The organism is Parabacteroides sp. PH5-46 (assembly GCF_029892785.1).
GTDB lineage: Bacteria > Bacteroidota > Bacteroidia > Bacteroidales > Tannerellaceae > DFXE01.
In genome coordinates, this window is the sequence record NZ_JARXXA010000015.1 from 57672 (window position 1) to 102394 (window position 44723).

General features: G+C 42.8%; 37 protein-coding genes and 1 tRNA gene (1 of these 38 only partly in view). 21 read left to right on the forward strand and 17 right to left on the reverse strand.

Going from position 1 to position 44723, the window contains the following annotated elements; genetic code table 11:
• Positions 1-56, reverse strand: the beginning of a protein-coding gene (locus tag M2470_RS14535) for a glycoside hydrolase family 88 protein (RefSeq protein ID WP_280745731.1). 1135 nt of this gene lie to the left of the window's left edge; 56 of the gene's 1191 nt are visible here — the first part of the coding sequence; the start codon lies at positions 54-56; its stop codon lies beyond the left edge, outside the window.
• 53 nt (positions 57-109) lie between these two features.
• Entirely contained in the window at positions 110-1213 is a 1104-nt protein-coding gene (gene ychF / locus M2470_RS14540; protein ID WP_280745732.1) for a redox-regulated ATPase YchF, read from the reverse strand.
• A 102-nt stretch (positions 1214-1315) separates the two neighbouring features.
• Between ychF and M2470_RS14545 the strand changes: the two genes are divergently transcribed.
• Positions 1316-1912 (forward strand): acetate uptake transporter, encoded by a 597-nt coding sequence (locus M2470_RS14545; RefSeq protein WP_280745733.1) that lies wholly within the window; start codon positions 1316-1318, stop codon positions 1910-1912.
• Between the two features lie 4 nt (positions 1913-1916).
• On the opposite strand, the gene polA is transcribed toward M2470_RS14545, so the two are convergent.
• Positions 1917-4685, reverse strand: a complete 2769-nt coding sequence (gene polA / locus M2470_RS14550; protein ID WP_280745734.1) for a DNA polymerase I — start codon at positions 4683-4685, stop codon at positions 1917-1919.
• A gap of 94 nt (positions 4686-4779) precedes the next feature.
• Here polA and M2470_RS14555 point away from each other — a divergent pair, with 94 nt between their 5' ends.
• Complete coding sequence (locus tag M2470_RS14555) at positions 4780-5754, forward strand: polyprenyl synthetase family protein (protein WP_280745735.1); 975 nt, start codon at positions 4780-4782, stop codon at positions 5752-5754.
• 77 nt (positions 5755-5831) lie between these two features.
• On the opposite strand, the gene deoC is transcribed toward M2470_RS14555, so the two are convergent.
• The 7 genes from deoC to M2470_RS14590 are packed head-to-tail and all read right to left on the reverse strand — an operon-like array spanning position 5832 to position 12926.
• Positions 5832-6695, reverse strand: coding sequence for a deoxyribose-phosphate aldolase (gene deoC, locus M2470_RS14560; protein ID WP_280745736.1), 864 nt, complete (start codon positions 6693-6695; stop codon positions 5832-5834).
• A gap of 8 nt (positions 6696-6703) precedes the next feature.
• The gene (locus tag M2470_RS14565) at positions 6704-7039 is read right to left on the reverse strand and encodes a nucleotide pyrophosphohydrolase (RefSeq protein ID WP_280745737.1); all 336 of its coding nucleotides are present in this window, start codon (positions 7037-7039) and stop codon (positions 6704-6706) included.
• Between the two features lie 8 nt (positions 7040-7047).
• Positions 7048-7500, reverse strand: a complete 453-nt coding sequence (gene dtd / locus M2470_RS14570) for a D-aminoacyl-tRNA deacylase (RefSeq protein ID WP_280745738.1) — start codon at positions 7498-7500, stop codon at positions 7048-7050.
• Between the two features lies 1 nt (position 7501).
• Positions 7502-9328, reverse strand: coding sequence for an excinuclease ABC subunit UvrC (uvrC, locus tag M2470_RS14575; RefSeq protein ID WP_280745739.1), 1827 nt, complete (start codon positions 9326-9328; stop codon positions 7502-7504).
• Positions 9329-9362: 34 nt separating this feature from the next.
• Complete coding sequence (gene mnmG / locus M2470_RS14580; RefSeq protein WP_280745740.1) at positions 9363-11240, reverse strand: tRNA uridine-5-carboxymethylaminomethyl(34) synthesis enzyme MnmG; 1878 nt, start codon at positions 11238-11240, stop codon at positions 9363-9365.
• 10 nt (positions 11241-11250) lie between these two features.
• Positions 11251-11682: an rRNA maturation RNase YbeY gene (gene ybeY / locus M2470_RS14585; protein ID WP_280745741.1), complete on the reverse strand. Its 432-nt coding sequence runs from the start codon at positions 11680-11682 to the stop codon at positions 11251-11253.
• Positions 11683-11693: 11 nt separating this feature from the next.
• Positions 11694-12926, reverse strand: coding sequence for a spore maturation protein (locus tag M2470_RS14590; RefSeq protein WP_280745742.1), 1233 nt, complete (start codon positions 12924-12926; stop codon positions 11694-11696).
• Positions 12927-13265: 339 nt separating this feature from the next.
• On the opposite strand from M2470_RS14590, the gene M2470_RS14595 reads away from it, so the two are divergent.
• From M2470_RS14595 to M2470_RS14645, 11 genes are all read left to right on the forward strand, one after another.
• The gene (locus M2470_RS14595; protein ID WP_280745743.1) at positions 13266-14225 is read left to right on the forward strand and encodes an NAD(P)-dependent oxidoreductase; all 960 of its coding nucleotides are present in this window, start codon (positions 13266-13268) and stop codon (positions 14223-14225) included.
• A 399-nt stretch (positions 14226-14624) separates the two neighbouring features.
• On the forward strand, positions 14625-15383 hold the full coding sequence (locus M2470_RS14600; protein WP_280745744.1) for a DUF6261 family protein: 759 nt from the start codon (positions 14625-14627) through the stop codon (positions 15381-15383).
• A 38-nt stretch (positions 15384-15421) separates the two neighbouring features.
• Complete coding sequence (locus M2470_RS14605; protein WP_280745745.1) at positions 15422-15946, forward strand: shikimate kinase; 525 nt, start codon at positions 15422-15424, stop codon at positions 15944-15946.
• 11 nt (positions 15947-15957) lie between these two features.
• Positions 15958-17169: an NAD(P)-dependent oxidoreductase gene (locus M2470_RS14610; protein WP_280745746.1), complete on the forward strand. Its 1212-nt coding sequence runs from the start codon at positions 15958-15960 to the stop codon at positions 17167-17169.
• 91 nt (positions 17170-17260) lie between these two features.
• On the forward strand, positions 17261-19114 hold the full coding sequence (locus M2470_RS14615) for a 2-oxoacid:acceptor oxidoreductase subunit alpha (RefSeq protein WP_280745747.1): 1854 nt from the start codon (positions 17261-17263) through the stop codon (positions 19112-19114).
• A 2-nt stretch (positions 19115-19116) separates the two neighbouring features.
• On the forward strand, positions 19117-20130 hold the full coding sequence (locus M2470_RS14620) for a 2-oxoacid:ferredoxin oxidoreductase subunit beta (protein ID WP_280745748.1): 1014 nt from the start codon (positions 19117-19119) through the stop codon (positions 20128-20130).
• Between the two features lie 169 nt (positions 20131-20299).
• Positions 20300-20665 carry a BlaI/MecI/CopY family transcriptional regulator gene (locus tag M2470_RS14625; RefSeq protein ID WP_280745749.1) on the forward strand — a complete coding sequence of 122 codons (366 nt, stop codon included), beginning with the start codon at positions 20300-20302 and terminating at the stop codon, positions 20663-20665.
• Between the two features lie 6 nt (positions 20666-20671).
• Positions 20672-22042, forward strand: a complete 1371-nt coding sequence (locus tag M2470_RS14630) for a M56 family metallopeptidase (protein ID WP_280745750.1) — start codon at positions 20672-20674, stop codon at positions 22040-22042.
• 337 nt (positions 22043-22379) lie between these two features.
• Positions 22380-23987: a phosphoenolpyruvate carboxykinase (ATP) gene (gene pckA, locus M2470_RS14635; RefSeq protein WP_280745751.1), complete on the forward strand. Its 1608-nt coding sequence runs from the start codon at positions 22380-22382 to the stop codon at positions 23985-23987.
• Between the two features lie 176 nt (positions 23988-24163).
• On the forward strand, positions 24164-25291 hold the full coding sequence (locus M2470_RS14640) for a redoxin family protein (protein WP_280745752.1): 1128 nt from the start codon (positions 24164-24166) through the stop codon (positions 25289-25291).
• A gap of 53 nt (positions 25292-25344) precedes the next feature.
• Positions 25345-26883, forward strand: a complete 1539-nt coding sequence (locus M2470_RS14645; protein WP_280745753.1) for a YifB family Mg chelatase-like AAA ATPase — start codon at positions 25345-25347, stop codon at positions 26881-26883.
• Here the strand turns inward: M2470_RS14645 and M2470_RS14650 are convergent, their stop codons facing one another.
• Genes M2470_RS14650 through M2470_RS14660 form a run of 3 tightly spaced genes read right to left on the reverse strand, consistent with a single transcriptional unit; the run spans position 26884 to position 31001 of the window.
• Positions 26884-28383 carry a hypothetical protein gene (locus M2470_RS14650; protein ID WP_280745754.1) on the reverse strand — a complete coding sequence of 500 codons (1500 nt, stop codon included), beginning with the start codon at positions 28381-28383 and terminating at the stop codon, positions 26884-26886. It abuts the gene before it with no gap.
• Positions 28380-30137 carry a DUF6057 family protein gene (locus M2470_RS14655; RefSeq protein WP_280745755.1) on the reverse strand — a complete coding sequence of 586 codons (1758 nt, stop codon included), beginning with the start codon at positions 30135-30137 and terminating at the stop codon, positions 28380-28382. Before M2470_RS14655 ends, M2470_RS14650 begins: the two co-directional genes overlap by 4 nt.
• Before the next feature lie 39 nt (positions 30138-30176).
• The gene (locus M2470_RS14660) at positions 30177-31001 is read right to left on the reverse strand and encodes a tetratricopeptide repeat protein (protein WP_280745756.1); all 825 of its coding nucleotides are present in this window, start codon (positions 30999-31001) and stop codon (positions 30177-30179) included.
• Positions 31002-31128: 127 nt separating this feature from the next.
• Here M2470_RS14660 and M2470_RS14665 point away from each other — a divergent pair, with 127 nt between their 5' ends.
• Positions 31129-32103, forward strand: coding sequence for a Gfo/Idh/MocA family oxidoreductase (locus M2470_RS14665; RefSeq protein ID WP_280745768.1), 975 nt, complete (start codon positions 31129-31131; stop codon positions 32101-32103).
• Between the two features lie 21 nt (positions 32104-32124).
• On the opposite strand, the gene M2470_RS14670 is transcribed toward M2470_RS14665, so the two are convergent.
• Together M2470_RS14670 and M2470_RS14675 are read right to left on the reverse strand one after the other, a co-directional pair.
• On the reverse strand, positions 32125-33783 hold the full coding sequence (locus M2470_RS14670; RefSeq protein WP_280745757.1) for a DUF4139 domain-containing protein: 1659 nt from the start codon (positions 33781-33783) through the stop codon (positions 32125-32127).
• 116 nt (positions 33784-33899) lie between these two features.
• Complete coding sequence (locus M2470_RS14675) at positions 33900-34829, reverse strand: head GIN domain-containing protein (RefSeq protein WP_280745758.1); 930 nt, start codon at positions 34827-34829, stop codon at positions 33900-33902.
• A 340-nt stretch (positions 34830-35169) separates the two neighbouring features.
• Between M2470_RS14675 and M2470_RS14680 the strand changes: the two genes are divergently transcribed.
• The 7 genes from M2470_RS14680 (at position 35170) to M2470_RS14710 (ending at position 43472) form a co-directional block, all read left to right on the forward strand.
• Positions 35170-36606 (forward strand): Gfo/Idh/MocA family oxidoreductase, encoded by a 1437-nt coding sequence (locus M2470_RS14680; protein ID WP_280745759.1) that lies wholly within the window; start codon positions 35170-35172, stop codon positions 36604-36606.
• Between the two features lie 196 nt (positions 36607-36802).
• Positions 36803-39550, forward strand: coding sequence for a DNA gyrase/topoisomerase IV subunit A (locus M2470_RS14685; protein WP_280745760.1), 2748 nt, complete (start codon positions 36803-36805; stop codon positions 39548-39550).
• 3 nt (positions 39551-39553) lie between these two features.
• Positions 39554-40402: a DUF3316 domain-containing protein gene (locus M2470_RS14690; RefSeq protein WP_280745761.1), complete on the forward strand. Its 849-nt coding sequence runs from the start codon at positions 39554-39556 to the stop codon at positions 40400-40402.
• Between the two features lie 2 nt (positions 40403-40404).
• Entirely contained in the window at positions 40405-41424 is a 1020-nt protein-coding gene (locus M2470_RS14695; protein ID WP_280745762.1) for a S41 family peptidase, read from the forward strand.
• Between the two features lie 72 nt (positions 41425-41496).
• Positions 41497-41578, forward strand: a tRNA-Leu gene (locus M2470_RS14700).
• 263 nt (positions 41579-41841) lie between these two features.
• Positions 41842-43116, forward strand: coding sequence for a site-specific integrase (locus tag M2470_RS14705; RefSeq protein WP_280745763.1), 1275 nt, complete (start codon positions 41842-41844; stop codon positions 43114-43116).
• Positions 43113-43472, forward strand: a complete 360-nt coding sequence (locus M2470_RS14710; protein ID WP_280745764.1) for a protein-tyrosine kinase — start codon at positions 43113-43115, stop codon at positions 43470-43472. Before M2470_RS14705 ends, M2470_RS14710 begins: the two co-directional genes overlap by 4 nt.
• 238 nt (positions 43473-43710) lie before the next feature.
• On the opposite strand, the gene M2470_RS14715 is transcribed toward M2470_RS14710, so the two are convergent.
• Both M2470_RS14715 and M2470_RS14720 read right to left on the reverse strand, forming a co-directional pair.
• Positions 43711-44007: a helix-turn-helix domain-containing protein gene (locus M2470_RS14715; protein ID WP_280745765.1), complete on the reverse strand. Its 297-nt coding sequence runs from the start codon at positions 44005-44007 to the stop codon at positions 43711-43713.
• On the reverse strand, positions 44004-44315 hold the full coding sequence (locus tag M2470_RS14720; RefSeq protein WP_280745766.1) for a helix-turn-helix domain-containing protein: 312 nt from the start codon (positions 44313-44315) through the stop codon (positions 44004-44006). The genes M2470_RS14715 and M2470_RS14720 overlap by 4 nt, the downstream gene beginning before the upstream one ends.
• Positions 44316-44723 lie beyond the last annotated feature (408 nt).

Here is a 44723-nt window from a genome sequence, read left to right on the forward strand (position 1 = left end):
TTACAACCAGCAAATAGTATGCAAATTGCAGAGAATAAAAGAGTATTTTTCTTCATGGAAAATAAATTTGTGTGTTTTCGCAAACATACGCATTATTTTTCATTCAGAATTATACATTAAACCGGAAATGCATGATGTCGCCGTCTTGTACGATGTATTCTTTGCCTTCTACGCTCATTTTTCCCGCTTCTTTTACAGCCGATTCGGAGCCGTATTGGATATAGTCTTCATACTTGATTACTTCGGCGCGGATGAAGCCTTTCTCAAAATCGGTGTGGATTACGCCTGCGCATTGAGGAGCTTTGCTGCCTTTCAGGTATGTCCAGGCACGTACTTCCTGCACGCCGGCAGTTAGGAATGTTTCGAGGTTCAATAGTTTGTAGGCCGATTTGATCAGGCGGTTTACTCCTGATTCTTCCAGGCCTATCTCGGCAAGAAACATCTGGCGTTCTTCGTAGGTTTCAAATTCGGCAATCTCACTTTCTATCTTGGCTGCTACGATTAAGATCTCAGCATCTTCTTCTTTTACTGCTTCACGTACGGCTTCTACATATTTGTTTCCTGAAACAGCACTTGATTCGTCTACATTGCAGATGTACATAACCGGTTTGCTGGTCAGCAGGAATAATTCGCGTGCAATCTTTTGCTCGTCTTTGGTCTCGAAAGAGACAGTACGGGCGCTTTTGCCTTGCTCCAATGCTTCTTTGAAGCGGATAAGTACTTCGTATATTAGTTTGGCTTGCTTATCACCGCCAGTTTGTGCCTGCTTTTGCACTTTGGCTATGCGAGCATCAATGGTTTCCAGGTCTTTGATCTGTAGTTCTGTATCGATGATTTCTTTGTCGCGAACTGGGTTTACTGCTCCGTCTACGTGTGTGATATTGTCGTCGTCAAAGCAACGTAATACATGGAGTATGGCATCTGTTTCACGTATGTTGGCCAGGAACTTATTACCCAATCCTTCCCCTTTGCTGGCTCCTTTTACCAGGCCTGCAATGTCAACAATCTCAACGGTAGTAGGAACTATCCTTTGCGGATGTATGAATTCCGACAGCTTGTTCAGCCGTTCGTCCGGAACAGTTATTACGCCTACGTTAGGTTCGATTGTGCAGAACGGAAAGTTTGCCGATTGTGCCTTTGCATTAGAAAGACAATTAAACAGAGTAGATTTGCCCACATTGGGAAGACCAACAATACCACATTGTAATGCCATGAAAAATGAATTTTAAATGAGGCTGCAAAGATAGTGTTTTTTGCCTGATAATTAATAAATTTTTACTATCTTGTGACGCGTTAAAACTAAAATACTATGATTATGGAAGTAAAGCAAGTAAAAGCGGTAGTAGCCGACCCTACCCCATTAGGCCTGTTTGGTTTGGCAATTATAACATTAGTAGCATCTTCTCAGAAATTAGGTTGGACAGATGGATTATCATTTCTTTTGCCTTGGGCGTTCTTTCTGGGCGGTATGGCTCAGTTAATCGCTTCTATCTTCGATTTTAAACACAATAATCTGTTTGGCGCGACTGCTTTCAGCGCGTATGGATTGTTCTGGATCGGGATGGGAATGAGTTGGTTGATAAAACTGGGATGCTTTGGAGAGACTTTATTCTCGGCGGCAGACGGACGACAACTCGGCTTTGTGTTTCTGGGATATATGTTTCTGACAATCGTATTGGCTATATCTGGACTTAAAATGTCGAAAGCTATGTTTGTGCTCTTGTGTTTGATTGTATTACTATTCTTAGGATTAGCCTTTGATTCGTTTGGTTTCGGAGCAATGTGGCATGCGGTGGCTGCCTGGTCTGAACTGGCTATTTCATTACTCACATTCTATGTCCTTGCCGCCAAATATTTAAGTATATTTTTCGGCAAAGAACTATTGAATGTAGGTAAACCAATTATTAAATGAGGGTTTAATGAGCTTCGAGCCAGTTTTTCCCTTCGCCGCAATCGGCAATGAGGGGAACTTCTAGCTTGATAACACCTTCCATCTCTTCGAGTACAATTTGACGGACTTTCTCCATTTCTTCTTTGTAGACATTGAAGTTTAGTTCGTCATGTACCTGGAGGATCATCTTACTTTTCAAACCTTCTTTTTCAAAGCGATTGAAGATACGAGCCATCGCTACTTTGATGATGTCGGCAGCGCTTCCTTGGATGGGAGCATTGATGGCATTTCGCTCAGCATATCCTCTGACGATGGCATTGTTTGAGTGGATGTCGGGTAAGAAGCGTTTGCGCTTAAAGATGGTCTCCACATATCCATGCTCTTTGGCTACTTCGATGCTTTCATCCATATATGCCCGGACGTCGGGATAGGTGCGGAAATACCCGTCTATCAGTTCCTTTGCTTCGGCGCGTGGGATGCTTAGGCGTTCAGCCAGGCCAAATACCGATATACCGTAAATGATACCGAAGTTGGCTGTTTTGGCTTTGCGGCGCATATCTTTCGTCACGTCTTTGATGTCTACACCGTATATCTTGGCGGCTGTAGCTGCATGAATATCAGCTCCGCTCCGGAAGGCGCTTACCATGTTTTCATCCTTGCTGAGGTGTGCCATGATGCGGAGTTCTATCTGCGAATAGTCGGCAGAGAAGAACAGGCAGTTTTCATTCTCAGGGATAAATGCTTTCCTGATCTCGCGTCCCATTTCGTCACGGATTGGGATATTCTGCAAGTTCGGATTGGTAGAGCTCAAGCGTCCGGTGGCTGTTACTGTCTGATTGAAAGAGGTATGCACTTTACCGGTCTGTGGATTGATCAATTCCGGTAATGCGTCTATATAGGTACTTAACAGCTTTTTGAGGCCTCTGTATTCTAGTAGTTTCCCTATGATAGGATGCTTGCTGCGTAGTTTTTCCAGTATATCTTCACTGGTGCTGTAGCTGCCTGTTTTTGTTTTTTTAGCCTTTTCTTCAATCTTCATATGATCGAATAAGACTTCACCTACTTGCTTAGCAGAGTTAATATTGAATTCCATTCCTGCCATTTCATGAATCTCTTTCTCCAAGCGGATCAGTTCTTTTGTTAGCTCTTCCGATGATTGTTTCAAAGCTGCCGTATCCAACTTGACACCATTTGCTTCCATGTCTGCCAATACGTATACCAGCGGCATTTCGATGTCATAGAATAGGCGCTCGATACCCTGCTTTTTGAGCTCCGGTTCGAAATAGTTTTTGAGTTTTAAGGTTATATCTGCATCTTCCGCTGCATAATCGGCTATCTTTTCGAGGGCTACATTCCGCATAGAAAGCTGGTTTTTCCCTTTAGGGCCGATTAACTCCTCTATAGGGATGGGCTTGTATTTGAGGTATGTTTCCGCCAGATAATCCATACCATGCCGGAGTTCCGGATTTAAAAGGTAATGGGCGATCATGGTATCGAACAGTAAGCCGGCTACATATATGTTGTATTTACGAAGCACCAATATATCAAATTTGATATTCTGCCCGATCTTTCCTATTTCTTTGTTTTGCAGGGTGGGGGAGAAGAGTGAAACTATTTTTGTTGCTTCTTCCATGTCTGCTGGAACAGGTACATACCAGGCCTCGTTCTCTTTTATGGCAAAAGAAAGGCCTACCAGATGGGCTGTTAGCGGATTGATTCCGTCTGTTTCCGTGTCGAAAGCAAACTCTTTCTGCTTGGATAATAGTTCGTTTAGTTGCTTTCTTTTTTCTTCTGTATCAGCAATATGATACTTGTGAAGGGTAGTCTGTAAGCTGGCAAGTGATGAATCATTGTTTGCCACAGCTTCTTCCGGTGCAAACTCAGCAAAGAGAGAACCTTGTATAGGTATGTTCTTCGGAGCTGCAGGCTTTGACTCCCCATTCAGTTTGTTGATAAATGTTCTGAATTCCAGCTCTGTGTAAATTTCTTTCAGCTTCTCATTATCCGGCTTTTCGAGAATACATTTTTGAGCGTCAAACTGTATGGGTACATCTGTTACAATCGTTGCCAGAAACTTGGAGAAGCGGATTTGCTCTTTGTTCTCTGATATCTTTGTTTGCAGAGCGCCTTTCAGCTTATCGGTGTTTTCCAGCAGATTCTCTATGGAGTGGAATTCTTCTATTAGTTTGGCAGCTGTTTTTTCTCCAACGCCTGGGCATCCTGGGATATTATCGGAGCTATCACCCATTAATCCCAGTATATCGATCACTTGATTGACGGACGAAATGGAGAATTTTTCCAGCACTTCCTTTGTTCCCATGGTTTCATATCCACCTCCGAACTTGGGACGATAGATGAAGATATGGTCGGAAACTAACTGTCCATAATCTTTGTCAGGTGTCATCATATACACATCAAATCCTTCTTTCTCTGCTTGTATGGCTACTGTTGCTATTACATCATCGGCTTCAAAGCGAGGGACTTCGAGTATAGGAATATTATAGGCTTCGATAATTTGTTTGATGATAGGTACGGATTCCCGGATCGCTTCAGGCGTTTCTTCCCGCTGCGCCTTGTATTCTTCATACGCTTCGTGCCGGAAAGTAGGGCCGGAAGGGTCGAATCCAACAGCTATATGTGTAGGGTTTTCCCTTTTCAGTACATCTTCCAAGCTATTTACAAATCCGAAGATGGCCGATGTGTTCATCCCTTTGGAGTTGATCCGGGGGTTTTTGATAAAAGCATAATAGGATCTATAAATAAGTGCGTATGCATCAATTAAGAATAGTTTCATTTTATATTGTTTTTTGTAGCTTTAATCGGTAAATGTACAAAAAAAGCATCTTACTCAATACTTTTTCTTACTTTTGCTAATCTTACAACAAACTATGGATAAACGAAAAATCATAGAAGCACCTGTTGCTGCCGAATTCAAGCGTTTCAATGACGATTTTACTGCTTCAATTTCAAGTTCTACCTTGAAACTGCAAAGTGCTATTGATAAGATTATGCTTTCATCCGGGAAGCATATTCGCCCTTTACTCTTGTTATTAACAGCCAAGGCGTGCGGAGGTATAACCGAAAAAACGCTTAATACTTCTATCATTGTAGAATTGCTCCATACAGCTAGTTTGGTGCATGATGATGTAATTGATGAGACAAAGGAGAGGAGAGGGGTACCCTCTTTGAATGCTTTCTACGACAATAGAGTCTCTGTCTTGGTTGGCGATTATATTCTCTCTTCCGCCTTGATGCGTTCAATACAGACAGGTGATTTGAATATTATGACGATTGTTTGCCTGGTTGGCCGTTCCTTGTCGGAAGGCGAACTGCAGCAGATAGAGCTCGTTGATAATATTGTATTAAGCGAAGAGGATTATTATAAAGTAGTTAAGAATAAAACAGCCCGTTTGATTTCTGCTTGTGCTGAGATTGGCGCTCTCTCTGCCAATGCTTCTGAAGAGATTGTAGAGAAGTGTAAGCTGTTTGGTGAATACCTTGGCTATTGTTTCCAGATCAAAGATGATATCTTTGATTATTACGAAGATGCGAAGATAGGCAAACCTACTGGAAATGATATTCTGGAAGGAAAAGTAACCCTTCCTCTCTTACATGCTTTGATGACTACAGAGCGTGAAGAGAATGTTCCTTATTATGAAATGATTGAAAAAAAGAACTTTACACCTGAAAATATCAAACGTTTGATAGATTTTGCTAAAAGCAATGGCGGGATAGAATATGCCCAACGGGCAATGGAAGACTATTGCGAGAAAGCAAAAGGCCTTTTACGTGACCTTCCCCCATCTCCAGCCAGAGAAAGTCTACTCTTATTAGCTGATTATATTGTAGAAAGAGATAATTAAGATTTAGGCACGGATTTCGCGGATTTCACTACTTTTTGATATTAACTGTGTAATCCGTGAAATCTGTGCCTAATCCATTACTCGCTAATTCGCTTTAGAAGGTCGGTTCTTAGTTGGCTGGCTCCAATTCGGAAATAATCTTTATTCAGCCATTCTTCTCCTAAAATTTCTTTTACGATTGTGTAGTATTTTACGGCATCTTCTGCTTTTCTTACGCCGCCTGATACTTTAATCCCTATTTGTGTACCTGTAAGGTCATAATATTGCTTAATCACCTGACACATAATATATACTGACTCTGGTGTTGCACCTGTGTACTCTTTTCCTGTGGATGTCTTTAATATGTCTGCGCCCGAGTATATAGCGAGTATAGCCGCTCTCTGTATGTCATCGGGCGTGTTCAATGCTCCGGTTTCCAGGATTACCTTTAACGTAGCCTCTTGACAGCTGGATTTTATTTCCTGTATTTCTTCTGCAAGTTCCTGATAGTTTTTTTCGAGTAGATATCCTACGTTAATGACTGTATCCACTTCTTCGGCTCCATGCATGACAGCCAAGGCTACTTCAGCGATCTTGACCTCTATGAAGGTTTGGGAAGAGGGAAATGCACCGGCTACAGCAGCTATTTTAACATTTTGGGTGGTTAATGCTTGTTTTACTGTTTCCACAAAGTTAGGATAGGTACAAATTGCAGCTACATTTGGGATGTCAGGAGCTGTTCCTTCAAAGTCATTAACCTGATTGACAAATTGCCAGATACTTTCTTTGGTATCTGTTGTCGATAGGGAAGTCAGATCAATGCAGCCATGAAGCTTTTTAAGCACATCAGCTGTAAAGTTCTTATCATAGTGTGTCTGAAGGATTTTGTTTACTTTTTCTGTTATTTCTTTGCTGCTGCCAACTGCCTGGAATTTGGCAAATGCTTCTTGATATTTGTCCATATATTTGATTATAATTTGTTGTTATTGAAATGTCTGTCTCTATCGCGTGTTGTTTTCTTTTCCAGATTCTTTTTAAATGCACTGGTCATATCTACCCCTGTTTGATTGGCAAGGCAGAGCAGTACCCACAGCACATCCGCCATTTCGTCTGCCAGGTTGTATGCTTTGTCACTCTCTTTAAATGATTGCTCTCCGTAGGTTCTGGCTATGATTCTCGCCAATTCTCCTACCTCTTCCGTAAGGATAGCCATGTTCGTTAATTCGTTGAAATAACGTTTGCCATAGGTCTTAATCCATTCATCTACTTGTTGCTGCGCTTCCTCAATAGATAATCTTGATTCCATTTGTGTATTTATTCTTTGTTTTGCGAGTCAATGATGATTGTTACGGGCCCGTCATTTATTAATTCTAACTGCATATCAGCCCCGAATGTTCCCGTTGCTATCTTTTTCCCACTAAGGCTCTCTATTTCCCTGCAAAAGGCCTCATATAGCGGGATAGCGACCTCTGGCTTGGATGCTCGTATGTAGGAGGGGCGATTTCCCTTTTTTGTGGATGCATGCAGCGTAAACTGGCTTACGACCATGATATCCCCGTCTACATCAAGAACCGACTTGTTCATCACTCCATTTTCATCATCAAAGATACGCATTAATGTTATCTTTTTTGTCATCCATTCAATATCTTCCTGATTATCACGGTCTTCTATGCCTATTAGTACCAAAAGGCCATTAGCAATCTGAGCTGTTATTTCTCCGTTAATACTGACTGATGCTCTCTTTACACGTTGTGTTACTGTTTTCATTTTATTTATTAAACTCTTTTAACAAAATGGCTGTTTTTGCTTTGCCTATTATTTCTGTTAATTCTTCTTCAGAGGCTTCTTTAATTCTCTTCACACTCTTAAACTTTCTGAGTAAGAGCGTTTTAGTCTTTTCTCCAATCCCTTTGATCTGATCCAGTTCCGAGGCTGTTTGCTTCTTGCTTCTTAGTTGGCGATGGAAAGTGATGCCAAAGCGGTGGGCTTCGTCCCTTAATTGTTGTATAACTCGCAGTGTTTCAGAGTTTTTGTCTAATATTAAGGGAATTGGATCGTTTGGAAAGAAGATTTCTTCCAGTCTTTTGGCTAGCCCAACGATTGTAATCCGCTCTAGTAATCCCAGATTCTTGATCACTTCCGTAGCTGCACTTAATTGGCCTTTACCACCATCTATGATAATGAGCTGAGGCAGTGGCTCTTTTTCTTCCAGCAGCCTTGAATAGCGTCTACCAACTACTTCAATCATAGAGGCGAAGTCGTTTGGACCTTCTACCGTTTTGATGTGGAAATGCCTGTAATCCTTCTTAGAAGGTTTTGCTTTTTTAAATACTACACAGGCCGCCACAGGATTTGTACCCTGTATATTTGAGTTGTCAAAACATTCAATATGTATAGGCAGTTCCTTTGTGTGCAATTCTTTTTGCATGGTAGTAAGGATGCGCGTTGTCCTCTGTTCGGGATTTAGTTTTTCTGCCTGTTTTAATTTATCTATTTTATACTGCTTTACATTTTGTTCTGATAATTCGAGCAACTTTTTTTTGTCTCCTTTTTGAGGGATATGAAAAGTTATATTGCCGGACAGCTCTATATCAGGAATGAAAGGAATGATTATTTCTTTTGCTGTACTCTTGAAGCGTGAGCGCATTTCTACAATCCCCAGGCCCAGTAATTCTTCTTTCGGCTCGTCCAGCTTTTTTTTGTATTCAAATGTGTAGGCTTGCACAATCGCTCCATTTCCTATATGCATATAATTAATGTAGGCAGACTGCTCATTTTCGGTGAAAGAAAAAACATCGATATTTGTGAGCATGGGCGGGACGACTGTAGATTTTGCCCGATAATTTTCTATCGCTTCATACTTCTCCTTTATGCTTTGCGCTTCTTCAAATTTTAGTTCAGCGGCATATTTTTGCATTTCCTCAAATAGCGTACGGCTTATCTTGGAAATATTTCCTTTTAAAATTTCTTTGATCTGAACAATGTTGTTCTGATATTCTTCCAGCGATTGTAATCCTTCACATGGGCCCTTGCATCTTTTGATGTGATATTGCAGGCATACTTTGAATTTCTTCTGGGCAATATTTTCGGGTGTTAGGGGATATTTACAGGTGCGAATTGGATAAATATCTTTTAACATTTGTAGCATTACCTTTGCTATGTAGATGGAAGAATAGGGGCCATAATATTGCGAGCCATCCCTTACTATATTTCTTGTCTGGAATACACGTGGGAAGTATTCGTTCTTCACAATAATGGAGGGATAGCTTTTGTCGTCCTTCAACATTACATTATAGCGAGGGCGATATTGTTTGATTAAACTGTTCTCCAGATGTAGGGCGTCTTCCTCTGTGTCTACTACAATATATTTTATATCTCGTATTTGCTTTACTAAAACATGAGTCTTCAGGTTGTCATGCATCTTTGTAAAATAAGATGAAACTCTCTTCTTTAAATTCTTCGCCTTGCCTACATATATGATTTTTCCTTTCTCGTCAAAGTATTGATAGCACCCTGGCTTTTCAGGAAGAATAGATAGTAGTGTTGCAAAAGGATTTTTGTTTGGAGTTTCCTTTTTTATTTCTTTGTTACTCATGATGCATTTTTATGTTTCACGTGGAACATTTCGATTATCTTCCCAACAGAACAAGCAAGATGTTTATGTCGCTGGGGGAGATGCCGGGGATTCTGCTTGCTTGAGCAATTGTCTCCGGATCTATTTTTGTCAGCTTTTGTCGGGCTTCTGTCGATAAAGATTGGATGCTGCTGTAGTCGAATTTTTCTTTGATGCGAATATTCTCCAGTCTGTTAATCTTATCAGCAATGATTCTTTCTCTCTTTATGTATCCGCTGTATTTGATTAATATCTCCGCAGCTTCAATGATCTCTTCTTTTCGATTGGGAGATACCTTGTCTAATTCTGCTTTGAAGGCAGGAACTAAATCAGCTAAATTATCTATAGAAACGTGCGGGCGTAAAATAAGGTCTATCAATTTGCAGCCATGGGAGAGGGGCTTTGTCTCCAACGCTTCCAATCCGCTGTTTATATATTGGGGTTTTACAGAATAGTTTTCTGCAAAAGTAATAATGCTGTCTCTTTCTTTTTTCTTTTCTTGTAGTAGCTTGTGGCGATCTTCTTTTGCCAGTCCGATTTTGTAGGATTTTTCTGTTAAACGCATATCGGCGTCATCCTGACGAAGGAGTATTCTATACTCAGCTCGAGAGGTAAACATGCGGTAAGGTTCGTCTACTCCTTTTGTTACAAGATCGTCAATTAAGACGCCAATGTATGCTTCGTCTCTGCCTAATACGAAAGATTCCCCTCCATGGCAGTTTATGTGAGCATTTATACCGGCCATTAATCCTTGTCCGCCGGCTTCTTCGTAACCGGTCGTGCCATTTATTTGTCCGGCAAAGAAAAGATTCTTTATTTGTTTCGTCTCCAGATTATGCTGTAATTGTGTCGGATCAAAGAAGTCGTATTCTATAGCATATCCGGGTCGATATATCTGAATATCCCGGAAAGCCGGAATTGCCTTGAGAGCTCTTAGCTGAATATCGAGTGGGAGAGAGGACGAGAAACCATTAAGGTAATACTCTTGCGTGTTCTCTCCTTCCGGTTCAAGGAATAGCTGATGCTGATTTTTGTCTGCAAATGTTACAATTTTTGTTTCTATGCTCGGGCAATATCTGGGTCCGATACTCTGGATTTGTCCATTGTATAGAGGAGAATCCGGTAGCCCTTCCCTCAATATGTCATGGCAGGCTTCTGTTGTGAAAAGTGTCCAGCAACTTAATTGCTTCAACTCCCTGTTGGATGTATCCATAAAAGAGAATCGGTGGAAATCATTCTCGCCGGGTTGTTCTGTCAGTTCTTCAAAGTGAACACTCCTTCCGTCTATTCGTGCAGGAGTACCGGTTTTCATCCGGTCTGCTTTGATGCCTAAGGACACTAGCTGTTCTGTTATTCCCGTGGTGCTGGGCTCGGCGATGCGGCCTCCCTGTATTTTTGTTCTGCCGATGTGCATCAGTCCGTTTAGGAATGTGCCGTTTGTGAGGATTACACACTTGGCTTTAAACTCTACATTCAGGCCGGTTTTAACCCCTACAACTGTTTTATCTTTGATCAGTAGTTCGCTTACCGTGTCTTGCCAGATGCTTAGATTCTCCTGGTTTTCCAGGATATTTCGCCAGGTTTCAATGAAGCGCGCCCGGTCGCTTTGGCTTCGCGGACTCCACATAGCCGGGCCTTTGCTCCTGTTTAGCATCCGGAATTGGATAGATGTTTTATCTGTTACAATCCCCATATTCCCTCCTAAGGCATCGATTTCCCGAACAATCTGCCCTTTGGCTATGCCTCCGATAGCCGGATTACAGCTCATTTGGGCAATCTTATTCATGTCCATCGTAATGAAGAGGGTTTTGGATCCCAGGTTGGCGGCGGCAGATGCAGCTTCACATCCGGCATGTCCGGCTCCAACAACTATTATATCATACTCAAAATTCATATACTATTCTTTATTTGTAAGCCTCTTCAGGTAATACCTCAAGGGCCTTGTTTTCGTTTAATTCCATAATCTCTCTCTCTCCCGACTCTTTGTCATTTATCCCGCAAAGGTGCAGAACGCCATGAATGATCGTCCGGTGTAGTTCTTCCATATATGAGGTATTAAACGTTTCGGAATTACTCTTAACGGTATCTAAACTGATGAATATATCTCCGGAGATTGTATCTCCTTCCGTATAGTCAAACGTAATGATATCCGTGTAATAATCATGCTGCAAATACTCTTTGTTTACTTCCAGGATCTTCTCGTCCGAACAGAATATATAGGCAATGTCGCCTGTTTTTTTCTGATGGTTCGTGGCGATTGTTTTGATCCAGTTTTGTACAATCCGCTTCTTTATCGAAGGGAGTTTTGCATCTTCTGTGTGAAATGAAATGGCCATATAATGATGTTTTAACTGAAAAACAAATACGCTAAAAAGATGGCGGCAATAGCGCCGGCCAGGTCTGCTAAGAGCGATAATTGTATCGTATACCGGGGGTCTTTTATGCCGACACTCCCGTAATAAAGGGCAACAACATAGAATGTAGTATCCGTAGATCCTTGCACAATACAAGCCAGGCGCCCTACAAAGGAGTCGGCTCCGTAGGTGTTCATGGCATCAATCATCATGCCTCGTGCACCACTTCCGCTCAGCGGTTTCATAAGAATTGTAGGCAAAGCTCCTACAAATTCAGTGTCCAATCCAATGTCGGCTGCTCCTAGTTTTACACCTTCTATGATGAAATCCATCGCTCCTGAAGCTCGGAATATACCGATGCCCACTAAGATGGCAACCAGGTAGGGGATGATTGTTATTGCTGTTTTGAAGCCATCTTTGGCGCCTTCTATAAAGGCGTCATATACATTGATCCGCTTTCTGATCCCGCTTACAATAAAGCCGCAAATAATGCTGAAGAGGATCATATTGGCCGTTAAGGTAGAATACAGATTCACTTTAGACTGATCCATTGACATGAAAAGCCATACCAATCCGGCAATAAAAAGAATGACTCCGCCGAAGAACAGAAGCAGGTTCTTTTGTAAAAGATTGATCTTTTGACGAACGCAAACGGCCAAAACAGCCACCAAAGAAGAGGTAAATGTAGCCAACATAATCGGCAGGAATACATCCGATGGATTCGTTGCCCCCATTTGCGCCCTATACATGAGTATTGTAATGGGAATCATCGTCAATCCGGATGCGTTTATGCATAAAAACATGATCATGGCGTTGCTGGCTCTTTCCTTTTGAGGGTTTAGTTCCTGCAATTGTTGCATGGTTTTAAGCCCCATAGGGGTTGCCGCGTTGTCTAATCCCAGCAGATTGGCCGAAATATTCATGAAAATAGAGCCTGTTACCGGGTGTTTTTGGGGGATATCCGGGAATAATTTACCGAATACAGGGGCTGAAATCCGGGCAAAAGATTGGATAACTCCTCCCTTTTCGCCTATCTTCATAATGCCCAACCAGAGCGTTAATACCCCGGTTAAGCCGATAGATATCTCAAATCCGGACTTGGCCGAATCAAATGACGCATTGATAATCTCCGTAAATACTGACGTGTCTCCCCAGATAATCAGCCTTGCCAGGGCTACTACAAAGGCAATGAGAAAGAATCCTACCCATATATAGTTTAGTACCATAGCTCAATGTTTTATATACAAAAGTAATAAATTCTTATTTAATATAGGTGTTTATTAGATGAAGACCAAGGCAAACGCATTTTTTAAGCAAAAGTTTCACTTTTTTTCTTGGGATGAAACTGAAAGTTTCACCTAGGTGATCCTACAAGATCACTGCGGTGATCCTTAAAGATCATTGGGGTGAAACTTTATTATCATCCAGGGTGGAACTTTTAGTTTCAATCGATGAAAAGGTATTATTTGCTATGAGAGAAGTTCTTACGGACTTTTCGCTGTGTTTTAGCCTTTTATTCGATAAAAAATATACCTTTGTTAGATAAAATAGTAAAGCAGAATATTATGAAAGTATTAATGACCTATGACATGTTCAGGGAAGGATATGACGAATTATGCGATAGATATGAGGTCACTTTCCCCGAAAACCGCGATTTCACCTATGAAGAAGTATTTGATATGATTTCATCGTATGATGTGCTTTGTTCGATGTTTAACTTTCCGGTGGATAAAGCGTTGATTGATCAGGCTCCAAACCTCCGTTTAATCGCTAATTACGGGGTGGGGTACAACAATATTGATGTAGCTTATGCCTTAGAAAAGGGCGTTTCTATCGCAAATACCCCTGATCCGGTGATTGCGCCTACTGCGAACTTAGCTTTGGGGCTTATGTTGGATGCTGCCCGACGAATTTCGGAATGCGACCGCAAATTACGTAGCTTGAAAAGTGATATGAAAATCGGAATCCTGGAAAACTTAGGTGTTCCTATCAGTGGGCAGACGTTGGGGATCTTCGGAATGGGCCGTATAGGGAAGGCTCTCTGCAAGCGGGCAAATGCTTGTGGAATGAATGTTATCTATCATAATCGCAGACAGTTAGATATGGAAGAAGAGACCCGCTTGAACGTCGCTTATGTATCCTTTGAAGAGCTATTGGCACAATCCGACTTCTTGTCACTGAATGCGCCCTACACCCCGGAAACACACCATCTCATCGATGAAACGGCTTTACAGGCGATGAAATCGTCTGCCATCCTTATAAATACCGCCAGAGGCCCTTTAGTAGACGAATATGCGCTTATTAAGGCTTTGAAGAATAATATTATACGTGCTGCTGGTCTGGATGTCTTCGAATTCGGTGATTATCCTCTGCCGGAGCTCTTAGAACTGGAAAATGTAGTGCTAACCCCTCATATGGGAACACAAACTACTGATGCACGTATAAAAATGGCCTTTGCAGTTACTAATAATGTGGTTGGTTTTTTAGAGAAAGACCGCCCCGTTACCCTTGTAGTACGGCCTTGATACATTTTTGTTATGTATGTAAATATTCAAATAAATTAAGAAATATATGCTTGATTTATACTCAAATCAAAATAAATGTTCAAATTATTTATTTACAAATATACGTTTCATAAAAACGCATGATAAATGAACGTAATATCATAATACAGACAAACGTATTCAAAAAAAGGATACAAAAATGCGAAATGAATGTGCATCTGATATTATGTAGTTCATTTTTTGATTTCCTCTTTGCCGGAAATTAGTTTATGTGAATTATTTCATATATTTGCGCATGCAGATTTTATTCTGAATAACTTTGTATTGATGATGATGTATGACGAAGACGAAAATTGAACTGAGATTATGAATCTTTTTGTGTGTTTAGTTTTGCCTGAGTCATTCTTAAAGTAAGAAAACATGGAAAAATTGAAAGAAATTGCACGGCCCAGCTTTCGCTTAGTAAGAGATGGTGAACACTACGAGTATCACCAAAAAGTGTTGAAAACCGTTACTCCCATTATTGCCAAAGAGTATAAAATGGAAGAATTACGCTTGGTTTATGAGCGTTATTTCAAAAGGGAAGAGGCTGCTTATATGCGCGACAGGGCTTTTGAGGAAACAAAGGAGCTTCAGGCGGCCGACAAAAAGCGGGATGAGCTGTTTTGCTTTATTAAACGTACGATAGAGATAATGAAGTATAATCCGGATTCTTCCATCAAGGCTTTTTGGGAAGTTCTGGATGGCGGACTGGAACCTTACCGGAATGCACACCGCAAATCGTTTATCGAAAATACAACCTCTGTATCTCTCTTCCTGGAAGAGATGGCAGATGAAAAATACCTTCCGGCGCTGGAAAATCTGGATCTGCTGAAAGTCTTTGATCTGTTAAGGGAAGCGAACGATAAATGCTACCAACTATATAATGAACGCCTGAGCAAGAAAGAAAAGCGGAGTAAAGAAGATAAAATGAGAAGCCTTCGTCCGAAAGTAGACGAGGCTTTTTCTGAGTTGGTCAAATTTATTAATGCCATTTACCTGGTGAGTTATCAGATCACAAAAGAAGAACAAGTCATAAATGAAATGGAAACCTTGATCGATAAGATTAACGAGATAACCCGGGAAATGCAAAAATCGATTGTACAAAGACGGGCGGAAGTCGAAAAAATAAAGAAATAATGAATACATTTGTATGATATATGTATGGATGATGTGAGATGAAACGAATTTTTCTGATAGGCTACATGGGAGCCGGAAAGACAACAGTAGGGAAAGAACTGGCCAATAGGATGAAGCTTTCCTTTGTTGATCTTGATCATTATATAGAAGCTCGTTACCATAAAACTGTCAGGGATTTGTTTGCTGAAAAAGGCGAAGACGCCTTTCGCGATATGGAAAGAAACATGCTTCACGAAGTTGCCACATTTGAAGATGTGATTATTTCCACAGGGGGAGGAGCTCCCTGCTTCTTTGATAATATGTCATTTATGAATCAGATAGGGACTACGGTTTACCTGAAAGTTTCGGCAGAGGAGCTATCCAAACGCCTGGAACTGGTGAAACATACACGCCCTATCTTAAAAGGGAAGGCCGGGGAAGAACTTACCCGGTTTGTAAAGGATAATTTAGAGGTACGAACACCATGGTATACACAGGCATCCATTATTTATGATGCCGAAGTAATGCTAACCGACAGAGATGTGGAAGACATCGCGGAAGCATTGGCGAATATATTATTGTAGGAACGGGTGATATGGCAGGTAAAGAATCAACACATTTACAGGGAGCTTATATCCCACAGGAATTGCTGAAAGAGCTTGGAAAAGTAAATAATCGTTTGCTGATAGGCATTCCATGTGAAAGAGTTAAAGACGAGAGGCGTTTGGCTTTAACGCCGGAAGCCGTAGATATTCTGACCGATGCAGGGCATCGCGTATTGCTTGAAACAGGAGCCGGCTTGGGTATCAACTATTCTGATAACCACTTTTCTGAGGCAGGCGCCGAAATAGTAGAGACGCCCGAAGAGGTTTATAAAGCTGATATTATACTGAAAATACTTCCTCCTTTGCCTTCTGAAGTTGCGTTGATGAATCCCAGGACTACACTATTCTCGATGGTACAGTTTAACCTATTTTCCCAGGATGTATATGAAGGTTTGATTGCCAAGCGCATGAATGCAATTGCTTACGAACTGATGCTCGACTATCAGGGGAAATCACCCATCCTGAGTATGATCTCCGAAATAGAAGGTATGGCCGCCATTACGATAGCCTCTGGTTTGTTGAGTAATACGCAGGGCGGAAAAGGCGTGCTGTTGGGAGGAGTGCCGGGTATTGCTCCAACCGAAGTCCTTATTATAGGAGCCGGTGCCGCCGGAACCGTTGCCGCACGAAATGCCCTGGCCATGGGAGCTACCGTTAAGGTCTTTGATTATGACATCAGCAAGCTGCGGACACTTCAGCATACGCTGGGACAAAAGATTTTCACCTCCAATTTCCATCCAAAGGTATTACATAATGCTTTTCAGACTGCCGATGTTGTAATCGGAGCGATGAGCTATATCAACATACAACGCCGCTATATGATAGCTGAAGACCTGATCCGTACGATGAAGCGTGGAGCGCTTATTATCGACCTGCGTGTCAATCAGGGAGGCTGCTTTGAAACGACTTGTTGTCTTTCGCCTTCCGATCCGGAAATCTTTGAGCAGTTTGGCGTTTTGCATTATTGCAAGCCGAACGTTACGAACTCTGTTGCACGTACTACTTCTATGGGCTTCAGTAATATTCTGGTATCTGTTCTTTCCATGCTGGGAGATGCCGATTCCATTCAGGGAATGATAAAGGAAGACAACTGTTTTCGTTCGGGTGTGTACATGTATTCCGGAAAGCCCGTTAATAGTTATATCTCAAATCATTTTAATATTTTGTCCAGTAATCTGGATATCTATTTATCAGCATTTTGATTTGTGAAAATTAGATAAATATGATCTTTTGACTATATTTGCGACAATTTGTTTAATATACAATCAGGATGCTAAAGCTAATAAAAGAATTATGACAGAACAGACAAAAGTTACGACTTTGGAAAAAGTCGTAGTTCGTTTCTCGGGAGATTCGGGAGACGGCATGCAGTTAACCGGGACGATCTTTTCAAATTTGTCGGCTATCTTGGGAAATGAAATCTCTACTTTTCCTGACTTTCCGGCAGAAATTCGCGCTCCGCAGGGATCATTAAGTGGTGTATCCGGATTCCAGGTACACTTGGGATCAAAAAAAATCTTTACGCCAGGCGATAAAGCGGATGTGTTGGTTGCTATGAATCCCGCAGCTCTGAAAGTAAATGTAAACTATCTGAAACCTCTGGCTATTGTTGTTATTGATACGGATTCTTTCCAGAAGAGTGATCTTGATAAAGCCAAGTTTACTACAGATGATCCGTTTAAGGAGTTGGGCCTGACAAATGTACAGGTAATCGCTGCTCCGATCAGCTCGATGGTAAAAGACGGATTGGCAGAGTTTGGCCTAGACAATAAGTCGGCCGTACGCTGTAAGAATATGTTTGCATTGGGCTTGGTTTGCTGGCTTTTTGATCGCCCGCTCGACGAGGCCATGCACATGCTACAGAACAAATTTGCAAAGAAACCAACCATTGCCCAGGCCAATATCAAGGCGCTGACAGATGGTTATAATTACGGACATAATACCCACGCCTTAGTTTCTACTTATCGTATCGAAAGCAAGAAAATGGCACCGGGTTTTTATACGGATGTAAATGGGAACAAGGCTACTGCCTATGGCTTGATTGCCGCTGCCGAAAAAGCAGGCTTGAAGCTCTTCCTGGGTAGCTATCCGATTACTCCCGCCACAGATATTCTACAGGAACTTTCTGCCAGAAAAGACCTGGGTGTAAAAGCACTTCAGTTTGAAGACGAAATAGCCGGTATCTGTACCTCAATCGGAGCCAGCTTTGCCGGCTCTCTCGCGGCTACGTCTACCTCTGGCCCAGGTTTGGCCCTAAAAAGCGAAGCCATCGGACTGGCTGTCATTGCCGAAATACCTCTGGTTGTTGTAGATGTACAGCGCGGAGGCCCTTCTACAGGCTTGCCTACGAAGAGTGAGCAGACCGACCTGGCGCAGGCGCTTTACGGACGAAATGGCGAGAGCCCTGTTGTAGTGATTGCTGCCTCTACGCCTACAGACTGCTTTGATGCTGCTTTCTGGGCAGGTAAGCTGGCACTTGAACACATGACTCCGGTAATCCTGTTGACTGATTCTTTCCTGGCAAACGGCTCTTCTGCCTGGAAGCTGCCTGATATGAAAGACTATCCGGAAATCAAACCAAAATATGCTACGGAATACAAAGGCGATACGCCTTGGAAGGCTTATCACCGCGATCCGGAAACATTGGTTCGTTACTGGGCTGTTCCGGGAATGGAAGGTTTTGCTCACCGCATCGGCGGACTCGAGAAAGACTATGATACCAGCGCGATCTCTACCGATCCTCATAACCACCAGAAGATGGTGACTACCCGTCAGGCGAAAATAGACAAGATTGCCGATTACATCCCCGAAGTAGAAGTACTGGGCGATAAGGATGCCGACCTGCTGATCGTAGGCTGGGGAGGTACCTTCGGTCACCTCTGCGAAGCCATGGAGACTATGCATGAAAACGGAAAGAAAGTGGCCCTAGCTCACTTTAAGTTTATCTCTCCGCTGCCTAAAAACACAGCCGAAGTGCTGCTGAAATACAAGAAAGTGGTAGTAGCTGAGCAAAACAACGGGCAGTTTGCCAACTATTTGCGCAGCAAGATAAGCGGTTTCAATCCGTATAAGTTCAACCGCGTAAAGGGTCAACCTTTCATTGTGTCAAGATTAGTAGAGGAATTCACCAAATTATTGGAGGCGTAAACATGGAACAAGAATTAAAATATCAACCCAAAGATTATAAGAGCGACCAATACGTACGTTGGTGCCCCGGATGCGGAGACCATGCCGTATTGAACTGCGTGCATAAAGCAATGGCAGAACTGAATGTAGACCCGAAAGACATTGCCGTTATCTCCGGTATCGGCTGTTCTTCCCGTCTGCCGTATTATATGAACTCGTACGGGTTTCATACCATTCACGGACGTGGGGCGGCTATCGCTACCGGTGTTAAAACGGCCAATCCGGCGCTGAATGTCTGGCTGATGACCGGTGACGGCGACTGTCTGGCTATCGGAGGGAATCACTTTATCCATGCCGTACGCCGGAACATAGACCTCAATATCGTACTTTTCAACAACAAGATCTACGGTCTGACCAAGGGGCAATATTCGCCTACTACCGACCGGGGATTTGTGACGAAAAGCTCGCCTTACGGAACGGTAGAAGAACCCTTTATCCCGGCTGAGTTGACGTTTGGTGCAAGAGGTAATTTCTTTGCTCGTGTGATTGATGTAGACCTCAAGAATACAACGGATATCCTGACTGCTTCGGCTCGCCATAAAGGAGCTTCTGTAGTCGAAGTATTGGTGAATTGTGTCATCTTTAACGATGGCATCCATAAGCAAATCACTGATAAGGAATTTCGTCCGGACCGTACCATCTTCCTTCGCCACGGCGAAAAAATGCTCTTCGGAAAAGAAAACGAAAAAGGCCTGGTATTAGACGGATTGAAGCTAAAAGTCGTTACCATCGGACAAGATGGCTATACACTGGACGATATCCTGGTACACGATGCCCACACCGAAGATGCAACCATGCACATGATGCTGGGTATGATGGGTGGTGATCTGCCACTGGCACTGGGTGTTATTCGCGACGTAGATGCCCCATGCTACGATCAGGAAGTAGAAAAACAAATCCTGGAGGTACAAGCCAAGAAACCGCATCGTACGCTCAACGAATTCCTCATGAGCGGCGAAATCTGGGAAGTAAAATAAATTTTATATCATCTTATCTTTTCTTATTTAATAGAGACAAGGCATCGCCTTGTCTCTATTGCATTAATACGCTTTTTTTGCTGTATTTCTGCTCTTAATGATTATTAACTATGATTATTAGTTTGTAAACTAAAAGATTTAGTTTCTTTGTCGGAAAGATATTTAAAATATGAAACGACTTACTGCGAAAGAAGAAGAATTGATGGGCTATTTCTGGGAGAAAGGGCCTTTGTTCGTGAAGGAGCTACTCGACTTTTACGAGGAGCCGAAACCACACTTTAATACGCTTTCAACGATTGTGCGGGGGCTGGAAGAGAAAGGTTTCCTTTCGCATAAGGCGTATGGGAATACGTATCAGTATTACCCGGCAGTTACGGAAGGCGACTATAAAAAAGGTACCCTGAAGCATGTAGTAGCTAAGTACTTCAATAACTCCTATTTGGGAGTGGTTTCGTCTTTGATTGAGGAAGAGGATGTTTCGGTGGAAGAATTGCGCCGATTGCTTGATGAGGTGGAACAGGCTAATAAAAAATAAGAAGAGATGGGAGTGTTTTTTGCCTATATTGTTAAGTCTACCATCTGCCTGGCGCTGTTCTATCTGTTTTACAGGTTGCTGCTGAGCAGGGATACATTCCATCGTTTTAACAGGATTGTTTTACTAAGCCTGATCGGCCTTTCGGTAGTGATCCCATTTATTCGTATTTCAACGGAAAAGGCGACGGCTATCCAGTCTCCGATGCTCAATCTGGAAGAGTTTCTGCTGTTGGCCGGACAGGCTCCTGCGGCTTCTTCCCAGTCCGTTTTGCTGCAAATCGCCATGCTACTCTATCTGGGTGGAATTTTATTTTTTATTCTCCGTTTGCTTTATTCAGGTTGGATCATTATACGAATCATCCGTTCGGGCGAATGGGTAGAAGCGGGCTTGCCTGTTTCTTTGATTGTAACCGACCGGAATATTGCTCCTTTTAGCTGGATGAATCATATCGTGATCTCCCGTAAGGATTGGGAAGAGAGCCGGGATGAAATCCTGGCGCATGAAATGGCGCATATCCGTTACCGCCATTCGTGGGACGTTTTACTATCAGGCTTATGTGTGGTATTTCACTGGTTTAATCCGGCCTCCTGGCTTTTGAAGCAGGAGTTGCAGAATATCCACGAATATGAGGCCGATGAAAGCGTATTAAATCAAGGCATCGATGCAAAGAGATATCAATTATTATTAATTAAAAAAGCTGTCGGCACACAGCGCTTCACTTCTATGGCCAACAGCTTTAATCACAGCAAACTAAAAAAAAGAATTACTATGATGTTAAAAAGTAAATCGAACACATGGGGACGTTTAAAGTACCTCTATGTACTTCCGCTGGCAGCTGTTACAATCGCTGCTTTTGCCCGTCCGGAAATCTCTCGCGAGTTGGATAAGATTTCAAGTACCAAAGTTAGCGAATTGCCGCTAATAAAAGAAGCAATTCCCGTAAAAATCGAACCGCCTGTACCTTTGGATACTACAATCGTAGTAAAAACAGATGTAGACGTACGGAAGGTACAGGTAGAAGTAGAAAGAGCCATAAAGGAAGCCCGAATCGAGGAAACTGTTCAAAAGGCAATAGAAGAGGCTAAGATTGAGGAAACCGTAAAAAAAGCCATAAACGAAGCCCAAATAGAGGAAAACATCCAGAGACAGGTAGGAAAGGCGATAGAAACGAAAATGGAGAAAGAACCTCCCTTCATTATACCAGGCAATATCAACAATATCGTGTATGTGATAGATGGTGTAAGAAGCACCCAAGCTGATCTGAAAACAATATCTCCAACAGATATAGAAAGCGTCAGTGTTCTTAAAAATGAAAAAGCTAAAGAACTTTATGGCGAAGACATAGAAGGCGTTATCTATATCACTACCAAGAAATAAAGTATTAATTCCCCTCTTGAGAGGGGGCAGGGGGTGTGTTACAAACGTAACAACGTGCAAAATAACATACCCTTAGCCCCTCTCAAGAAGGGGAATTTGTTTCTCCTTACCGTTTTAGCATTTGTTAGTGTTTGGTGTTAAAATAAGGGCTGGCGCACAAGTAGAAAGAGATGCGAAAATCATATATTCTCTAATTGCTGAAAAATTTCCTTAATGGGTTGTGGGTAATTGAAAAATAGTATTATTTTTGCAGTGTGGTTTACAAGGTTTTTGTAGAAACGAAGGTAGAAAGTGTGATAGTAATTATTATAAATCAATCATTAATTATTAATTAGAAATGGCTAATTTAGATTTGAGCAAGTACGGGATTACGGGAGTAACCGAAATTGTACATAATCCGTCGTTCGACGTATTATTTCAGGAAGAAACAAAACCAGGTCTGGAAGGCTTTGAAAAAGGTCAGGAAACAGAGCTAGGTGCTGTAAACGTGATGACAGGTGTGTATACCGGTCGTTCTCCTAAAGATAAATTCTTTGTAATGGATGAAACCAGCAAGGATACTGTATGGTGGACTTCAGACGAATATAAAAATGACAATAAACCGGTAGACGCAAAATGCTGGGCTACTGTAAAAGATTTAGCTACAAAACAACTTTCAGGCAAAAGATTGTTCGTTGTTGACGCTTTCTGCGGAGCAAACGAAAACAGCCGTTTGAAATTACGCTTCATCATGGAAGTAGCATGGCAGGCTCACTTTGTGACTAACATGTTCATTCGTCCGACAGCTGAAGAATTGACTAACTTTGGAGAACCTGATTTTGTTATCATGAACGCTTCTAAAGCAAAAGTTGAGAACTACAAAGAATTAGGCTTAAACTCTGAAACTGCTGTAGTATTCAACCTGACTGAAAAGATCCAGGTTATCCTGAATACATGGTATGGTGGTGAAATGAAGAAAGGTATGTTCTCGTATATGAACTACTTGTTACCACTTCAGGGTATGGCTTCTATGCACTGTTCTGCCAACACAGACATGAATGGTAAAAATACTGCTGTATTCTTTGGTCTTTCAGGAACAGGTAAGACTACTCTTTCTACAGACCCAAAACGTTTGTTGATCGGTGACGATGAGCACGGATGGGACGATGAAGGCGTATTCAACTTCGAAGGTGGTTGCTATGCAAAAGTTATCAACCTGGACAAAGACAGTGAACCGGATATCTTTAACGCTATCACTCGTGACGCTTTATTAGAAAACGTTACTGTAGATGCAAATGGTAAGATCGATTTCAACGATAAGAGTGTAACTGAAAATACACGTGTTTCTTATCCTATCAATCATATTAAGAACATCGTTAAGCCGGTTTCTAAAGCGGGTCCTGCTGAAAAGGTTATCTTCCTTTCTGCTGACGCATTCGGTGTATTGCCTCCGGTTTCTATCTTAACTCCTGAGCAAACTCAGTACTACTTCCTTTCTGGTTTCACTGCAAAATTAGCAGGTACAGAACGTGGTATCACTGAACCAACTCCTACTTTCTCTGCTTGTTTCGGTGCTGCATTCTTGTCGTTGCACCCAACAAAATACGGAGAAGAACTGGTTAAGAAAATGAACAAATCAGGCGCTAAGGCTTACTTGGTGAACACTGGTTGGAACGGTAGCGGCAAACGTATTTCTATCAAAGATACACGTGGTATTATCGATGCTATCTTAGATGGATCTATCGACAAGGCTCCTACAAAATCAATTCCTTATTTTGATTTCGTAGTGCCTACAGCTCTTCCGGGAGTTGATCCTAACATTTTGGATCCTCGCGACACATATTCAGAAGCTTCTCAGTGGACAACTAAAGCAGAAGACCTGGCAAACCGTTTCATTAACAACTTCAAGAAGTTCACAGGAAACGATCTGGGTAAATCATTAGTTAACGCAGGTCCGAAATTGTAATTTAATATTACATAACACAATAGGGATAGAGACAGGGCAATGCCTTGTCTCTACTTTTTTGTAGAGGGAATATCTGATTTCCGATAAAATTTCTTACTAAATATAAAGGTATATTAAAATATATAACTACCTTTATACCGTATATCCGCTAATGTGGGAAATTTAAAAGGTGTGATATGAAGAAAATTCTGCTGATTATAAGCACGATACTTATTCTGTTCTCGTGTGGGGACGGTACGTCTTTACGGGTTGAAGGTAAACTTACCAACCTGGAGGATCAGACTATTTATGTCGTGTTTGAATCGGAAGATTATAGTGTGGTTGATACAGTTGAGTGTGAAAAACCTGGACAATTTAAGGTGGAACAAAAAGACCAGAGCTTTAACCGGGCTACTCTTTTCTTTGAAAATCGTTCCTCATGGTTTACCGTATATCTGGAGCCGGGCGTAAAAGTGTCTGTAACGGGTGATGTGCATTATCCGGTACTGCTTCAGGCCAAAGGTGGAAAACTGAATAATGAGCTTACTTCTATCCGCAAGAAACTATCCTCTTTGCTTAAGGAACAAGCCGACCTGATTGCTTCTGTAAACAATGGGAACAATGGAAGTAACGGGAATAATGAGGCGGCTACACGCCTGATCAATGTAAATCATCAACTCAGCGAACAGGCATTGTCTTATATACAGGATCATAAAAGCGAACAAGCCTCTGTTGTATTAATACAGACTTTCTTTGCGGATCCGGATGATACCCGCAAACTGGATGAATTACTGATAAGCCTAGATCCTGCCCTGAAAGACTTTTATCTGGTAGGAGAATTGGAACAGTATAGCATACGTGCAAAGCGGACAGCTTTAGGGGCTGAAGCTCCCAACTTTATGGTGAAGAACATTTATGGGAAAATGGTAAACCTGGAATCGTTTAAAAGCGAATATTTGTTGCTTACATTTACTGCCCCCTGGTGTGATATGTGCCAGACTGATGATTTGTATTTAGATGAGATAGACCAGAAATATTCAGATGAGAAAGTTTCTCAGCTTTTGATTAGTCTGGATGATAATATGGAAGGTGTACGGCAGGTTTTAAAGAAAGACAGTATCCAGTGGAACCTGGTTACCGATTCTGCCGGACAGGCAAGCATGTTGGTGGATTTATACAACGTAAGTGCTTTGCCCCGCTGCTTCCTGATTGACGACGAACGCAAAATTATCCTCAAAACTGAAAACGGCGTTGAGGTAAAACAAACGATAGAAAAATTATTTAACGCAGAACGGAATACGCAGGGCGCAGAACGGAAAGAGTGATATCCCATTCTGCGTTCTGCGTGTTTCGTTCTGCATATTTTAAAGCTTTAACTATGTTAGTGAAATCTTATGCCGCTGCTGTGCAGGGCATTTCTGCAACCATCATTACTATTGAGGTTAGTTGTAACAAGGGAATCCAATTCTTTTTGGTGGGGCTTCCGGACGCAGCCGTACGTGAAAGTCACGAGCGGATTATCTCTGCTCTACAGGCTAGTGGGTATAAATTCCCCCGTTTTCGGATTGTGATTAATATGGCGCCTGCGGATATCCGTAAGGAAGGCTCGTTTTATGATTTGCCGTTGGCCATAGGGATTATGGCAGCAGCAGAGGAGATAGACTCTTCCCGTTTGAGCGAGTTTTTGATTATGGGTGAGCTCTCACTTGATGGTAGCCTGTTACCAGTGAAAGGTGTATTGCCCATTGCTCTCAAAGCCCGTGAAGAAGGTTTTAAAGGCCTTATCCTGCCCAAACAGAACGCCCGCGAAGCCGCCGTAGTAGACGGAATAAACGTTTACGGAATGGAGAATATCAAAGAAGTAATTGAGTTTATCGACAAGAAAAGAGAGGTGCAGCCAACGTTTGTTGATACTCAGGCTGAATTTTTTGCCCGTCAGGAATCGTTTGAGTTTGACTTTTCAGAGGTTCACGGACAGGAAAATGTGAAGCGTGCTCTGGAAGTAGCCGCAGCTGGCGGACACAATTTATTAATGGTTGGGCCTCCGGGCAGCGGGAAGTCGATGCTAGCCAAACGTTTACCTTCTATCTTGCCTCCTTTAACGCTTCATGAGGCGTTAGAGACCACCAAAATACATTCTGTGGCGGGGAAGATCAGTAAAGATACTTCGATTGTAACTCAGCGTCCATTCCGTGCCCCGCACCATACCATCTCGAACGTAGCGATGGTAGGAGGGGGATCTTCCCCACAGCCCGGGGAGATCAGCCTGGCACATCATGGAGTACTTTTCCTGGACGAGCTTCCGGAATTCAGCCGGAATGTGCTAGAGGTGATGAGACAGCCGCTGGAAGACCGGCAGATCACCATTTCCCGAGCTCGCTTTTCTGTGGATTATCCGGCAGGCTTTATGTTGGTCAGCTCTATGAATCCCTGCCCTTGCGGATACTATAACCATCCGGATCGGGACTGCCTGTGTCCGCCGGGAGCCGTTCAAAAGTATCTCAACCGCATTTCGGGGCCTTTGCTGGACCGAATCGATATTCAGGTGGAGATTGTACCGGTTCCCTTTGAAAAGATCTCTGAACAGGCTCCATCCGAGTCTAGCGAGGCTGTTCGTGAGCGGGTAATAAAAGCCCGAAATATACAAGCGGAACGTTTTAAAGACAGCGAAGGAGTTTATTGCAATGCACAGATGTCGCCTCGCCAGTTACGCGAATATGTTAAGCCGGATGAGGCTGGCCTGAATCGTCTGAAAAGCGCTATGGAACGCTTGAGTCTCTCTGCACGGGCATACGACCGTATCCTGAAGGTTTCCCGAACGATTGCCGATCTGGAAGGAGTAGAGCAAGTAGCTTCCCACCATATCGCCGAAGCAATCAGCTACCGCAATCTGGACAGAGAAAGCTGGGGAATGTAATTAGCGGAAGGAGACTTGCACAGCTGATTGTTTCTCTGCCGCATGCTGAATAGCGTACGGGCTGACAGTTACTGCGCCCTCTACCAACTCTGGCAGGTTATAGGAGTAAAGCAGATAGTCATATAAATCAGGATCTTTTTGTGGAAGCAGGAATGGCTTTGATGCTTGACCGTTTTCGTCGATATGTGCCAGATAGGGTAGGGTGTAAAGCCCGTTGTCTCGACGACTGCTCACTACCACCCAACGACTGTTTCTACTCCAGGAATGATAGCTTTCCGTATCTTCACTGTTTATTGCAGACATATCAACCGGATTGCCATTGAGTAAGTCGATCATCCGTATTTCGGCATTTTTGTGCCAGATAGGGAATTGCCCGTAAGCTGTTTCGGTGTACATCAGAAAGTGTCCGTCAGGCGAAATACGAGGGAAAGAGGCGCTAAAGCGATCATTACCTACTATCGTGTCCACCCCGGCAGTAATACGCCCTTGATTTGCGTCAAAAGGCACACGACAAAGAGCATAGCGGATGCTGTCGTACTGTTGCGGCATAGGCAATGCCGGAGCCGAACAATAATAAAGCCAGGAACCATCAGGTGAGAAAGAAGGAAACGTCTCGTAAGCATCTTTGCTGATAATAGAGGCCTCTGACAGGATTGCCTGCTTTTCGATATCATAAACAACAACATCTGACTCTATATCGAATACTTCCATTTTCTTCTCTTTAACGGCATGAAAGAACTGCTTGATATCATTGACGGATGTCGTGATGTATTTTCCCGACGGATGCCAGTAGGGATAGGTCAGGTTGCTGATTGTCTGCTCGGTTTTTGTATTTAGCTTTTGAATCTCGTTATCTGTTATGATGTAGGTACCGCCATGTGTAGCCCGCATGTGGAACATCATCTGCTGTGGATTACCCCCGCAAAAGCTGTGACAGTTGATACAGTTATAAGCTGTCATATTATTCTTTATGATGGGCTTTTCTTTGTAAGTGGTCAGGTCGCGTTGATAAATTCCAATGATGTGCCACTTTTCGTAACCCGGTTCAATGAGGCGATAGACCAGATGACTGTCAATAGGGTCATTACTTACATAGATGTTGAATGCTTGCCAAGTGCTCCATTGCTTGTCTTTAGCTTGTGAAGAAACTGTTATCTTTATGGACTTACCGGCATTTTCAGTCAGTAGCTTTTTCCACTCTTTTGGTTTGATACGGATACTATTTTTTCCGGAATAGCTGAAACTGCTTCCATTCTCTCCGTTGAGGGTAATGTAGCAGTTTTGAATATCCCCTTCCAGCCTGAAATTGAGTGGTGCGATATTGGGTGGTACCGTTACCTCTTTATAATCGGGAAATATGGCAGGTTGCTCGTTTGTTAGCTTAGGATTTTCCGGTCTATGGCTGCAAGCAGAGAATACAAATAATAGGGCCAACAGGTTGATTATAAGAATAAAGATGACGGCTATCCTGACCACTTTTCGTTTTGTTTCGTTTTTCATCGGTTTTGTCGTTTAGGAGGTTGAACAGACTGGGCGTAATAGTAATAAGTGTCTCCATACTGGCGCGCCAGCAGAGTAGGAGAGAGAGTTCTTACCTGTTGCAGATATGTGGTAAAGCGATTATATACAGCAGGGTCGATAGGGAAAGAACTGAAGGTTTCCGGGTTCTGTTCCACAGCGGAGTAATAAATACAGATCGCTTCTTGATAAAGAACAGGAAGTGCTTCCCCCCTTTCATTTAAGGCCTTCATATAGTGCATAAAAGCTCCCAGCTCTTTGTGGATCAACAAATAACCCATGCCATACTCAAAGGCGATCCGGTTTTCTGGATGATCATCTATCAGGAAGGCTATCGCGTTGGGAAAACTTTTAGTCAGATCATGCGGATTGTCGGTAACAGGATTCAGCTTTCGCTTTGCCATGATCCAGGGAGTGGACTCTGCTACTTCCGGTTGGAGTAATTTGCGTTGCTCTCTTGCCCAGGAACTATACAGCAAGGTTTGTTCCAAAATCCTGATGTATTTCTCCGCTGCTTTGTATTCTTCATTCACCAGATAGGTCTCAATGAGGCGCTTCATCAGTCTGGGCTGCACACAACGTTCCGAACTTAGTACGCCAACGAATGCAAATCGCTGAGAAGCATTGGTTTGATTTACTGTCCAGGCAACCTCTTCGGCTTCAATTAGTCCCAGGCGTGTCCTAGGGTCATAAGGGATAAAACCATCTTCTCCTATCTGTTTGAAGCGCATTAATGCTTTGTTGAATGAGTCGGTGTAGGCAGATGCCAGATTCACATAAACCAGGGCATCCTGATCTTTTGCCGGATGCTTTTCGGCATGTGTAATGATTTTATCCCATTGTTGCTGTCTGGCTAGCCAGTCGTAGCGATAGACTTGTTCCAGCGGGTTTTCTCTGAAAAAGATCCCTCCGCCTATTATCAGCAAGAGAGTTAGGCAAATAGCAAATCCGTTTATCCAGTCTTTACGGAAAACTTTCTTGCGGTTTCGGAGCAGATACACCAGCAGAACCATTAACGGGAAGGCGCACCAGGTGTACCAGAAAGAAGTGGGTAGGGGATATTCCGGATGATAAAGGAACTTACTGAAATAGGCTTCGCGCATTGGGATTATGTACAACGTGCGCATGGCAACCAATGGGAGTAATAATGCAAGAATTATAAGACCTGCCCCTATTGCAAAGCGCCTTTTGTTTTCTCCGCTGCAATACTCGTACAAGCCAAACAATACGGCAGCCAACAGATGTGCCGGAGTAGCCAGAAAATACAAAAACAAGATAAAGACAACGCCTGAGCTATAGCGGATAACCGGTTTTCGGATAAAGGTATATCCGTATGCACTTGCCACTCCTGTTAAAACGGACAGTATAGAGGCGATAGATTCTACCGGAAATACCCAGAAGAGAAAAACGGGCAACAAAGCAGGCAGGGCTGATACCTCTACTCCGCATCTTTTGATAAACAACCAGAAGAGAAAGCCGATTGCTGTTAGAAGCACAGCCAGGCATACCGGAGCTACAAAAGGGAAAAAGAAAAACTGAGCAATAAATGAAGTGATATATTCATTATACCCCCCTGGCTGAGCCAGTAGATCAAAGAAGTAATTTGTCGTATAAAGAAACAGCTGATATTGCTCCATAAACCGGTACATAAACCGGTAATTGATTTCAAAAAAAAGAAAACAACCCGAAAAGAAAAAGAGAAATAAGAGCCAGTTAGCTGTTAGTAAGCGCTTCATGGTATTGCATAATTAGTATTATATGCAAAAATAATGAAATTACTTAGCCATACGCAGTAGTTCCTCTATTATTTCTTTGTCATAGCCCATCTCCTGTGCTTTGAGGAAATCTTTTTGGGCCGACTCGCGCTCGTATTGTGCCAGCTTTACTTTGCCCCTCAGTACATACATAGCAGCTCCGGGTTCGGTTTCTGTAAATACTTTGTTGATGTCGGCCATTGCACGCGCATTCTTGCCCATCATAAAATACAGGTCGGCGCGGCTTTCATACAGTGTCCATTCCTTTGGCAGCTGGTCTATCAGGTAATTGTATATCCGTTCGCTTTCGTCATAGTTGGTCCGCATTTTTTCGAGAATGGCATGTCCTAGTCGTCCGTGAACGCTTTTGTCGTTTACTGTAAGTATTTTGTCAAAATCCTCTTCGGCCCGGATATAGTCTTGCTTCTGCAGGTAAAGGATTCCCCGGCTATACAAAGCATCCTGATTGATCGGATCTTTGATCAGCAACAAGGTATAATCCGTTATGGCTTTGTCTGTTTCGCCCATTTCTACATGCAACGAAGCCCGGCTTTCGAGGATAGCTGTATTATCGGGATGACGGCTGAGGGCTGCTGTGTACGAGATAAGCGCCTCCTCTCTTTTTCCCTGTCGGCGTTGGATAGTGCCCAGGTTTGTCAGCAAGGCATAATTGTTCGGATTGCCGGGCTCTAGGCGCATGGCTGCCCGCAAACTCTCTTCGGCTGCCGACAACTCATTCTTGTCGAGGTACGTAAAGCTTTTCTCTATCAGCTCTTCATACGTCTGTGCATACGCCATATTTCCTGCCAATATCAGGATAACCGTAAATATAAAACTTCTTACCATAAAGTATTTAATCAGTTGAGATTGCAGCAAAGCTACAAATACTTAAGCCTTGAAAACGAAAACCAGATAATAATTTATATCTTGCTAACGATTATTAAAGAGAATTTCAGTATTTAATTTATACATGATGGAACAAGTTAATTGGGGGATTATTGGAGTAGGGAATGTGTGTGAAAAGAAGAGTGGGCCTGCCTTTTATAAGATAGGACATTCTTCATTGGTGGCTATTATGAGAAGAGATGCTAATAAATTAAAAGACTTTGCTTTACGCCACAATGTCCCAAGCTATTATACAGATGCAGAGCAACTGATTAATGATCCCGAGGTGAATGCTATTTACGTAGCTACTCCGCCGGACTCGCATAAGGAATATGCCATCAAAGCGCTGTGTGCCGGTAAACCAGTATACGTAGAAAAGCCGATGGCCATGAACTATGCCGAATGTACGGAAATGATCAAGGCTTCGCAGGAGAGCGGGCAGAAGCTATTTGTGGCTTATTACAGACGGGCTTTGCCCTATTTTCTAAAAGTAAAAGAGCTGCTTGAGGAAGATGCAATTGGCAGGATACTAACTGTCAACGTAAGGTATATGCGTCCGCCCCTGACTTCCGACTTGATAGCTGAAACACATACCTGGCGGGTAAAACAGTCGGTAGCTGGTGAGGGCTATTTTTACGATTTGGCTCCACATACACTTGATATACTCGATTTTCTATTGGGCGAGATCAGCGAGGCGAAAGGCTTCTCACAGAATCTGGGACATCTATATGAAGTAAAAGATACCTTCAGCGCTATCCTGCAGTTTGAATCCGGAGTGACAGGAGTGGGGCAGTGGTGTTTTGTGACGTCCGGCAAGTCTACAGAAGACTCTATCGTCATAACCGGCACCAAAGGCCAGATCAGCTTCAGTACCTTTTCTTTCAGCCCGATTCACTTGCAATCGGTAAACCGGGCGGAAGACTTCGCCATCACTCCACCTGAACATATCCAACAACCTTTAATCCAAACTATTGTTGATGAACTTCGTGGCAAAGGCAATTGCCCCTCTACCGGCATATCCGCCTCCCGTACTTCGCGCGTAATGGATCAAATCTTGGGGTAAGGAATTATTCTCCCCCAATTATTATCTAACCTCTTGGTTCTTGGGGTGTTTGATGCTGTAGCTGAGGCGGTATTCTTTGGTTTCGCCGGCTTTCAGTTCTTCTTCCCAGGTGATGACGCCAAGGCTTTCTATGTTGGCTGTCCAGGGGGTGGTATCTTTGGTGATCAGTTCTACTTCTATGCTCTTTTGGGTAGAGATGGGGTACTGGTCTTTCAATACCATCTTGATGGGCTTGTTTTGATTGTTGCGAACCGTTAGTTTATAGGTAAATACCTGCTTGGTATCGTTGCCCAGGAAGCGGGTACTGCTGAAGTCGTGCATCTTTTCCCGTTTTACGGTTACCCGCTTGTCTGAGCCTAATGTTAGGGCCAGTTTTTCTTGTGTAGAATTGGCATCAATATAGGATTCTCCCACGTATGTGCCATCATAGGTGATGTTGGCATTGGCACTTAGCAGGTTCAGCTTTTGCCAGTCTGATATTTCGGCCAGCAGGTAGGTTTCCGTATCCAGCCTGGGGGCGCAATAGTATTTGTACTCGGCAGTTGTTTCTTTTGTCTGCAAGTCGATGCTTTGCTCTTTTCCGTTGCCGGGGATAGAATAGTGTAAATCAATGGAATACACCATATTCAGTTCATTTTCGGATTGTAGGATATACTCTTCCATCGTAGGGGTATCGTACCGAAGATCTTCTTCTATGATTTTTTTTGCTTTTGGACCGCTGACTACCACTTCTGCCATCTCATACGAAAAAGCATTTTGCGCCATGACAGACATATCCTTGGCTTCGTTTGCCACTATCGGATGGTAGAAATCAAGGAACCAGGCATTGAACAAAGGAGCCGCCTTGCCGTTACTTGGAACAGAGGTAGAGAGGGTGAGCTTTACCTTCTCCCAGTCCAGACCGGTAGTTTGCCGCACTTTTGATTTGCTGACAATACGGATAGGTTTGTCTGTAGAGGCTATATTAATATCATAATAAGGCATCCATCCCGCCATAGGTGTATAATACGAAATAATGAAATTGCAGGTAGCTGTAGTAGGAGCAGAAAGGCTCAATTTCAATACACCGGACGTTTTATTGTTTTTTGAGGCTTCCATATTCAGTTGGTTCTTTAGTCGGACAAGGCTTTGTTCCGCCTCTTGTTTCTTGCGGTTATTAGCTGATTGAGCCTCCTGTAGCTCTTTTGATTTGCTTTTGTAATACTCCATGGTTTTTACTAACTCATCAATCCCCAGCCCCTTTTCCGATCCGGCTACATTTTTGTCTGTCCCTTTCTGCAAGAGGGCCAGCAGGTTTGTTGTAATGCTGATATCAGTATTGATTACCTCCAGCTTTTTCTCGTAAATAGCAATGGAATCCTGTAGTTTTTTGACAGTAGCATTGGGTACTTTACTGTTTGAAAGGTAATCTAGTGTGTATTCATAGGAAGAAACAATCACACCGTTTGTAGTCTTGATTTTCAGGCTATTCTTGTCAATATTCGGACTAAGCCCTTCGATATAAATCTCGTTCTCTCCCTTTGTCAAAGAAGATGAAGCTGTGTGGCTTAACTCCGCACCCCTGAAAAACACGGTAGCTTCATTCAATTTGGAGGCAACAACCTTTTTCTCTTCTGCTGATCCGGGATAAACAATACCCGCAATCAGAATAACGGTTAATACAATCTGTTTTGTTTTCATAAAGCAATCTATTTAATCTATAATTTGTTCGTCTGTCAAAAGTATAGATTAAATAGATAGCATTTTTCCATAAATGGGTAAAAACAAGATTTCACTTGGTGAAATCCCGTTCTGGCTTAGTTCGCTTGCCGTATCGAGCCCGAGCCTGATTTGCTGGAGTTTATTGAAGGGTTTCCTTTGTAGGTAATGTTGCCGCTTCCATGAATGCTGGCTTTCAGGTTGTCTGAGGCAGATAGTTCTATTTTTCCTGAACCGGCAACGCTAGCTGATACCTGACTGGCTTTGCAGTCGTAGGCTCTGATCTTGCCGCTTCCTGCCAGGTTATATGCTACTTCCTTTACAGAGCCGTCTATTTTGATTTCTCCGCTGCTTGAGAGGTTGCATTCTGCTTTTTGGGCTTGTACATTGTTTGTCAATATCTTGCCCGAGCCTGCCATGTTGAGTTTTACTTCGCCGGCTACAAGCTGGTTTGCTTGCTCAATTCTTCCGCTACCAGCCATGTTAAATTCAACTTTGTCTACCTGTATGCTGCTAGCTAGAATCTTACCCGATCCGGCCATATCGGCTTTCAGATCTGTCCCTTTTATTTCTTTTTTAAATTCGATTCTTCCACTACCTGCTTTGCTCGCATACAGTGAGTTAAATGTCAATGTGCTAGCCACTGTAAAGCTTCCCGATCCAACTGAACTTATTTTTTTCAGTCCCTTAGAGTTCGATTTAATCTTGTAAGTAGTAGGATTCAGGTTGTAGGTACTGTTACTATTGTTTTTCTGCCTGATGGGTTCTACAATCAAGTTTTTTCCACTTACTTCTGCTCGTATGTAGGGCAGGATGTTTTCGTCTACTGTGATCTCAAGGTAGGGTGCGGCATCGGATTGCTCATATACAAACTCCATACTTCCTACAATGGAGGCTTCGTTGTAATCTGTGATGTCGATCTTTGTTGTTGTAACTTTACCGTTTCCACGGATTGTTTCATTTTGTGCAGCCAGACCTGTTGTAATCAGCAACAGCGCTGCCATAAGGAAAGATACTTTTGTTCTCATATTATGTATTTTAAGAGTGTCATATATTTTAATTACGCAGTTTGTGAGCAAAAGGTTGCACGTTTTCTTGAATTTTTTTGCTTAAAAAGTTTTTGGGTTACAGCTATGGATCAGCTGGTCGACAGTTGTGAACCACGTGGTCGACAGCCGTGACCCAGCTGGTCGACAAGTGTGAACCACGTGGGTCACAGCTGTGACCCAGCAACTTTTTTCTGTAAAATATAAAGAAGCTTCAGCGGATGACGTAAATTTAATTAGGATTTTTGCTTTTAATCTTTTACATTTACAACGTTTTTAATGGCTCATGTTCGCGCAAACATTTTATCATAATATAATTACCATGAAATCAGAAAACAATTCACGTCGCCAGTTTTTAAAGCAATCACTGGCGCTTTCGGCAGCTACAGCTGTGCCTTCTTTCTGGACACCGGCTACGGCTCGTGCCACATCTACCACTCCTTCAGTAAGTGCAAACAGTAAAGTAAACCTGGCCCTGATAGGTATTGGTTTCCGGGGAGGAGAGATAGCAAAAGACTTATACAAAACCGGTTTGTGTAATATCGTAGCTTTGTGCGACGTAGATATGGGTGCTCCCCATACACAGGAAATTATCAATATGTTTCCAAAAGTACCCCGTTTTCAGGACTTCCGGAAAATGTTCGACAAAATGGCCGGGAAGATTGATGCAGTAACGGTAGGCGTGCCCGACCATGCGCATTTCCCCATCACCATGGAAGCCATGGCTCATGGCAAACATGTGTATGTAGAGAAGCCTATGGCGCGTACCTTTCACGAAGTGGAATTAATGATGAAAGGGGAGAAAAAGTATAAGGTTGTGACCCAAATGGGTAACCAGGGACACTCTGAGGACAACTACTTTCAATTCAAGGCTTGGCATGAGGCAGGAATTATTAAGGATGTAACGGCAATTACGGCCCATATGAACAGCCCTCGCCGCTGGCATGAATGGAATCCGAAGATGACTTCTTTCCCGGAAGCGGAGCCTCTGCCTTCTACAATGGACTGGGATACCTGGCATGGCGTTGTACACGAACATGATTATAACAAAAATTTAGTTAACGGACAATGGCGTTGTTGGTACGACTTCGGTATGGGAGCCTTGGGCGACTGGGGAGCTCACATCCTGGATACAGCGCATGAGTTCCTGGATCTGGGACTTCCCTACGAGATTAATCCTACCTATCTGAAGGATCATAATCCGTTCTTCTTCCCGATGTCTTCTACGATTATCTTTAAATTCCCGGAACGAGGCAACATGCCGGCAGTAGATATAAGCTGGTATGACGGACTGGACAATATCCCACCGGTACCCGCAGGATATGGAACCTCTGATATTGACCCAAATATACCTACAGTGGCGGGAGGAAAGATACAACCTTCCAAACTGAATCCGGGCAAGGAAATATACTCAAAGACATTGACCTTCAAGGGTGGCTCGCACGGAAGTACACTCTCTATCATTCCAGAAGAAAAAGCCAAAGAAATGGCCTCGAAGCTACCGGAAGTACCTAAAAGCCCGTCCAACCACTTCGAGAACTTCCTATTGGCCTGCATGGGCAAGGAAAAGACCCGTTCCCCCTTCTCGATAGCCGGCCCGCTGAGCCAGGTATTCTGTCTGGGCGTATTGAGCCAGCAGTTGGGTACAAAACTTATTTTTGATCGCGAAACCAAACGCATCACCAACAACCCATTGGCCAACCAGCTACTATACGGCTCATCCCCTCGTAGCGGTTGGGAAGAATATTACAAAGTATAAATCGGGCGGAATACGCAGAACGCAGAACGGAACACGCAGGACAGAAACACACCCCCTGCCCCCTCTCAAGAGGGGAGAGCTCTCTCCGTGCTGCGTACTGCGTTCTGCATGCTGCGAAAAAAGCAGAACGGCGAACCGCGTTCTGCTTTTTTTCTTATCTTTGCGTTTTTAGCTAAAAAAGACGGGAAGATTTTATATGAAATCGGAAGACAACACAGATTACAACGAAGACAAAGAAAAAGAAGAACTAAATGACTCACAGACTCCATCTGACATCTCTGACGTAAACGAAGGAGAAGGGGAGGCTTCGGAGGATGCCCATTCTGAATATAAAGCGCCGGGAAAAAGTGACGGGAAAGTTACTCATAACCTGTCTGGTATGTATCAGGATTGGTTTTTGGATTATGCTTCGTATGTAATTCTGGAACGTGCCGTGCCGAATATCGGTGATGGCCTGAAACCCGTACAACGTCGTATTCTTCACTCAATGAAGCGTCTGGACGACGGACGCTATAACAAAGTAGCCAACATAGTAGGACATACCATGCAGTTTCACCCGCATGGGGATGCTTCCATTGGGGATGCTCTGGTGCAACTGGGACAGAAAGATCTGCTGATCGACTGTCAGGGAAACTGGGGGAATATCCTTACGGGAGACGGAGCTGCTGCCCCTCGTTATATCGAGGCGCGACTGACAAAGTTTGCTTTGGAAACGGTATTCAACCCCAAGACAACTAACTGGCAACCTTCTTATGACGGACGAAACAAGGAACCGATAGCGCTTCCCGTAAAGTACCCCTTGTTGCTGGCTCAGGGAGTAGAAGGGATTGCCGTAGGTTTGTCTTCCAAAATACTTCCGCACAACTTCAACGAATTACTGGATGCTTCGATTGCTTATCTGAAAAACGAAGAATTTGTGCTGTATCCCGATTTCCAGACAGGAGGTTATATAGATGTAACGAAATACAACGATGGCGAACGGGGCGGCTCGGTAAAGGTACGTGCCAAAATAGGCAAGCTGGACAATAAAACACTTGTCATCAGCGAAGTGCCTTACGGACGAACCACCTCTTCCGTGATTGAATCTATCCTGAAAGCGAATGACAAGGGGAAAATAAAAATCAAGAAAGTTGACGATAATACTGCCAGCAATGTAGAGATATTGGTGCATCTGGCGCCCGGTGTTTCATCGGACAAGACGATTGATGCCCTGTATGCGTTTACTGATTGTGAAATTAGTATTTCGCCCAACTGCTGCGTGATTCAGGATAATAAGCCTCACTTCCTTACGGTAAGTGATGTGTTGCGTTTTTCAACGAATAATACCCTTCAACTCTTACAATTGGAACTGGAGATAGAGAAAGGCGAGTTGGAAGAAACCCTGTTCTTTGCCTCTCTGGAGAAGATCTTTATTGAAGAACGCATCTATAAAGACAAAGAATTTGAGAATGCCAAGGATATGGATCAGGCTATCGCACATATCGATACACGCCTGGAGCCATTCAAGCCCAAACTGATCCGAGAAGTAACACGCGAAGATATCCTGAAATTGATGGAAATCAAGATGGGTAGGATTCTCAAGTTTAATTCGGACAAGAGCAATGAGTTGATTGCCAAGATAAAGAAGGATATAAAAGAGATTAACTTCCACCTGAAAAATATTGTTCCTTATACCATCGACTGGTTTGCCAAACTGAAAGAACGGTATGGGGAGGGCTATCCCAGACGGACGGAGATACGGAGCTTTGATACCATAGAAGCCGCTACAGTAGTAGAAGCAAACGAAAAACTGTACATCAACCGTACGGAAGGCTTTATCGGTATGTCTTTGAAGAAGGACGAGTTTATCTGTAACTGTTCCGATATGGATGATATTGTTCTCTTCTACCGGAACGGTACCTATAAAGTGGTGAAAGTAGCCGATAAGATGTTTGTAGGCAAAGATCTCCTGTATGTCAATGTCTTCAAAAGGAACGATAGCCGTACGATCTATAATGTGGTCTACCGTGACGGCAAGATGGGTAAAAACTACATCAAGCGGTTCAACGTAACAGGCATCACCCGAGACAGAGAATATAACCTGACAAGAGGAACAGACGGATCCCGTATTATGTATTTCAGTGCGAATCCGAATGGAGAGGCTGAAACGGTTAAAGTAATACTGAAACCAAAACCTCGCCAGAAACTGCTTGTCTTTGAAAAAGACTTCAGCGATGTGTCGATCAAAGGGCGCAGTTCGATAGGGGTTATCCTGACCAAGGCAGAGATTCATAAAGTATCCCTCAAGCAAAAAGGTAGCTCTACCCTGGGAGGCCGTATGGTATGGTTCGACTGGGATGTATTACGCCTCAATTATGACGGGCGCGGAGATGATCTGGGCGAGTTCCAGAGCGACGAACAGATACTGGTGGTGTTGCGGAACGGCGATTTCTACACCACGAACTTCGACCTTAGCAATCATTATGAGAATAATATCCTAACGATTGAAAAATACGATCCGGAGAAAATATGGACGGCTGCGATCTATGATGTAGAGCAGGGATACCGTTATCTGAAACGCTTCCAGCTTGAAGCTACGAACCGGAAGCAGAACTTTGTAAGCGATCATCCGGATAGCCGCTTGTACCTTCTTACGGATGAGGTTTATCCGCGCATTGAAGTAGTGTTTGGCGGAGAAGACAGCTCCAAGGAAACAATGATAATTGATGCCGAGGAATTTGTTCCAGTAAGAAGTATCAAAGCCAAAGGAAAACGTATCTCCACCTTGCAGATACAGACCATAAACGAATTGGATCCGGTACGTTTCCCGGAAAATACCAGCCCCCAGGATCCGGAAGAAGGCGAAGATGAAGAAGACAGTAACGAGGGGGATGACGAAAAAGAAAAAAGCAAATCAGATATAATTGATGAAATAACGGGTCAGATGAAATTGTTTGATGAATAGCGTATGAAAATCCTACTCCGACTATTACTGTGCTTTTGTTTTGTTCCGCAGGTTTCGGCACAACTGGGATCGGAAGAACTTCCGCGAACAATGAACGAAGGTACGTTAATTGGAGTTGGTTCTTCCCATGTGAAAGACACCTATCTTTCCCCCTTTAATTATTCAGGCTGGGGAGCCCGTATCCTGAATGAACGGATGAAGATTATTGGTTCCGGAAATGGGAATTTCTCCCGTCAGCAAATCATCAATGTAGATATCTCCTTCACAAAGAATCCGGCTGAAAATGTGAATGATTTTGGGGCTTTTGTAGACTATTCCTTAGGCTATCATTATCGCATAAATGCCTCTCCTAATTTCAAGATACTGACGGGAACAACAGCGCATCTGTTGGGAGGCTTTATATACAATACACGAAACGGAAATAATCCGCTTTCAGCCAAGATCGATATCGACCTGGGGCTGTCTGTTATTATGCTCTGGAACTTCCGTATGAAGAATACACCGCTTACTTTGCGTTATCAGGGCGAACTGCCCTTTGCCGGTGTGTTTTTCTCTCCCGAATATGGTGTTTCGTATTACGAAATGTTTAATGTGGGGAACCTCTCCGATGTGGTGGCTTTCAACTCTTTCCATAATAAGTTTGCCCTGAAAAACTATGTTACATTGGATATCCCGATGCGTAGCTTCACACTTCGCCTGGGCTATCTGAATAGTCTGTATTATACGGACACGAAGGATCTCAGCTCTCACATCATTTCCAATTCGTTTATGGTGGGGTGGGTGAAAGAATTTATACCTTTGGGAGGTAAACGAAAGAAATATAACGGCAACGTAAGAAGCTCTTATTACTGATAATGAATCGATATCTCATATACCTGCTTTCGTCTTTCCTGTGTTTCCTTTATTCGGGATGTAACATGGCAGACGAATACAGTACCTCTCCCCGGCAGAACTTTGAAGCCCTGTGGAAGATATTGGATGAGAATTACTGCTTTTTCGACTATAAAGGAGTAGACTGGAATGAGGTATACGAAAGGTATAGTTTCGGTATTGACGACTCGATGAACGAATATGAGTTGTTCAGTGAAATGGAAAGTATGCTTAATGAACTGAGAGACGGACATATTAACCTAAACTCTACTTTCCGCATCTCTTCTTACGAAGGCTGGTATGCCGACCATCCCTCCAATTTCAACTGGAATGTACTTTATAATACCTACCTACCGGGTGCAGCCAGAGCCGGCGATTACGACGAGATCAGATACACTCGTATGGCCGGTGGACAGATAGGGTATATCTATTATGCCAGCTTCAGGGAAAGTATCCTGGAAATGGAATTAGACAGTATTTTCAGCTCGTTTAAAAACTGCAAAGGATTGATCATTGATGTGCGTGATAACGGAGGCGGATCATTGACTAATTCAGACCGCCTGGCTTCCCGCTTCCTGGACAAGAAAATACTTTGCGGTTATATCCAACACAAGACAGGGAAAGGACATCATGACTTTTCTAACCCATATCCGATCTATTTATCCCCTTCTCACAGCGATTTGTGGCTGAAACCAGTCATTGTACTAACCAATCGGAGATGTTACAGTGCAGCGAATAATTTCGTCAGCAAAATGCGCGAACTCCCCAACGTACGCACCTTAGGAGGCAGCACAGGCGGTGGCAGCGGTTTCCCCTTCACCTCCGAACTACCCAATGGCTGGAGTATCCGTTTCTCCACCAGTCCCATCCTCAATGTAAACAAGGAGCACACGGAATTTGGCATAGAACCCGATATCAAAGTAAGCCTCTTACCCAACGACACCGAAAAAAACAAAGATTCCCTTATAGAAGCAGCTTTGGCTCTTTTATTATCAGGAAATTAGCCAAACCACCCCTCAAAAACTCCCACAAATACTTGCCAATAACCAAAAAAGCATTACCTTTGCACACGCAATGCGGCTGTGGTGTAATTGGTAGCCACGCTAGACTTAGGATCTAGTGCTTCACGGCGTGGGGGTTCGAGTCCCTTCAGCCGCACTGATAAAAATCAAAAAATCAAGCAAATCTCTGAAAATCAATAGGTTTTCAGAGATTTTTTTATTCCCTGAAACATACGAAAAAGCAAAAAATGGCAGTTTTAAGCAGTATAAACTGACCCTAATCGTGACCCCATTCCAAAAATAACAAATGGGGTCACAAATAAGTAACTAAAATGGTTTTAATATTCTGATATGTAGTGTTTTGCACAGGTGGATTTTGGGTTAATATTTTTAGTTTTACAACCAAAAAATTCATGTTTTATGGAACAAAAAACAAGCAATCAAAGGGGCACATTTAATGTGATGTGCTACCTGAAAAAGTCAAAAGCATTAAAGAATGGTGAAATTCCAGTCTACATGCGAGTTACAGTTAACAGGCAGTCCTTTACTTTCAGTATGCAAGGCTCTATTCTCCCCTCTCTATGGAGTCAAGAGAAAGAAAAAAGTAAAGGAAAAGACAGGGAAGCCCAAGATCTCAATCATTATATTGAGTCTGTCAAATCTCGTCTCTACAAAATTCATCGTGAGTTGGAGATAGATGGCAAGCCCATCTCTGCGCAGATTATCAAAGACATCTTTTTGGGCAACGTGAAACCGGAAGAAGGTAAAAACTTAGTAGAAGTCCATACGGAACATAACGAGAGATGCCGGAGGCTAATCAATACAGAATACTCCCCGTCTACTATCTACAAGTTCGATGCTTCTTTGAAGTTCTTGAAGCTCTTTATGAAAAAAGAATATGGCAAAGAGGATATCCCATTGAGTAAACTTAATCCCGATTTTATCCGACGATATGAAGTTTTCTTGAAAACAGAGCGGGGTTGTAACAACAACTCAGCAATCAAGCATTTGAAGATATTCAAGAAAGTTGTTCGTATTGCTCTGGCTAACGATTGGATGCAGAAAGATCCTTTCACCAGTATTAAATTCCATTTGGATGAAGTACATGTGGATTTCCTCACAATGGAAGAATTGGAAATGCTTGCCAATAAAGAATTGCCGATTAAACGACTGGCGCAGGTTCGGGATGTTTTCGTGTTCTGTGCGTTTAGTGGATTGGCGTTCGTTGATGTAAAAGGGCTTCGGCAGGAACACATTATTAAAGATGCCAGTGGGCGCATGTGGATTCGGAAACCTCGGCAGAAAACAAATAATATGTGTAATGTCCCTCTTTTGCAAATCCCTCAAGCCATTCTGGAGAAGTATAAAGAAGATAAAAGTTGTCTATTAACAGGGCAACTCTTACCCGTTCCTACAAACCAAAAGTATAATGCGTACTTGAAAGAATTGGCAGATTTATGCGGAATTAAGAAACGGCTGACGAGCCACGTTGCACGCCACTCGGCGGCGACCTCTGTGTTTTTAGCCAACAAAGTATCCATGGAAAACGTAGCTAAGATGCTTGGTCATTCTTCTACTCGTATGACACAACATTATGCACGGGTACTTGACCAAAGCATTGCGGAGGATATGGATAATGTGGATGCGATATTGTCTAAAATAGGCATGAACAAGAATAGAAAGGAGCAGTCATGAGAAGACAAACAATAAGCATAGAAAACGGTATTGTATATCTCCCTCAATCCGTTGATATTTGGATGAGCCATCATGAGATTGCGGATTTGTTCGGATGCTTTGTGTCTAAAGTGAATAGCAATATCCGTTCCATACTCAAAAGCGGTGTATTGCGTGAATCGGACGTTTGCCGAACCTACCAGTATCAAAACGGCAACTTCATTGAGCAATATAATCTGGAAATGATTATCGCCCTTTCGTTCCGCATACAATCAAGGAATACAGAGGTATTTCGCAGATGGCTGACAAGACGGCTTACCAAAGCGGAAATACCTGAAATGCTAATAATGGCTGTTAAAAATCCGATGCTAAATTGAGTACTTTTTCCAACGGCAGGCTATTGGTTTAGTTTGCCGTTTTTCATTGTTCTTTTTCATCTGACCACAAATAAAAAAGAAGGGAATAAAACGCCAACCTCTGTGCCCTTCGGGTTTTCTGCAGAAATCTCCACCTTTCAGGTCGTATTTCCTTGAAAAAGGTTGTCTGATTTATTCTCCTTCTATTAAGAGGTGTTTATCAGTCGAAAAAGGAAAATATTCAGTCGGGGTGATGCGACTATCTGAACTTGTCCCGATAGCCATCTTCCAGCAATTTTTCTATATCAGAAGAACGATAAAGGATCTTCCCACCCAACTTGATGTATGGAATACGCCCCTCGTTGCGGTAGTCTTGCAAGCTTCTTCGGCTGATTTTTAATTTCTTCGACAGTTCTTCATCCGTGTAAAAGCTCTCCCCGTCCAGTGTCGTCTTCCGGCAGGAAAATATATGTTCTAAAGCCGATGATAGCTTGTCCAATGAAAGAAAAAAGCCCTTTATTCTTTCATTGCCCTCTGTAATTAATAGGTTACTCATATCTGTTTTCTTTTAAAATTGGCTTGCTTCTGTTTCTCTCTTACTACCGGAATGATCCGTTCCACGTCTTCCGGCTTATAATACATCTTATGGCTGATTTGAGTATATGCCAGCGTCCCGTTATCCCGAAGCGTTTGAAGTGTTCGCTTCGAGATGTTCAGAAGCTGACATACCTCCTGATTATCCAACCATTCTTTCAGATCCCGATCACCATGTAAGCGGAGGAGATACTCCATCCGGCTTGCAAAATCCTCAAACTTCGAGAGCATTTTCTCAAATGTTTCTGCACTAATGTTGACTATTTCCATCTTATTTGTTGTTACAATTATTACTTATCTTCTGCATTCACAGCACGAAGTAAAAGAGAATAATCCGCTATTCAATGGAGTCTGAATCTGGTGGTAGTGTTTGGCACCGATTTGGATATGTTTTGCCCCATCATAGTAATATTTGCACAGTTATTCTTGTTTTATTCAACTAAGTATGCAAAAATTGCTACTTCTTAGTTCAATCCGTTGTGCAAATCAGTGTAGTTTGCACCGTTTATCCAACAAACAAAGTGGAAAGTTATTGCATATTGCTTCATACAAATCTAGTCCGTTCAGCCTGCAGATAAATAGTCGTTTATTTGCTCTCGACAATTGGTTTTCTATATCACGGGAAACCATACTATTAATATTCTAAACACAGTATGCTATGAGCAGTAAACAAACAGA

Coding starts and splice junctions, on each gene's coding strand:
- ychF (WP_280745732.1), bottom strand. CDS start 1,213: ATGGCATTACAATGTGGTATTGTTGGTCTTCCCAATGTGGGCAAATCT.
- M2470_RS14545 (WP_280745733.1), top strand. CDS start 1,316: ATGGAAGTAAAGCAAGTAAAAGCGGTAGTAGCCGACCCTACCCCATTA.
- polA (WP_280745734.1), bottom strand. CDS start 4,685: ATGAAACTATTCTTAATTGATGCATACGCACTTATTTATAGATCCTAT.
- M2470_RS14555 (WP_280745735.1), top strand. CDS start 4,780: ATGGATAAACGAAAAATCATAGAAGCACCTGTTGCTGCCGAATTCAAG.
- deoC (WP_280745736.1), bottom strand. CDS start 6,695: ATGGACAAATATCAAGAAGCATTTGCCAAATTCCAGGCAGTTGGCAGC.
- M2470_RS14565 (WP_280745737.1), bottom strand. CDS start 7,039: ATGGAATCAAGATTATCTATTGAGGAAGCGCAGCAACAAGTAGATGAA.
- dtd (WP_280745738.1), bottom strand. CDS start 7,500: ATGAAAACAGTAACACAACGTGTAAAGAGAGCATCAGTCAGTATTAAC.
- uvrC (WP_280745739.1), bottom strand. CDS start 9,328: ATGAGTAACAAAGAAATAAAAAAGGAAACTCCAAACAAAAATCCTTTT.
- mnmG (WP_280745740.1), bottom strand. CDS start 11,240: ATGAATTTTGAGTATGATATAATAGTTGTTGGAGCCGGACATGCCGGA.
- ybeY (WP_280745741.1), bottom strand. CDS start 11,682: ATGGCCATTTCATTTCACACAGAAGATGCAAAACTCCCTTCGATAAAG.
- M2470_RS14590 (WP_280745742.1), bottom strand. CDS start 12,926: ATGGTACTAAACTATATATGGGTAGGATTCTTTCTCATTGCCTTTGTA.
- M2470_RS14595 (WP_280745743.1), top strand. CDS start 13,266: ATGAAAGTATTAATGACCTATGACATGTTCAGGGAAGGATATGACGAA.
- M2470_RS14600 (WP_280745744.1), top strand. CDS start 14,625: ATGGAAAAATTGAAAGAAATTGCACGGCCCAGCTTTCGCTTAGTAAGA.
- M2470_RS14605 (WP_280745745.1), top strand. CDS start 15,422: ATGAAACGAATTTTTCTGATAGGCTACATGGGAGCCGGAAAGACAACA.
- M2470_RS14610 (WP_280745746.1), top strand. CDS start 15,958: ATGGCAGGTAAAGAATCAACACATTTACAGGGAGCTTATATCCCACAG.
- M2470_RS14615 (WP_280745747.1), top strand. CDS start 17,261: ATGACAGAACAGACAAAAGTTACGACTTTGGAAAAAGTCGTAGTTCGT.
- M2470_RS14620 (WP_280745748.1), top strand. CDS start 19,117: ATGGAACAAGAATTAAAATATCAACCCAAAGATTATAAGAGCGACCAA.
- M2470_RS14625 (WP_280745749.1), top strand. CDS start 20,300: ATGAAACGACTTACTGCGAAAGAAGAAGAATTGATGGGCTATTTCTGG.
- M2470_RS14630 (WP_280745750.1), top strand. CDS start 20,672: ATGGGAGTGTTTTTTGCCTATATTGTTAAGTCTACCATCTGCCTGGCG.
- pckA (WP_280745751.1), top strand. CDS start 22,380: ATGGCTAATTTAGATTTGAGCAAGTACGGGATTACGGGAGTAACCGAA.
- M2470_RS14640 (WP_280745752.1), top strand. CDS start 24,164: ATGAAGAAAATTCTGCTGATTATAAGCACGATACTTATTCTGTTCTCG.
- M2470_RS14645 (WP_280745753.1), top strand. CDS start 25,345: ATGTTAGTGAAATCTTATGCCGCTGCTGTGCAGGGCATTTCTGCAACC.
- M2470_RS14650 (WP_280745754.1), bottom strand. CDS start 28,383: ATGAAAAACGAAACAAAACGAAAAGTGGTCAGGATAGCCGTCATCTTT.
- M2470_RS14655 (WP_280745755.1), bottom strand. CDS start 30,137: ATGAAGCGCTTACTAACAGCTAACTGGCTCTTATTTCTCTTTTTCTTT.
- M2470_RS14660 (WP_280745756.1), bottom strand. CDS start 31,001: ATGGTAAGAAGTTTTATATTTACGGTTATCCTGATATTGGCAGGAAAT.
- M2470_RS14665 (WP_280745768.1), top strand. CDS start 31,129: ATGGAACAAGTTAATTGGGGGATTATTGGAGTAGGGAATGTGTGTGAA.
- M2470_RS14670 (WP_280745757.1), bottom strand. CDS start 33,783: ATGAAAACAAAACAGATTGTATTAACCGTTATTCTGATTGCGGGTATT.
- M2470_RS14675 (WP_280745758.1), bottom strand. CDS start 34,829: ATGAGAACAAAAGTATCTTTCCTTATGGCAGCGCTGTTGCTGATTACA.
- M2470_RS14680 (WP_280745759.1), top strand. CDS start 35,170: ATGAAATCAGAAAACAATTCACGTCGCCAGTTTTTAAAGCAATCACTG.
- M2470_RS14685 (WP_280745760.1), top strand. CDS start 36,803: ATGAAATCGGAAGACAACACAGATTACAACGAAGACAAAGAAAAAGAA.
- M2470_RS14690 (WP_280745761.1), top strand. CDS start 39,554: ATGAAAATCCTACTCCGACTATTACTGTGCTTTTGTTTTGTTCCGCAG.
- M2470_RS14695 (WP_280745762.1), top strand. CDS start 40,405: ATGAATCGATATCTCATATACCTGCTTTCGTCTTTCCTGTGTTTCCTT.
- M2470_RS14705 (WP_280745763.1), top strand. CDS start 41,842: ATGGAACAAAAAACAAGCAATCAAAGGGGCACATTTAATGTGATGTGC.
- M2470_RS14710 (WP_280745764.1), top strand. CDS start 43,113: ATGAGAAGACAAACAATAAGCATAGAAAACGGTATTGTATATCTCCCT.
- M2470_RS14715 (WP_280745765.1), bottom strand. CDS start 44,007: ATGAGTAACCTATTAATTACAGAGGGCAATGAAAGAATAAAGGGCTTT.
- M2470_RS14720 (WP_280745766.1), bottom strand. CDS start 44,315: ATGGAAATAGTCAACATTAGTGCAGAAACATTTGAGAAAATGCTCTCG.